This is a genomic window from Rubrivivax rivuli (genome assembly GCF_004016505.1).
GTDB classification, from domain to species: Bacteria; Pseudomonadota; Gammaproteobacteria; order Burkholderiales; family Burkholderiaceae_C; genus Rubrivivax; species Rubrivivax rivuli.
In genome coordinates this window covers 733,847-787,001 of record NZ_SACR01000001.1, presented here as the reverse complement: position 1 = coordinate 787,001, position 53,155 = coordinate 733,847, and the positions used below count along the sequence as shown (strand labels likewise).

The following is a 53,155-nucleotide window of genomic DNA, read 5'->3' as shown; positions in this document are numbered from 1 at the left end:
TGGCTGCCGCCAAAACGCTGCGCGCCGCTGCGCACGGGGTAGATCAGGTCGACAGCTTCATCGGCATCGCCACGCGAGAAAGCCAGCAGGCCGCGCATCAGCGGCAGGCCCACTTCACGCGCCATCAGGTGGTTGGTGCGGCGCGCATCCTCGGCGCCCAGCGCCCGTTCGGCGCAGCGTGCCACCCAGCCCTCGGCCTGGCCGTGGGCGCCGGCGGCCACCATCGTGGCCACGGCGTGCACGTCGTTGAAGGCGTAGTCGCCGGCGCAGCCTTCGCCCAAGGCCCAGTCCGCCAGCACACCGGCGGCGTGCGCGCTGACGTCTTCCCCGAGCAGGTGCAGGCGCCACAGCAGCGCCGCGGCGTCCACGCGCTGCAGCGTGATCTGCAATGCGTCGCCGCTGAGGTGCGCGTCCACCAGGCGCAGCACGCCCTTGATGTCCAGCGCCTCCAGGCGGAAAAGGCTCTTGTGCCACCACAGGTGGCCGGCAAAGCCATTGCCCTCGGCCCACTGCGCCTGGTGCTGGCGCAGCCAGGCCGAGCCTTCCTCGAAGCGGCCCTGCATCTCCATCACGTGCGCCACCGCGTGCACGGCCCACGGCACCCGCGGGTTGCTCGCCAGCGCGCGGCGGCCGGCTTCTTCGGCCTGCGGGTAGAGGTTGTTCTCTTCCAGACCGAAGGCGTGCAGCGCCAGCACGTGGGCGTAGAGCGGGTCGGCTTCGTCCCAGGCCGGCAGCACCCGCGCCGGGCGCGCGCGCAGGCCGTGGGCATCACCGCGGTAGAAATCCCAGAGCTGCACCCACTGCAGCGCCAGCGCGTCGCGCGGGTGTTCGATCAGCAGTTCGTCCCACACGCGGCAGGCGGCGTGCCAGCGGCCTTCCAGCACCAGCTGCACGGCCTGCAGGTGGGCGCGCTCGCGCGGCGTGGCGTGGCGGGCCAGTGCGCGGGCGTGCGAAAGGTGGGCGTCGGCCTCGCGCGCGAGCGTGGGCTCGGTCAGGCTCAGCAGGAAGCCGGCCTTCATCACGTGCGGCAGGGCCCAGGCGGGGTCGGCCGCCATGGCCGCGTCCAGGTCGGCCAGCGGCGTGTCGTAGAAGGACATCAAACGCCACAGCGCCTGCTCGGCCGCCTCACGGGCGGGCAGGCTCGAGCTGCTGCAGGGGTTGCCGCGCGCGTCGGGGTGGGCCATGGCGCGAATGTAGCGCGCTGGTGTGACGGGGCCGGCGGCGGGCGGGCCGCCGCTCAGCGCGGCCCGGCCATGAAGCGCGCCAGGTTCTGCGCCGCGGTGGCGCGCACCTTCTTGCGCAGCATGGGCGTCCAGCCCAGCAGCAGCCCCGGCGTGCCCAGGGCCTGGCGCGACCAGGCCCAGAAGTCGAAACGGTCGCGGTGGCGCGTGATGCGGCCCTGCGCGTCGAACTCGAAAACCGCATCGATGCGGTTGATGACCGACCGGCCCGTGGCCGAGAAGAGGTAGTGCGCTTCCCAGTGCGCGCTGCGGTCGGTGACCTGGCTCACCGCCAGCTTCCAGTGCGCGCGACTCTCGGGTTTGGACTTCGTGGCGGCGCACAGCATGCGCCACATGCCGCCGATCTGATCGGCGCCCTGCAGCGAAAAGGCCTCGTCGTCGAAACGCGCGTCGGGCGCGTAGCAGGCCTGCATGGCCTCGCCGTCGAGTTGCGCAAAGGCGGCGTAGAAGCGTTCGATGGTGGCGCGGCTCATGCAAGCTCCGGGCAGGGCAAGGCCGACATTGTCAGCGCTCGCGGCGAGGGCTCAGCCGCCGCCGCCGGCCGCCGCGATCAAGCGCCGCGTGTAGGCCTGCTGCGGTGCGTTGAAGACCTCCGCAGTCGGCCCCTGCTCCACCACGCGGCCTTCGTGCAGCACCAGCACCTCGTGGCACACATGGTCCACCACCGCCAGGTCGTGGCTGATGAAGAGGTAGCTGAGGCCGTGGCGCTGCTGCAGGTCTTGCAGCAGGTTCAGCACTTGGGCCTGCACGCTGACATCGAGCGCGCTGACGGGCTCGTCGGCCACGATGAGCCGCGGCCGCGTGATCAAGGCGCGGGCGATGGCGATGCGCTGGCGCTGGCCGCCGCTGAACTCGTGCGGGTAGCGCTGCAGATCGGCCGGGCCCAGGCCCACTTCGGCCAGCGCTTCGGCGGCGCGCTCGCGCTGCTCGGCCGCGCTGGCGCGGTGCAGCACCGCCAGGGGTTCGGCCACGGTCTGCAGCACCGTGCGGCGCGGGTCCAGCGAGCCGTGCGGGTCTTGAAAGACCATCTGGAACTTCGCTCGCGTGGCGCGCAAGGCGGCGGGCGAGAGTTGCTGCAGGTCCTGGCCCTCCAGCCACACGCGGCCGGCGCTGGGGCGCTCCAGCGCCATCACCAGACGCGCCAGCGTGCTCTTGCCCGAGCCCGATTCGCCCACCACGCCCAGGCTGCGGCCCGGGGCCAGCGTGAAGCTCACGTCGTGCAGCGCCTGCACCACCGGCGCGGCGGCCCAGGGCCGCGCCCGCGGCAGCGTGTAGCGGCGCGAGAGGCCCTCGGCGCGCAGCAGGGCACCGCCGCTCATGCGACGCCCACCCGCACACACGCGGCCTGCCAGCCTGCCGCGTCCGCGCTCACGCCGCGCAGCATGGGCGGGGCGCTGCGGCAGACCGGCTCCGCGTGCGCACAACGCGGCGCGAAGGCGCAACCCGCCGGCATCTCGTGCAACGCCGGCACGCGGCCCGGGATGGTGGCCAGCGGTGCCACAACGCCCGCGCTGCCGCGACGTGAATGCCCCGCGCCCAGGCGCGGCCGCGCCGCCAGCAGGCCTTGGGTGTAGGGGTGCGCCGGGTTCGCGAGCACCTGCGCCGTGTCGCCCTGCTCGACAAAACGCCCGGCGTACATCACCGCCAGGCGCTGCACGCTGCGCGCCATCAGCGCCAGGTCGTGGCTGATGAGCAGCAGCGCCATGCCGTCTTCCTGCACCAGGCGCATCAGCAGTTGCAGCACCTCGTGCTGCAGCGTGGCGTCGAGCGCGGTGGTGGGCTCATCGGCCACCAGCAAGGCCGGGCCGCAGGCCAGCGCGATGGCGATCACCACGCGCTGGCGCTGGCCGCCGCTGAGCTGGTGCGGGTAGGCGTCGAGCCGCTGCGCGGCCTGCGGCAGCTGCACGCGTTCCAAGAGCGCCAGCGCACGCGCACGCGCCTCGGCGGCCGACAAGCCCAGGTGCAGGCGCAGCGGCTCGGCCACCTGGTGGCCGATGGTGTGCAGCGGGTTCAGCGCCGTCATCGGCTCTTGGAAGACCATTGCGATGCGCCGGCCGCGCAGGCGGCACCACGCGGGCTCATCGATCTGTGCGAGGTCTTGCCCATCGAAGTGCAACGCGCCTTGCAAATGCGCGCCTTCGGGCAGCAGGCCCATCAGCGCCAGCGCCGTGAGGCTCTTGCCGCAGCCCGATTCGCCGATCAGCCCCAGCGTCTGCCCGCGTTCCAGCGTGAAGCTCAAACCGCGCAGCGCCGCCACCGGGCCCTGGGCCGAGGGCAGCGTGAGCCGCAGGTCTTGGACGTCGAGCAGGGGCACGGGCTTCCGACGCTGTTGATCAGGCCGCAGCAGCCAGCAGGTCGAGGTAGGCGCCAGCGAGGCGTTCGGCCTGCGCCAGGCCCAGCTGCTGCATCAGCGCCTCGGCAATCGCCTGGCCCTCGGCATCGCTCTGGCTGTCTTGCAGCACCACTTCGAGCTCCATGAAGTCGCCCAGGCTTTCGACGCGGTCGATGTGGATGCGCGTGGCGCCCACCAGGCACAGCCAGCGCTGCTTGCGCACGCGGCCCTGCAGGCCGCAGGCGCGCGCCAGCGCCTCGCGCAAGCCCGCGGGGTCGGGCACGGGCACGCGCACGTAGTCGCTGGCCTTGGCCTCCACGCTGTCGGCGCGGTGGTAGTGGATGAGCTCGGCGCTGCCGTCCTCGAACTGGCGCAGCTTCAGCCGGCCCTGGGGCACGGTGAAAAAGCTGTCGTCCTGCACGATCAGCACCGCCGGTGTGCCGGCCAGCGCCTCGGCGCGCAGGCGCAGGGCCTCCACGCTGTCGATGCGGGCCTTGATCTCGATGTTGCGGGGCATGGGTCGCCGGGCCTCAGGCCTGGCCCGCGGCGATCTGCCGCAAGGCCTGCTCGAAGACTTCCGGCGGCTGCCCGCCCGAGATCAGGTGCTGGCGGTTGATGACGATGGCCGGCACCGATCGGATGCCGGCCTGCTGCCAGGCGTGCTCGGCCGCGCGCACCTCTTCCGCAAAGCGGCCGCTTTGCAGCACCTCGGCCGCGGCGGTGGTGTCCAGGCCCGCCTTGGCGGCCATCTCCAGCAGCACGGCGGCATCGCCCGGGTTGCGGTTCTCGCCGTGGTAGACCTGCAGCAGTGCGTGTTTCAGCGCGCGCTGCGCACCTGCGGGCTGGCCGGGCTCGGCCGCCCAGTGCAGCAGGCGGTGGGCGTCGAAGGTGTTCCAGACGCGCGCCCGGTCGCCGAAGCTGAAGCCCACCGCGGCGCCGCGCGCGCGGATGTTGGCGCGGTTCTGCGCGAGTTGCTCGTCGCTGAGGCCGTACTTGGCCTTCAGGTGCTCGGCAGCGTCTTCGCCTTCGGGGCCGAGCTGCGGGTTCAGCTCGAAGGGCTGGAAGTGCAGCGTGGCCTGCACCTCGGGCGCCAGGCGCTGCAGCGCCACTTCCAGCGCGTTCAGGCCCACGGCGCACCAGGGGCAGGCGATGTCGGAAACGAAGTCGATCTGGACAGGGGTGCTCATGGGGGCTTTCGCACAGATGGGGCTCAGCGCTGGCGGCTGAGCCGGGGGTCGAGCAGGTCGCGCAGGCCGTCACCCATCAGGTTCAGACCCAGCACGCTCAGCATGATGGCCGCCCCTGGCCACACGGCCAGCAGCGGGGCTTCGAACATCAAGGTCTGCGCATCGTTGAGCATGCGCCCCCAGCTGGGCTGCGGCGGTTGCGTGCCCAGGCCCAGGTAGCTGAGCGCGGCCTCGGCCAGGATGGCGGTGGCAAACGAGATGGTGGCCTGCACGATCAGCGGGCTGGCGATGTTGGGCAGCACGTGCGCGCGTGTGATGCCCCAGGGCCCGAGCCCGGCCACGCGCGCCGCGGTGACGTACTCGCGCGCCCACACGGCCACCGCCGCACCGCGCGCGATGCGCGCGAACACCGGGATGTTGAAGATGCCGATGGCCACGACGCTGGTCACCAGCCCCGGGCCGTGGATGGCCGAGAGCAGGATGGCCGACAGCAGCGCCGGGAAGGCGAAGGTGAAGTCGGCCGCGCGCATCAGCACACCGTCGATCCAGCCGCGGCCCTGCGCACGCTGCGCCGCGGCCAGGCAGCCCAGCGCCACGCCCAGGCCCATGCCGATGCCCACGGCGATCAAGCCCACCGCGATGCTGCTCTGCGCGCCCACCAGCAACTGGCTCAGCACGTCGCGGCCGAGCGCGTCGGTGCCCAGCCAGTATGTGGCGCTGGGGCCCTGCAGCTTGTGCGGGATGTTCAAGGCGGTGGGCGGCCAGGGCGTCCACACCAGCGAGAGCGCGGCTGCGCCCACCATCAAAGCGGTGAGCAGGGCGCCGAGCAGGAAGCTGGGGTGGCGCCAGGCGCGCGCCAGCGGGCCGGCGCCGGCACTTTGCTGTGAAGCCTTCATGCCGCGTTCTGCCGCAGCCGCGGGTCGACCCAGGCGTAGAGCAGGTCCACCAGCAGGTTCACCACCACCACCACGGCCACCAGCAGCATCACCACGTCGCGCACGACGATGAGGTCGCGGTTGCTCACGGCCTGGAAGACCAGGCGGCCGATGCCCGGCAGCACGAAGACGTTCTCCACCACGATGGTGCCGGTGATGAGGTTGGCGAACTGCAGGCCGGCCACCGTCAGCACCGGAATCATCGCGTTGCGCAGGCCGTGGCGCAGAAGGGCCTGGCGGCGGCTCAGGCCCTTGGCGCGCGCGGTGCGCATGTGGTCGTCGCGCAGCACGTCGAGCAGGGCCGAGCGGGTCACGCGGGCCAGGATGGCCGCCTGCACCAGGGCCAGGCTCAGCGCCGGCAGCAGCAGGGCCCGCAGCGCAGGACCCGGGCCGCCGCCCTCGTCGGCGGACCAGCCCGGAAAGCCGCCTGCGCCCACCCACTGCAGGTGCACGGCAAAGAGCAGGATCAGCAGGATGGCGAACCAGAAATTCGGGATGGCGATGCCCAGCTGGCTGAGCGCCATCACACCCACGTCGCCCAGCTTGTGATGGCGCGCGGCGGCGTACAGGCCCAGGCCGAGCGCCAGCACGGTGGTCAGCAGCATCGCCATCACGGCCAGCGGCAGCGTGACGCGCAGGCGCTCGGCCAGCAAGTCGGCGGTGGGGGTGCCGTAGCCGATGCTCAGCGCGGTGTCGCCCTGCAGCAGGCCGCCCACCCAGGCGGCGTAGCGTTGCAGCGCGGGCTGGTCCAGGCCCAGCTGGGCCTGCAGCGCGGCCACGGCTTCGGGCGTGGAGGTGTCGCCCAGGATCACTTCGGCGGCGTTGCCCGGCAAGAGCTCGAGCACGGCGAAGACCAGCACCGAGGCCACGGCCAGCGTCACGCAGAACGCGCCGAGGCGCTGGATCAGGTACCAGAACATGGGGCGCGATGATGCCCGAGGGACGGCGTCAGGCCGTGCTTGTGGAGGCCATCGGCAGCGGCGCGCCGAAGGGGCACGAAAAGACGCGGGGCTGGGCCGCATCAGCGGCCGGCAGACACCCGCGTGGCCACCACCCCGGGGCCAAAAAAAGGGAGGGCGCCACCGTCGCGAGACCGCGGCGCCCTGGTCTTCAGCAGCCCGCCCCGGGCGGGGCAGGCAGACTCAGACGGTCAGAACGAGTGGCGGATGCCGAACTCGTAACCCGACGAACCGTCACCCGAGCGCAGGGTCGAGCCCGTGGCCACGGTCAGCGCGGTGTTGCTGTTGTCGATCTTCGAGTACGTGGTGTACAGCGCGGTGCGGCGCGACAGGTCGTACTGGGCGCCCAGCGAGAACTGCTTGGCTTCGCGGTTGCTGATGCTGCCGCCACCGTCGGCCTTGTGGAACGAAGCACGCAGCGTGGTCGCGCCCAGCGGCACCGAGGCGCCGATCAGCAGGTTCTTCTGGTCGGCAGCGCCCACGTCGGTGGTGCTGTACATGCCGAAGAGCTTGACGGCCTTGAGGTCGTAGGTGGCGCCGAAGGTGATCAGCTTGGCGTCGATGCTGGGCGTAACTTGCGTCTCGCCATAAGAGAACACGGCCAACAGATCGCCCGCACGGTAGCCGACACGGCCACCGATGTACTTGTTGCCCACGGCACCTTCGCCGGCGGCCACGAACGCGGTACCGAAGAAGCCGGTGCCGGTGGGGCTGTCGTAGGAGATGCTGTTGCTGGAGCGAGAGAACGAGCTGTAGGCGCCGCCTGTGGGCACCGAGAAGAGCTGGTGCAGGCGGCCCGAAGCGGCCATGCCGGTGTCACCGAAGACGTCGAGCTGTTCCCAGGTCAGGCCGGTGGGGTTCTTCTGGCGGCCGAAACGCACTTCACCGAAACCGCCTTGCAGGCCGATGGTGGAGCGGCGCTGCCAGGTCTGGCCGGTGGCGTTGCCGTCGTCGGCGTTGATGGCGCCTTCGATCCAGAAGTTGGCCTTCAGGCCGCCACCGAGGTCTTCGGTGCCGCGGAAGCCGAGGCGGCTGCTGTTCAGGCCGCTGCCGGCCAGTTGGTACTGGCTGGCACCGTTGTCCACCGAGCGCGCGGCCAGGTCGATGACACCGAACACGGTGACGGACGATTGCGCCATGGCCGAGCCGGCCAGGCTCAGCAGGGCCGCTGCGGCCAGGGTGGTCGTGGTCTTGTTCATGGGGTTCCTATCGGAATGTCGCCGGGCAAACGGCCCGGCAGGTTGGCAAAGAAGTCCGGAGCGGCGCCCCGGCACAGAGCCTGAGACTAGGGAACTCGTGTGGCGTTCCCATGACAGCGTTGTTTTTGCATCAACGCTCTCTTCGCGTTCTGCGAAGAATCAGCCCTCCCGCCGGGCCATGGGTCTGGCGGGGGGCGGATGATGCCAGGGAAAACCCGGCCTCTCGTGGCGTCAGGACAACTTGTAGGTCTGCAGGTGGATGCTGGTCTCGGTGCCGGCGATGCCCTTGATCAGCCGCACACGCTCCAGCACGGCAGCCAGTTCCACGAGGTTGGGTGCACGCAGACCGGCCAGCAAGTCCCAGCGGCCGTTGGTGTCGTGCAAGCTGGCCACACCAGGTTCACCCAACAAGTGAGCGATGACTTCACGGGTCTGGTTGCCCTCGACGGTGATGCTCATCCAGGCCGTGATGAGGTTGGGTTCGGTGTCTGGCCGCAAGCGCACGGTGTAGCCGGTGATGACGCCGGCGTCTTCCAGGCGCTGCATGCGGTTGGTGACCGTGCCGCGCGACACGCCCAAACGGGCAGCCAGGGTGGCCACGCTGGCGCGGGCGTCTTGCCGCAGCAGGGCGATGAGTTGCTGGTCGGTGGAATCCATCCAGCCATTTGACAGCGAACACTGTCAGAACGCCAGAAGTCTGTCGGATTCGAGACAATCTTGTCGCTTCTGTTTGTCATGCAGGCCCCGAACAATGCTGCATCTGCCTCAAACAGCCCCGGAGCCCTGCCATGACCACCCTGCTCAGCACCGCCGACATCGCCCACATCGTGGCCGCCCACGGCCTGCCCGAGGTGCTGCGTCGGATGGTCGAAGGCCTGGAAGCCGGTTTCCGCCGCTGGCAGGACTTCGACAAGGTGGCCCGCGTGGCCAGCCATTCGGCCGAAGGCGTGATCGAACTGATGCCGGTCGCCGATGCCGAGCACTACAGTTTCAAGTACGTGAATGGTCATCCGAACAACGGCCGCTTGGGCCTGCCCACCGTGATGGCATTCGGCGTGCTGGCCGAGGTGGCCACGGGCCGGCCGCTGCTGCTGAGCGAGCTCACGCTTACCACCGCGATGCGCACCGCCGCCACCTCCGTGATGGCCGCCCAGCTGCTGGCCCGCCCTGGCGCCCGCACCATGGCGCTGGTGGGCAACGGCGCGCAAAGCGAGTTCCAGGCGCTGGCCTTCCACCACTTGATGGGCATCTCCACGCTGCGCCTCTTCGACACCGACCCGGCGGCCACGGCACGCCTGCAGCGCCATTTGCGCGCGGTGCCGGGCCTGAAGACGGTGGCCTGCGCCAGCACGGCCGAGGCCCTGCAAGGGGCCGACATCGTCACCACCGTCACGGCCGACAAGCGCCGTGCCACCATCGTCACGCCCGACATGCTGGCGCCGGGCATGCACCTGAACGCGGTGGGCGGCGATTGCCCGGGCAAGACCGAACTGCATCCGGGCGTGCTGGAGGCAGCGCGCGTGTTCGTGGAATTCGAGCCGCAGAGCCGCATCGAGGGCGATGTGCAGCAGATGCCGGCGGACTTTCCGGTCACCGAACTCTGGCAGGTGCTGCTGGGCCAGGCGCCCGGCCGCCAGGCCGAGGGCGACATCACCGTCTTCGATTCGGTGGGCTTCGCGCTGGAAGACTTCGAAGCGCTGCGCCTGATGCGCACGCTGGCGGCCGAACTCGGCCTGGGCCGGCCCATCGACCTGGTGCCCGCCCTGGACGACCCGAAGGATCTCTACGGCGAACTGCTGCGGCTGCAGCCCGCCGGGCTGCGCGCGGCCTGAGGCACGGGGCCCCGGCCGCGCGGGGCGTCTTTACTCGGCGCGCTCGTGGCGGTCGGCGGCGGCCAGCAGGTCGCTGGTGAAACGCGGGTCGTGGCGCGCGAAGCGGGCGGCGTACAGGCGCAGTTCGGCGGCTTCGGCCAGGCGCGTGGCCTGCAGACGGCGCTCGGCGCGGGCTCGGCTCTGCGCTTCCAGCCAACGCACGAAACCGACGGCCAGGGCGGCGGCGAGCTTGGCGCCGCGCGGTGCGGCCACCTTGATGGGCGACTGGACGGTGATGGTGCTGCTCATGGCTTGCTTCCGTGAAGGCCCCGGGGTGTGGGGCGATGGTCGAGAGATTAGGGTTACCACCAATGCCTTGCAAGTGAATAATCCTCATGGCCGATATTCATTCGGCTCATGAGGCAAGCATGGCGCTGAACTTCCGCACCCTCGACCTGAACCTGCTGCGGGTGCTGGACGCCGTGATGAGCGAAGGCAGCCTCACACGCGCCGCGCAGACGCTGGCGATGACGCAGCCGGCCGTGAGCCACGCGCTCAAGCGCCTGCACGATGCGGTGGGCGAAGAGCTCTTCGTGCGCAGCGCCCACGGCATGAAACCCACGCCGCTGGCGCTGAGCCTGTGGCCACAGGTGCGCGACGCGCTGGGCACGCTGCGCCAGGCCCTGGCGCCCGACAGCTTCGACCCGCGCAGCGACGCCGTGCAGCTGCGCATCGCGATGGCCGACGCCACGGCGGCCTTGCTGGCGCCCGGGCTGGTGGCGCGCATCGAGCAAAGCCAGGCGCTGGTGAACCTGCGCGTGCTGCCGCTGACCACGCGCGACCCGCGCAAGCTGCTGGAAGGTGGCGAGGCCGATCTGGCCGTGGGCTTCTTCCCGGAGGCCGTGGCCGAGATCGTGGCCCAGGGCCACGACACCGCGCTGCGCCGCGCGCGCCTCTACGACACGCGCTACGTCTGCGTGATGCGCCGCGGCCACCCGCTGGCTGACGCGCCGCTCACGGTGGACAGCTTCTGCGCCGCGCACCACCTGCTGGTGAGCTTTTCGGGCCGCGCCTTCGGCTATGTCGATCTGGCACTGCAGGGCCTGGGGCGCACGCGGCGCGTGGTGCTCACCGTCAACCAGTTCTTCACCGCAGGCCGCGTGGTGGCGCAGAGCGACCTGCTGACGGTGCTGCCCGAAGGTTTTGTCGAAGCCACCGGCGGCGGGCCGGAACTGGTGACGCGCGAGCTGCCGCTGACACTCAGCCCGGTGACGGTGGAGATGCTCTGGCACCTGCGCCACGACACCACGCCCGCGCACCGCTGGCTGCGCGAGCAGGTGCGCGGCGCTGCGGCCGACCGCCGCCCGGCCCCCGCAGCCTGAAGGCCGCCGGCCTCAGCCGATGACGGCCGCCACCGCGCTGGCCGTGCGCTCCACGTTGCCGGTGTTGAGCCCTGCCACGCACATGCGGCCGCTGCGCACCAGGTAGACGCCGAACTCCTCACGCAGGCGGTCCACCTGCGCCGCGCTCAGGCCGGTGTAGCTGAACATGCCGCGCTGGGTGAGGACGTAGCCGAAGTCGCGCCCCGGCTTCTTGGCCGACAGCACGCCGTGCAGGCTGCGCCGCATGGTGGCGATGCGCTCGCGCATGGCGGCCACCTCGGCTTCCCAGCTGGCGCGCAGCGCCGGTTCGCCCAGCACCCGGCTGACGATGCCGGCCGCGTGCAGCGCCGGGCTGCTGTAGTTGCGCCGCACGGTGGCCTTGAGCTGGCCGAGCACGAGTTCGGCCTCGGCCGCACTGGGGCACACCACGCTCAGGGCGCCGGCACGCTCGCCGTACACGCTCATGCTCTTGCTGAAGCTGTTGGCGACGAAGAAGCTCAGGCCCTCGCTGGCCAGCAGGCGCACGGCGTAGGCGTCTTCCTCGATGCCGTCGCCGTAGCCCTGGTAGGCCAGGTCGAGGTAGGCGATGAGTTCACGCTCACGCAGCACAGGCACCAGCGCCTGCCACTGCGCGGGCGTGAGGTCCACACCGGTGGGGTTGTGGCAGCAGGCGTGCAGCAGCACCAGGCTGCGCGCGGGCAGCGTGCGCAAGGTGGCCAGCATGGCCTCGAAGGCCAGGCCCCCGGTGGCCGGTTCGTAGTAGGGGTAGGTGTTCACCGTGATGCCGGCGCCCTCGAACATCGCGCGGTGGTTGTCCCAGGTGGGGTCGCTCACCCACAGCGCGCTGCCGGGCAGCCAGCGCTTGATGAAATCGGCGCCCACACGCAGGCCGCCGCTGCTGCCCACGGTCTGCAGCGTGGCCACGCGGCCGCTGCGCAGCACTTCGTGGTCAGCGCCGAAGAGCAACTGCTGCACCGCGCTGCGCGCCGCGGCCGAACCCTCGATGGGCAGGTAGGGCTTGGGGCCGCTCTCGGCCAGCATCTGCGCCTCGGCCTGCTTCACGCTCTGCAGCACGGGGATGCGGCCGGCGTCGTCGAAGTAGATGCCGATGGAGAGGTTGACCTTGTCGCTGCGCGGGTCCTTCTGGAAGGCCTCGTTGAGGCTCAGGATGGGGTCGCCGGCGTAGGGCTCGAGGTGGCTGAAGAAGCTCATGGGTCGGGTTGCTCGGGGCTCAGGCCGCCAGGGCCTTCTCGATGTCGGCGCGCAGCGCCTCGGGGGTGTCGGTGGGGGCGTAGCGCTGGATGACCTGGCCGTCGCAGCCCACCAGGAACTTGGTGAAGTTCCACTTGATGGCCTGCGATCCCAGCAGCCCGGGCTTCTCCCCCTTGAGCCACTGCCACAGCGGGTGCGCGCTGCTGCCGTTGACCTGGGTCTTGGCCATCATCGGGAAGCTCACGCCGTAGTTCATCTCGCAGAAAGACGCGATCTGCGCGTCGCTGCCCGGGTCCTGGCCGCCGAACTCGTTGCTCGGGAAACCCACCACCACGAGGCCGCGCGGGCCGTAGTCCTTCCAGAGTTTCTCCAGCCCGGCGAACTGCGGCGTGAAGCCGCAGGCGCTGGCGGTGTTGACGATCAGCACCACCTGGCCTTTGTGGCGCGAGAACTGCGCCGGCTGGCCCTGGATGGTGACGGCATCGAAGTCGTAGAGGCTGGTGGCCATGGTGCGGACGCGGCAGGCGCGGCAGGGCTGGAGCGGGGCGTGATGTTATCGCCCGGCTTGCCCCGGCCCGGGGGTTTGACAGCGTGCACACGGGCCTCCACCATCCGCCGCCTGCCCCGGACCGCGGGGCCCCATGCTGTTCCACCGACATGCCGCACCGCGTCGCATTCCTGGGCTTTGGCGATTTCGAGCGCAAGGCGCTGGCTTCGTATTTCCGCCTGGCCCACAACCGCACACCCGCCTACGAGCAGGTGGGCACGCTCACCGACGCCGATTTCCTGGTGGCCGATGCCGACCACGCGCCTTCGGTGGCGCTGGTGGAGGCCATCGAACGCCTGGGCGAAACCGTGTTCATCGGCACGCAAGCACCAGAGAACGCACGCTCGTGGCTGGCCCGCCCCATCGACGCGCTGCATGTCATGCGTGCGCTCGACGCCCTGGTGGCCCAGGCCCTGGCGCAGCGCGCAGCGCGCGACGACTTCGCAGGGCCTTCCACCACCATCATCCAGCTCGCGCGCCACCGCCGCAGCCACCCCGAGGCCCGCGATGCCAGCCCGCTGCTGGGCGACCTGCCCTTCAGCGCGCCCATGCCGCCGCCCCTGGAAGACCTGCTGCTGCACGCCGAGCCGCTGCCCGTGGATGCCGCCCCTGGCCACAGCCTGCTGCTGCCGGCCGACCCCTCACTGCAACCCGAGCCCGACCTGCCCGCGCACGAACCGCCGCTGCCGATGACGGCCCCGCCCAACCCCGGGGCCGAGGCCGAATGGCTGCCGCCTCCGCCGCCGCAGCCCTCGCCGGCACCACCGGCCGCCGTGGTGCTGCAGCCCGCGCCACCCCGACCGCCCAAACCGCCGAAAGCGCCCAAGGTGGCACGCGGGCCGCAGATGCCGCCCACGCCGCGCGTGCTGCTGGTGGACGACAGCGCCATCGCGCTGCGCTTCATGGAAACCCGCCTCGCGCGCTGGCAGCTGCAGATCGACCACGCCAGCACCAGCCAGGCGGCCGCTGCGCTGCTGGCCCAGCACAGCTACGAGGTGGTGTTTCTCGATGTGGAGCTGGGCGAGGCCAGCGAACTGGACGGCCACACCCTGTGCCAGCGCATCAAGCACACGCCGGCGCTGATGAGCACCATGGTCATCATCGTCTCGGCCCACCACAGCGAGCTCGACCGCGTGCGCGCTGCACTGGCGGGCTGCGACGCCTTCCTGGCCAAGCCGCTGGACCTGCCCGAACTGCAACGCCTGCTCGACCGCCAGGGCCTGCCGCTGGCCCAGCCCAGCGCGGCCGACGCCGGTGCGGCACAGACCTGAACCCGGTTCATTCTTTTCCGGCGAGCAAGGCCGCGGCCACGATCAGGCCGCCCCCCAGCGCGAGGGCCGGCGTCACCGTGCCGGCACCCAGCAGCACCGCCGAGCCGCTGGCGAACAGCACCTCGGTGATCATCACCACCGCCGTCACGTTGGCGGGCAAGCGCGAAGCGCCGTACTGCAGCGCCAGGTTGCTGGCAAGAAAGGCCAGGGCCAGGGCCAGCGCGCCCAGCGCCCAGCCCGGCGCCACGGGCGGCAACGCGGGCACGCTGCCCTGCACCATCAAGGCCGTGGCCAGCACCGCCGAGACCACCGATCCCCCGAGGAACATCGCCAGGGCCCGCGCCGCCTCGGGCTGGTGGGCCTCGCGCCGCAGCATCACATTGTTCAGCGCGAAGGTGAAGCCGCCCAGAACGCCCAGCCACTCGGGCAGCGTGCGGGGCAGGGGCAGGCCCCCGCCCTCAGGCCAGAGGACGATCACCGCGCCCAGCAGCGCCAGGGCCACGCGGGCCAAGGCCTGGGCTGTCAAGGCCTCCTGCAGCAGCAGGCGCGCCAGCAGCACGGCCCACAGCGGCATCAGGTAGAAAAGAAGGACGACGCGCACCACGTCTCCCACCGTCACGCCCCAGTTGAAAGCCGCATTGGTGGTGCCCGAGGCCAGCACCAGCACCCACAGCGTGCGCGCGCGCCAGAGCTGGCCCCAGGCCTGCGGCCGCCACAGGCTGATGAAGACCACCGCCACGGCGTAGACCAGCACCGTGGCCCACAGCGGGTGCAGGCCGCGGGCCTGCAGTTCGCGGAACGGCCACCACGAGACACCCCAGACGAAGGCGTTGAAGGTGAGGGCCAGCGCCGGCAGGGCGCGCGTGAGCGCGCTGGAGGTGGCGGGTGGCATGCCCGCGCTCAGTGCGAGTCGGTGCGGGCGATGACCAGCAGGCGCTCGACCTCTTCGCGGTGAACCACCGTGTTGCGGCGGTGCCAGCGGCGGATGATCTCCATCACCAGCGCCACGAGGATGCCAAACACGGTGATGGCGCCGAAGGCCGACATGCCGAAGCGTGTCATCAGCACGTACAGCGCGCCCAGCCCCAGGATGCAGGCCTGCTCGTTGAAGTTCTGCACGGCGATCGACCGGCCGGCGCCCATCAGGTTGTGGCCGCGGTGCTGCAGCAGCGCGTTCATCGGCACGATGAGGTAGCCACAGATCGCGCCCATGCCGATCAGGAAGGGCACCGCCGTGGCCAGGCTGTTGATGAACACCAGCCCGATCATGAAGAAGCCGACGGCCACGGCCATGGGGATGACGTTGGTGGCCTTGTCGAGCTTGGTGAGGAACGATGCCGCCACCGCACCGAGGATGGAGCCGATGACGACCACGCCGGCCAGGTTGGACGCCTGCGCCGTGCCGTAACCCAGCGCTGCGGCCGCCCAGGCGAAGACGATGAGCCGCAGGTTGCCGAAGATGCCCCACAGCAGCGTGGTGGTGGCCAGCGTGATCTGCCCCAGCTTGTCGCCCCACAGGCGGCTGTTGCAGCGCGAGAAGTCCATCACCAGCGCGGCGGCGCCCTGCATGGGGATGAGCGGCGCGGTGGTGCGCGGGATGAAGAGGTTGAAGGCCGCGGCGATGAGGTACAGCCAGACGATGGACGAGATGGCGGCCTCAGGCGCGGTGTCGATGCCGGTGCTGATGTAGGGCAGGTCGAAGCCCAGGAGCGCGGTGGAGATGCGCGGGCCGATGAGCTGCCCGCCCAGCAGGATGCCCAGCACGATGGAGGCGATGGTCAGGCCTTCGATCCAGCCGTTGCCCTTGACCAGCTGCGAGGGCGGCAGCAGCTCGGTGAGGATGCCGTACTTCGCCGGCCCGTAGGCCGCGGCGCCCAGGCCCACCACGGCGTAGGCCAGCAGCGGGTGGCTGCCGAACAGCATCATCAGGCAGCCCACGATCTTGATCGAGTTGCTGATGAACATCACCCGGCCCTTGGGGATGCTGTCGGCGAAGGCGCCCACGAAGGGCGCCAGGATCACGTAGAACAGCGCGAACATCGGCGCCAGCGCCGGCACCTGCCAGGCGGGTGCCTGGCTCAGGCGCAGCAGCTCGACGGCGGCGACGAGCAACGCGTTGTCCGCCAGCGAGCTGAAGAACTGCGCCGACATGATGGTCGAGAAACCTTTTTTCATCGTGTCGCGCGCAGGGCACGCCCGGCCTGGTGCCGGTGCGTCTTGTCTCCATCTTCGGGGCCGGCGGGTTATAGCACGCGACCCCTGGCGCACCGGGCCGGGCTGGCAGAATGAAACCGCACCCTCGGCCCGCCACCGCAACCCGTCACGACATGCCCCGCCCCATCGAAGCCCTGGTGCACACCGCGGCCCTGGCCCACAACCTGGCCCGCGCCCGCGCCGCCGCGCCCGACGCGCGGGTGTGGGCCGTGGTGAAGGCCAACGCCTACGGCCACGGCATCGAACGCGCCTTCGAAGGCCTGCGCGCTGCCGATGGTTTTGCGCTGCTCGACTTCGCCGAGGCCGAGCGCCTGCGCGCACTCGACTGGCGCGGCCCCATCCTGCTGCTGGAAGGCTGCTTCGAGCCGCGCGACCTGGAGCTGTGCTCGCGGCTGCAGCTGTGGCACGTGGTGCACTGTGAGCAGCAGATCGACTGGCTGGCCGCGCACAAGACGCAGCAGCCGCACCGCGTTTTCCTGAAGATGAACAGCGGCATGAACCGCCTGGGCTTCACGCCGGCGGCCTTCCGCAGCGCCTGGGTGCGCTTGAACGCACTGCCGCAGGTGGACGAGATCTCGCTGATGACGCACTTCAGCGACGCCGACGGCCCGCGCGGCGTGGACCACCAGCTCAGCGCCTTCGCCGCGGCCACGCACGACCTGCCCGGTGAACGCAGCGTGAGCAACAGCGCGGCCACGCTGCGGCACGGGCTCAACAACGACTGGGTGCGGGCCGGCATCATGGCCTACGGCAGCGCGCCCGATTTCCCGGCCCACGACATCCAGCACTGGGGCCTGCAGCCCGCGATGACGCTGCGCTCGCGCCTGATCGCCACGCAGCAGCTGCAGCCTGGCGACACCGTGGGCTACGGCAGCAGCTACACGGCGCGCGAGCCGCAGCGCATCGGCATCGTGGCCTGCGGCTATGCCGACGGCTACCCGCGCCACGCCGGCACCGACACGCCGGTGCTGGTGGACGGCGTGCGCACTGGCACCGTGGGCCGCGTTTCGATGGACATGCTGGCGGTCGACCTCACGCCCGTGCCGCAGGCCGGCGTGGGCAGCGAGGTCACGCTCTGGGGCCGCGGCCCGGGCGGCGCGCTGCTGGCCATCGACGACGTGGCGCACGCGGCCGGCACCATCGGCTACGAGCTGATGTGCGCGGTGGCGCCGCGTGTGCCCATGCGCAGCAGCGACTGATGACTTCCCTTTCCTTCACAGCCCGGAAAGCCCGCCCCGCATGGAAATCCTGAGCCACATCGTTCTCGGCCTCATCGTCGGCTTCCTGGCGCGCGGCATCATGCCCGGCGAGCAGAAGATGGGCTGGGTGCTCACCTGCCTGCTGGGCATCGGCGGCTCGGTGGTGGCGGGCGTGGCCGGGCGCGTGTTCGGCTGGTATGCCGCGGGCGAGCCGGCGGGCTGGTTCGCCTCGGTGGCCGGTGCGCTGGCGCTGCTGTTCGTGGTGGGCCTGCTGCGCGGCAAGAAGGCCTGAACGGCCGTGGCCCGGCGCGTGCTGGTCAACCGCGCCGAGGTCGACTTCAGCGCCATCCGCTCACAGGGTGCGGGCGGGCAGAACGTCAACAAGGTCAGCAGCGCGGCGCACCTGCGCTTCGACGTCGCGGCCTCTTCGTTGCCTGATGACGTGAAGCAGCGCCTCTTGGCGCAGCCCGACCAGCGCATCAGCGGCGACGGCACCGTCGTCATCAAGGCGCAAGACCACCGCAGCCTGCCGCGCAACCAGGCCGATGCGCTGCTGCGCCTGCAGGAGATGGTGGACGCCGCCACGGTGCAGCCCAAGGCCCGGCGTGCCACCAAGCCCACCTACGGCTCGCAGCAGCGGCGCCTGGCGGGCAAGGCGGTGCGGGCCGAGGTGAAGGCCGGGCGCGGGCGTGTGAAGGGCGAATGAAGGGCGAGCGGGGCGCTGCTGACGTGCCCTTCTCGGCCGGCCCCGACCGGGCCCTTCAGCGGGCAACCAGGATCACGAGCGAACGCGGGTTCACGCCGTAGCTGGCGTTCTCGCCACCCACGCAGGTGCTGGCCGCCAGGTCCACCTGGCCCGGACCTTCGGCCCAGCTGGCCGTGTCGGTGACGCGGCACCAGGTGTTCTTGCCCGGGCCCGTCCACGGCAGCGTGAAGTTGCGCGTGTTGGGCTCGGCGTTGTAGAGCACGAGCACCGTGTCGCCACCGCCGAGTTCGGAACCGTCGTAGCGCCAGGCCAGGGTGCGGTTCTGGCCGCTGCCGTCAGGGCTGCTGGCGGTGGCGTTCCACCAGCTGCCGTCACTGGAATTGGTGCGGTAGCTCTTGTCGGCGCCGAACCAGTCCAGCGGCGCCATGAAGTTGCCGTTGCCGTCGGTGCTGGCATAGAAGTTCTCGGGCCGCAGGGCGGGCTGGTTCTTGCGGAACTGCAGCAAGCGCGCCGCGAAGGTCTGGAAGTGCTGCTGCTCGGCGCTGAGGTTCCAGTTCAGCCAGTTGCCGGCGCTGTCCACGTTGTAGGGGTTGTTGTTGCAGTTCAGGCTGCGCAGGAACTCGTCGCCGGCGTTGAAGATGGGGATGCCGGCACTCAGCATCAGCAGCGCGAAGCCCGTGCGCGCCTGCTGGCGCTGCTGCACGGCATTGCCGAAGTTGTCCCACTGGTCTTCGTCGGCGGTGCCGCCATCGCTGGGGCCCAGGGGCCAGGGCTGGTTGATGTTCTGCCCGTTGCACGAGTACACGTCCTTCAAGGTGTAGCCGTCGTGCACGTTGAGGAAGTTCACCGAGTACCAGGGCTTGCCTCGGCCATCGCCGGCATCGCCGTAGAGGTCGGCCGACCCCGCAAGGCGCGTGGCGATGCGGCCGCGCGTGGCGTCCCCGTCCTTCACGCCGTACTTGTTCTGGGCACGGCGGATCACGTCGCGCCAGCCGCCGTTCCACTCGCTGAAGCCGGCCGGCATCTGGCCCAGCTGGTAGCCCTGGCCACCGGGCGCCAGGCCCCAGGGCTCGCCGGACAGGAAGACCCCCGGGAAGGCCGCGGCCACCTGCGCCAGCGCGGTGTCGGCGCTGCTGCGGCTGAAGTAGAAGCGCTGCGGGTCGTTCGGGTTGGTGTCGTTGTCGTAGGTGTTGGCCAGCGCGATGCCGAGGTCGAAGCGGAAACCGTCGATGCCGAAGGCCTGCCGGTAGTAGCGCAGCGAATCGACGATCAGCTTCTGCACGCGGGGGTGGCGCGTGTTCAGCGTGTTGCCGGTGCCGGTGATGTCGTAGTAGTAGGCGCGGTCGTTGGCGGTGCCGGGCGCGCGCGTCAGCAGGTAGTAGCTGGCGTTGTCGATGCCGCGCAGGCTGAAGAGGCTGGCCTTGGCGGGGTCGCTGCCGCTCCAGGTGCCACCTTCTGCCGTGTGGTTGTAGACGACGTCGGCCACCACCTTGATGCCCGCGTCATGGAAGGCCTTGACCATGCCCGCGAACTCGCGCGTGGGGCCGCCGATGCGCTTGTCGCAGGCATAGCGGCGGTCGGGCGCGAAGTAGCTGATCGTCATGTAGCCCCAGTAGTTGTCGCCGCGCGTGCTGGTGGCCGAGCGCTGCGTGGGGGCGTGCTCGAGGTCGTTGGCCTCGTTGTCGGTCTCGTGCACGGGCATGAACTCGATGGTGTTGATGCCCATGGCCTGCAGGTGCGGGATCTTGGCCACCGCGCCGGCATAGGTGCCCCGGCAGGCGCCCACGCTGGCGTCGCCGGCCGTGAAGCCGCGCACGTGGGCCTCGACGATCACATCGTCCTTGGCCGGCCGCACGGGCGCGGTGCCCGTGGACAGCTGCGTGTAGCCCTGGCCGAAGGGCATGGCCACCACGCCCTTGGGCGCCACCAGGGCACTGTCGCGGATGCGGTCGCCAGCGCCGCTGGCGTAGACCGTGGCATCGGTGTTCGCCGGGCTGACGGCCGCACTCAGGTAGTCGTGCGTGGTCTCCAGCGCATAGGGGTCGAGCAACAGCTTGTTGGGGTTGAAGCGGTGGCCCTGGGTGTCGACGTCGGTGATGAAGCCGGCCTGCGAGCCCGGCGTCCACGCCGCGTTGTAGGGCCAGTTCGGACCCCAGGCCCGGTAGCCGTAGAAGATGTTGGTGAAGAGCTTGTCCGGGTTGGCGGGGTCGATGTCGAAGCCCAGGTTGCGCAGCGCCGCCACGGGCACGCTGACCTGCCAGACCTCGCTGCCGGTGGGCCGGGCCATCACGTAGCGCGCCACGTGCGCCGCGCCGTGCTGCTGCCGGTAGAGGTAGACCTCCACCCGCGTGGCGTGGCGTGAAGCCAGCCGGAAGCTCACCGCCGTGCCGGCCGCGTTCAGCTGGCCGCCCAATTGCTCGGCACCGCCCGGCTGCACGGCAACGGCCGCCGCCGGCGCAGCGGCCAGGCCCAGGCTGAGCGCTGCCAGACAGGCAGCCAAAGTAGGAACGAAAGCGGGGATGCGACGCAGGCGCATGGCGGGGTCTCCTGGGTTGGCGGGCGGCAAGGGCTGCCCGGAGGCGGGGCCTCGGTGTTGTGGATGTAGCTTAACTACAGTCACTTGCGGGGTCTTGGGTGTTTCCCCGGATGCGCCTGCATCACCCCTGTTTCGAGAATCCCAGCAGAAATATTGAGGGTTGGCGCATCTCTCGCCTCGAGAGAAGTCGAGGATGCGCGGTTCGCCCGATCCGCAAAAGTATCAAAACTACATTCTTTGGAGACTTCGATGAAGTTCATGCGCACGCTGCCGCTGGCCTGGGGTCTGGCCTTGGGCGGTCTGGCGGCCCAGGCCGCGCCCGTCATCGGGGCGGCCACCGATCCGGTTTCGGGGCAGTCCGCACTCACGGCGACCGGCCACGACCGCTTCGACACCGAGTTCTTCGCCGACCAAGCGGCTCTCGCTGACCTGCTGAGCGGGACCGGCTTCGCCGCCGGCCCGCTGCGCGCCGTGGGCAGCGAAGTGGAGGTTCGCTACGTCGGCACCATGGCCGCGCACGCCGGCGAGCTCTTCCTGCAGGGCAGCGGCGCACTGTTCAGCACGCGCGACGGGCTGTCCGCGGCCGATGCGGCGGGCGACTTCAGCCTCACCATCGATTCGATCAGCCGCTCGCGGACCATCAGCGGTCTGTCCGCCTTCGAGGCGCTGGTCTTCGGGATGCAGGCGGAGGCCTTTGCCGGCGATGCGGGCCTGGGCCTGGCCGGCAACGCAGCGGCGCAGGTGCTGGCCAGCGGCCAGGGCGCCGTGCGGGCGCGCAGCGTCGGCACCAACACCTGGCTGCTGGGTTTCGAGACCTTTGGCGCGCTGGACTACGCCGACGCGGTGATGTGGGTGCGCGGCGTCAGCTTCGACAGCCCGCCGGAGCCGCCGCCCGTGCAGGGTGTGCCGCTGCCGGGCAGCCTTTCATTGGTGCTGGCCGGGCTCGGGGCCCTGGCCCTGCGCCCTGGTCGCCGCCGCGCGAACCGCTAGAGCGCCGCGGGGAGCCCTGCCTGGCCCCCGCATCCTGCTGGCGCCGTCGCGGCCCGCCTGCACTTCGCGGCGGGCTGCGCTCATTTGGCGACGCGCACTGCCGCGCCGTCGCAGCGGCATGGAGCCCGCGGGCCAAGACCGACACAGTGTGGCCATCCCACCCCACCGGAGCCACACCATGCCACTGCACACCCCGAACGCCCCTGCCGTCCGCATCGGCGGCCTGCTGCTCTGCGGCACCCTCATCCTCGCCAGCGGCCCCATCGCCGCGCAGGCGCTGGTTGCCCCTGCGGCCGCACCCGCAGCCTCGGCCAGCAACACCCCGGACGGGTACTGCGCCAAGGTGGAGATCGACAACGTACGCCCCGGCCAGGGCCAGGTGATGATCGCTGCGTATGGCAGCGCCGAAACCTTCGGCAAGCGCCCGCTGAAGTCGATCCGCGTGCCGGCCGGCGAGGCACGCATGAGCGTGCAGCTCTGCGGCTTGAGCGGCAGCGAGGTCGCACTGATGCTGTTCCAGGACCTCGACAGCGACGGCAAGATGGGCCGCAACCTCATGGGCATGCCCACCGAACCCTGGGGCTCATCGGGCAACCCGGGCATGTTCGGGCCGCAGTGGGACACCGGCAAGGTGGCGCTGGATGGCCGCCCCATCGCCGTGAAGATGTCGATGTGAGCAGGGGCACGACCATGCTGCAACGCCGCCAACTGCTGCTGAGCCTGGGCCCTGCGGGCCTGGCCGCCCTCACGGGCCTGGGCGCGGGTGCCGCGCACGCCGCCGCCCGCCCGCAAGACTTCGACAACGCCAGGCCTCGCCAGCCGCTGCTGGCCCCGCTGAAGGGCGTGGACGACATCACCGGCGACCGCGATGCCGTGGCCTCGCTGCGCGGCCGCTGGCCGGCCGAGCTGCAAGGCCGCTTCTACCGCAACGGCCCGGCGCTCTTCGAACGCGGCGGCCAGCGCTACCACCACTGGTTCGACGGCGACGGCATGGTGCAGCAGTTCAGCATCGGCGACGGCGCCGTGCGGCACCGCGGCCGCCTCGTGCGCACCAGCAAGCTGAAGGCCGAGCAGAGTGCCGGTCGATTCCTGCTGCCCACGCTGGGCACGCACATCGCCGGCGGGCCGCCCATCAGTGGGCCCGATGCGGTGAACGTGGCCAACACCAACGCGCTGGAACACGCCGGGCAGGTGCTGGCGATGTGGGAAGGCGGCTCGGCCTACGCGCTGAACCCGGCCGACCTGGCCACCACGGGCCCGGTGACCTGGCGCCAGGACCTGGCACAAGTGCCGTTCTCGGCCCACCCCAAGGTGGACGCTGCCGGCCAGCTGTGGAACATCGGCACCGCCGGCCACCGCCTGGTGGTGTGGCACATCGACGGCCAGGGCCGCCTGGTGCGCGCCCAGGTGGGCGAGCTGCCACTGCCCGCCGGCCTGCGCGGCACCATGGTGCACGACCTCGCCGTCACCGAGCGCTACCTCGTGGTGCCGCTGCCGCCGGTGGGCATCGACTTCATGCAGCGCCCGGCCGACGGCCGCCACCGCTTCAAGCTGGCTCTCGGCGAGCCGCTGCGCGTGCTGGTGATGGAGAAGGCCGACATCACGAGGCGCCGCGTCTTCGAGCTGCCGGCCGAGATGGTGTTCCATGTCGGCAACGCATTCGAGGCGGCCGACGGCGAGATCGCGCTCAGCTACATCGGCGCGCCAGATGCGAGCTTCCTCGACGAAGGCGCCGTGGCGATGATGGCCGGCCGCGCCGCGCCCCAGGTCAGCGACAGCGGCCTGCGCCTGGCCCGGCTGCACATGGGCACGGGCCGCGTGCAAGTGCAGAAGCTGGCTGGCGATGTGGAGTTCCCGCGCGTGCACCCGCAGCGCATCGGCCTGCCGGCACGCTGGCTGCTCACGGCCGCGGCCTGGCCGCTGTACCCGGCGCGCCAGGACTACGGCCTGCTGCATGGCGTGCAACTGCTCGACACGCACACCGGCCGCACGCAGCGCCACGACTACGGCGAGCACGTGGTGGCCGAAGAGCACGTGCTGGTGCCCAAGCCCGGCAAGACGGGCGAGCTCGACGCCTGGCTGCTTGGCACCACCTACGACGCCCGGCGCCAGGCCACGGTGCTGAACCTGCTGGATGCGGCGCGCATCGGCGACGGCCCCATCGCGCAGGCGGTGCTGCCCTACGGCCTGCCGCTCGGCTTCCACGGCAACTTCACCGCCGCCTGATCGCCCGGCCGTGCGGCCCACAATGCCGCATGGCCAAGACGATCTACACCTGCCGCGAGTGCGGCGGCACGAATGCCAAATGGCTGGGCCAGTGCCCGCACTGCAAGGCCTGGAACACGCTGGACGAGACGGCGGCCGAAGCCGCCGGCCCGGCCACGCGCAACACGCGCTTCCAGGCCCTGGCCAAGAGCCAGCCCGTCACCACGCTGAGCCAGATCGAGGCCGCCGACGTGGCGCGCACGCCCACGGGCCAGGAAGAGCTCGACCGCGTGCTCGGCGGCGGCATCGTCGAAGGCGCGGTGGTGCTGATCGGTGGCGACCCCGGCATCGGCAAGAGCACGCTGCTGCTGCAGGCGGTGGACGCGCTCAGCACGCAGATGCCGGTGCTCTATGTCACGGGCGAAGAGAGCGGCGCGCAGATCGCGCTGCGCGCGCGCCGGCTGGGCCTGCCGGGCACGCACGTGCGCGTGCTGGCGGAGATCCAGCTGGAGAAGATCGTCGCGGCCATCGAGGCCGAGAACCCGGCCTTCTGCGTCATCGATTCCATCCAGACCGTCTACAGCGAGCAGCTCAACTCCGCCCCCGGCAGCGTGGCGCAGGTGCGTGAGTGCGCAGCCCAGCTCACGCGCGTGGCCAAGACGCGCGGCTGCACGGTGGTGCTGGTGGGCCACGTCACGAAGGAAGGTGCGCTGGCCGGGCCGCGCGTGCTGGAGCACATCGTCGACACGGTGCTGTACTTCGAGGGCGACACGCACAGCAGCTTCCGCATGGTGCGCGCCATCAAGAACCGCTTCGGCGCCGTGAACGAGATCGGCGTCTTCGCGATGACCGAAAAAGGCCTGCGCGGCGTGAGCAACCCGAGCGCCATCTTCCTCAGCACGCACAGCGAGCCCGTGCCCGGCAGCTGCGTGCTGGTGACGCTGGAAGGCACGCGGCCGCTGCTGGTGGAGATCCAGGCGCTGGTGGACAGCGGCGGGCCCAGCCCGCGGCGCCTCAGCGTGGGCCTGGACCGCGACCGCCTGGCCATGCTGCTGGCGGTGCTGCACCGCCACGCGGGCGTGGCCTGCCTGGACCAGGACGTGTTCGTCAACGCCGTGGGCGGCGTGCGCATCGCCGAGCCGGCGGCCGACTTGGCGGTGCTGCTGGCCATCCAGGGCAGCCTGCGTGGCAAGGCGCTGCCGCGCGGCTTCATCGCCTTCGGCGAAGTCGGCCTGGCCGGCGAGGTGCGGCCTGCACCGCGCGGGCAAGAGCGGTTGAGAGAAGCCGCCAAGCTCGGCTTCAGCGTGGCCGTGGTGCCCAAGGCCAACGCGCCGAAGAAGCCGATCGAAGGGCTGACGGTGCACGCAGTGGAACGCATCGAGCAGGCCATCGAGGCCGTGCGCGGGCTGGGGTGAATCAGGCCCGGTCTTGTGAGCTGGGCCCCTCGCCCCTAAGTTCTGCGCTGTTGGGGCTGGAAAGGACGACCATGTGGAAGAAGCTGGCGGTGCTGTGGACCCTGTTGCGCAGCGACGCGCTGCAGCTCTGGCGTGCGCTGCGCCACCCTTTGCAGCCGCGCTGGCTGAAGCCGGCCGCGGCGCTGCTGGTGCTGTACCTGCTGTCGCCGATCGACCTCTTGCCCGACTTCATCCCGCTGCTGGGCGTGGTGGACGACCTCGTGCTCATCCCGCTGGCCGTGCGCTACATGCTGCGCCGGCTGCCGGCCGCGGTGCGGGCCGACATCGCACGCGGACAGCGCTACTGAGCGCAGGCGCACAGCCATGCGCTGGGCGGTGGTCTCCGACATCCACGGCAACCTGCCAGCGCTGCAGGCGGTATGGGCCGAGATCGAGGCGGCCGGCGTCGAGGGCGTGATCAACCTCGGCGACATCCTCAGCGGCCCCTTGTGGCCCAGCGAGACAGCCGCCTTCCTGATGGCCCGCCCCGGGCCCACCATCGCCGGCAACCATGAGCGTCAGCTGCTCGACACGCGCACGCCACAAGGCGCCAGTGACGCGAGGGCCGCAGCAGCGCTGAACGCCGCACAGCGGGCCTGGGTGGCCGCGCTGCCCGGCCATGCGATGCTGGCCGGCGGCGCCGTGGCGCTCTTCCACGGCACACCGTCGAGCGACCTGGAGCCCTGGCTGCACACGGTGACACCCGACTTCGCGCCGCCCGCGTCACCCGGTCTGCGCCCGGCCACCGAGGCCGAAATGCGCGCCCGCGCGGGCAGCGGCTGGCCCGCTGGCGCGCAGGTGCTGCTGTGCGGCCACACGCACCTGCCCCGCATGGCCCTGGTGGACGGGCGCCTGTTGCTGAACCCCGGCAGCGTGGGCCTGCCGGCCTACGACCACGACCAGCCCCACCGCCACCACGTCGAGAACAGCAGCCCGCACGCGCGCTGGGCCTTGCTCAGCCTCGGGGCCCAGGGCTGGCAGGCCGAGCTGCGGCAGACGGCCTACGACTGGGAGCAGGCCGCCGCCCGCGCCGAAGATGCGGGCCGCGTCGATTGGGCCGATGCGCTGCGAACCGGCCGCGTCGGTCGAACCCTGCCCGACTGAACGGCGCAGCGCTCAGCCCGCGCTGCTTTGCGTGGTGTGGCGTTCGAGGCGGGTTTCGCGCAGCCCGTAGGCCAGGCGCTTCAGTTCGTTGCCAATGCGGTAGGCGTAGGTGGGCAATCGCCGGGTCCAGTGGAACTTGCGGCTGCCGCCCGCGGGTGCGGTGATGGTGCTGGCGATGTGCTCGTCGTGCCCGCAGGGCGTGGGCGTGACGAGGCGGAACTTCAGGCCGAAGCGCCAGCCCTGGTCGAAGACATGGTCGTAGGGCAGTTGCATCGGCAGCAGGCCGTCGCGTTCTCGCAGGTAGGCCTGCGCGGCGCGACGGTTCATCAGGTAGGCACTGCTGCCGGTGCAGCGGCTCAGCATCACCGCCAACTGGTGGCCGGGTGCCACCTGCAGGTAGGGCTGCGGCGTGCCGCGGTGCACGGCGGAGAGCTTCACCACGTCCCAGCGCGTGGGGTGCTGCATCAGGCCCTGCAGCACCGCAGGCAGGCTGTTCTGCAGCAGCACGTCGTCTTCCAGCACCAGCGCAAACTGCGCCTCGCTGGCCAGAAAGGCGCGCATCACCTCGATGTGCGACAGGTAACATCCCAGCTCGCCCGGCACCGGCGTCATGCCGTGTTTGCGGTGGAAGGCCGGCTCGTCGAGAGCGGCCCTCTGGGCTGGTGTCAGGGCCCGCGCATCCACCGCCGCGAGACGCGTGTAGGGCAGTTGCAGGGCCTGCAGCTGCGCGCTGATGCGAGCCAGCCGCTCGGGCGCCCTGTCGAGATTGATCACCCATGTCTGCAAAGCCGTCATCCCCACGATTCTCCGCGAAGGCGCAGGCCGCTCTGGGCTGGGCGCTGGCACTGGCGGCGGTGGTCGGCGGCTGGCTGAGCTACGGCGGGCCGGGCGTGCTGCTGGCCCTCACCGTCATCGTGTTCTGGCTGCTGCTGCAGTTCAGCCAGGCGCTGCGCACACTGCGCATTGCCAGCCAGCGGCCGGTGGGCGTGGTACCCAGCGCCGTGATGCTGAACGCCAAGCTGCACGCCGGCATGCGCTTGCCGCAGGTGCTGCGCCTGACACTCAGCCTGGGCCGCCCCGTGCAGGCCGAAAGCGGCGGCACCGAGGTCTGGGCCTGGGCCGACGAGACGGGCGACGAGGTGCAGGTCACGCTGCACGGCGGCCGCGTCACGCAATGGCAGCTGCAGCGCGTCGCAGCCCGGAGCGACACCTAAAATCCGGCGCTTCACCGCAGCACGCACACCCCGAAGGAGTTTCCATGTCGATGTCAGACCGCGACGGCAAGATCTGGATGGACGGCCAGCTCGTCGAATGGCGCGACGCCAAGATCCACGTGCTGAGCCACACGCTGCACTATGGCTGCGGCGCCTTCGAAGGCGTGCGCGCCTACAAGACGGCGCAGGGCACGGCCATCTTCCGCCTGCAAGAGCACACCGAGCGCCTCTTCAACAGCGCCAAGATCCTGCGCATGAAGATCCCCTTCACGCCCGAGCAGGTGATGGAGGCGCAGCGCGAGGTGGTGCGCGTGAACCAGCTGGAAAGCTGCTACCTGCGCCCGCTGACCTGGATCGGCGACAAGAAGCTCGGTGTCAGCCCCAAGGGCAACACCATCCACCTGATGGTGGCGGCCTGGCCCTGGGGCGCCTACCTGGGTGAAGAAGGCCTGCAGCGTGGCATCCGCGTGAAGACCAGCAGCTACACGAGGCACCACGTCAACATCACGATGACGCAGGCCAAGGCGGTGAGCAACTACACCAACAGCATCCTGGCCAACATGGAAGCCACCGACGAGGGCTACGACGAGGCCATGCTGCTCGACCCCGCCGGTTTCGTGGCCGAAGGCGCGGGCGAGAACCTCTTCGTCATCAAGAAGGGCGTGGTCTACACGCCGGACCTCAGTGCCGGCGCGCTGAACGGCATCACGCGCGACACCATCTTCCACATCTGCCAGGACCTGGGCCTGACGCTGAAGGAAAAGCGCATCACGCGCGACGAGGTCTACATCTGCGACGAGGCCTTCTTCACCGGCACCGCCGCTGAAGTGACGCCTATCCGCGAGCTCGACCGCATCGAACTCGGCGCGGGCCGCCGCGGCCCCATCACCGAGAAGATCCAGACGGCCTTCTTCGACATCGTGAACGGCCGCAACCCCAAGTACGCGCACTGGCTCACGCCGGTGGCCTGAGGAAGAACATGGCTGAACCGAAAGCAGTGGTCGAAGTGAGCGCCGCCGAGCTGCAGGGCCCGGGCGTGACCTTCTGCCCCAACCCCAAGATGGCCTTGTGGAGCAACCACCCCAAGGTCTTCATCGACGTGGCCACCACCGGTGAAGGGCGTTGCCCGTACTGCGGCACCGTCTACAAGCTCAAGGCCGGCGAGCACGTGCACCACCACTGAAGGCCCTGCTGAGGGCTGAGGCCTTCAGATAGCCTTGAAGCCCGCCTTGAAGCGCTCTTTCAGCGGCGGGTAGGGCAGCGGCGGGAACTCCAGCGCTGGCTCGGGCACGGCGTGGTCGGGCAGGCGAGCCAGCAGGTCGCGTATCAGCGCCAGCCGGCCGCGGCGCTGGTCGTTGAAGTCGACCAAGGTCCACGGCGTTCGCTTGCTGTGTGTGGCGGCGAGCATCGTGTTGCGGGCCTCCGTGTAGTCGGCGTAACGCGCCCGCGCTTCGAGGTCGATGGGGCTGAGCTTCCAGCGCTTGAGCGGGTCGGCCAGGCGTTCGGCGAAGCGCTCTTCCTGCTGCACCTGGTCCACCGTCAGCCAGTACTTGAAGAGCAGGATGCCGTCGTCGACCAGCATCTTCTCGAACACCGGCGCCTGCTTGAGGAAGGTCTCGACCTGCGCCTCGCTGCAGTAGCCCATGACCCTCTCGACGCCGGCGCGGTTGTACCAGCTGCGGTCGAAGAGCACGATCTCACCGGCTGCCGGCAGGTGCGGCACGTAACGCTGGAAGTACCACTGCGTGCGCTCGCGGTCGTTGGGCTTGGGCAGCGCGACCACGCGGCACTGGCGCGGGTTCAGCGTGTCGCTGATGGCCGAGATGACGCCACCCTTGCCGGCGGTGTCGCGCCCCTCGATCAGCACCAGCACGCGCTGCCCGCTGTGCTGCAGCCAGCGCGCCATGTCGTTGAGCTCCAGCTCCAGCGGCGCGAGTTGTTCGATGTAGGCCGCCTTGCCCAGGCGTTGGGGCTTGTCGGTCTCGCTCTTGGCCTTCTTGGTCATGCCGTGCTCCTGCAGGCCGGGCGCCGGCAGCGCCAAGGGGCCGTGCCTGCACTGTAGCGGCACCGCGCAGGCATGAAAAAACCCGCCGGGCGGTAGCCGGGCGGGTCTTCTTGCCGTGGGCTGCGCGGCTTACTTCTTGCGCAGCTTCTGGATGGCCGCCAGCTGCGCGGCCATGGCCGCGAACTCGCCTTGGGCGGCGGCCAGGTCGATGTCGCTCTTGGCGTTTTTCATCGCCTCTTCGGCCAGCTTCTTGGCTTCCAGGGCCTTGGCTTCGTCGAGGTCGTGGCCGCGGATGGCGGTGTCGGCGAGCACCGTCACCGTGCCCGGCTGCACTTCCAGGATGCCACCGGCCACGAACACGAACTCTTCGCCCGAGCCGTCGGCCTTCTCGATGCGCACGGCACCCGGGCGGATGCGCGTGATCAGCGGCGTGTGGCGCGGCAGGATGCCGAGTTCGCCGTTCTCGCCCGGCAGGGCGACGAACTTGGCTTCGCCGCTGAAGATGCTCTCTTCAGCCGAAACCACATCAACGTGGAGAGTTGCCATCGGGGTGTCCTTGGTGTCTGGGGCTGCTGATCAAGCAGAAGCCGCGGATCCGGCTTCGCCGGTCCGCTGGCGAACGGCCCACTCGGGGGGTGGCGAGCGCCAGCGAGCCCGGGGGCCCATCAGTTGATCTTCTTGGCCTTTTCGAACGCTTCGTCGATGGTGCCGACCATGTAGAAGGCCTGCTCGGGCAGCGCGTCGCACTCGCCAGCCACGATCATCTTGAAGCCGCGGATGGTTTCCTTCAGCGGCACGTACTTGCCCGGCGTGCCCGTGAACACTTCGGCCACGTGGAAGGGCTGGCTCAGGAAGCGCTGGATCTTGCGCGCGCGGGCCACGGCCAGCTTGTCTTCGGGGCTCAGTTCGTCCATGCCCAGGATCGCGATGATGTCGCGCAGTTCCTTGTAGCGCTGCAGCGTGGCCTGCACGGCACGCGTGGTCTCGTAGTGCTCCTGGCCGACCACGTTCGGGTCGATCTGGCGCGAGGTGCTGTCCAGCGGGTCCACGGCGGGGTAGATGCCCAGCGCGGCGATGTCGCGGCTCAACACCACGGTGGCGTCCAGGTGGGCGAAGGTCGTGGCGGGCGAGGGGTCGGTCAGGTCGTCCGCAGGCACGTACACGGCCTGGATGGAGGTGATCGAGCCCACCTTGGTGGAGGTGATGCGCTCCTGCAGGCGGCCCATTTCCTCGGCCAGCGTCGGCTGGTAGCCCACGGCGGAAGGCATGCGGCCCAGCAGGGCCGACACTTCCGTACCGGCCAGCGTGTAGCGGTAGATGTTGTCCACGAAGAACAGCACGTCACGGCCTTCGTCGCGGAAGCTTTCGGCGATGGTCAGACCGGTCAGGGCCACGCGCAGGCGGTTGCCCGGCGGCTCGTTCATCTGGCCGTAGACCATGGCCACTTTCGACTCGGCCAGGTTGTCCTGGTTCACGACGCCCGAATCGGACATCTCGTGGTAGAAGTCGTTGCCCTCACGGGTGCGCTCACCCACGCCCGCGAACACCGACAAGCCGCTGTGCGCCTTGGCGATGTTGTTGATGAGCTCCATCATGTTCACGGTCTTGCCGACGCCGGCGCCGCCGAACAGACCCACCTTGCCGCCCTTGGCGAAGGGGCAGATTAGGTCGATCACCTTGATGCCGGTTTCCAGCAGCTCTTGCGAGGGGCTGAGTTCGTCGTAGGCCGGGGCCTTGCGGTGGATGGGGGCCGACAGCTCCATGCTCACGGGGCCGCGCTCGTCGATGGGGTTGCCCAGCACGTCCATGATGCGGCCCAGCGTCGCCTTGCCCACGGGCACGGTGATGTTGGCGCCGGTGTTGCTGACCATCAGGCCGCGGCGCAGGCCGTCCGACGAGCCCAGTGCGATGGTGCGCACGATGCCGTCGCCGAGCTGCTGCTGCACTTCCAGCGTCAGGGCGGTGCCCTCGAGCTTCAGTGCGTCGTAGACGCGGGGCATGGCGTCGCGGGGGAACTCGACGTCCACCACCGCGCCGATGCACTGGACGATCTTGCCTTGGGCTTGCGTGTTCGACATTTCAGTGATCCTTCAAACGTAATCTGTTGCGGCCGTGGGCTCAGCCCGAGATCGCGGCGGCGCCGCTGACGATCTCGGAGAGTTCCTTCGTGATCGCGGCCTGGCGGGTCTTGTTGTAGATGAGCTTGAGCTCACCGATCAGCGTGCCGGCGTTGTCGGTGGCGGCCTTCATGGCCACCATGCGCGCGCTCTGCTCGCTGGCCATGTTCTCGGCCACGGCCTGGAAGACCAGCGCCTCGATGTAGCGCGTGAGCAGCTCGTCGATGACGGTGGCGGCGTCGGGCTCGTAGATGTAGTCCCAGCCGTACTGCTTCTTCTCGGCTTCGGTCTGCGCCAGGCGGGCGCCGGACAGCGGCAGCAGCTGCTCGACCATCGGCTCCTGCTTCATCGTGTTGATGAAGTTGGTGTAGCAGACGTACACGGCGTCCAGCTTGCCGGCCACGAAAGCGTCCAGCATCACCTTCACCGGGCCGATCAGCTTTTCCAGCTGCGGGGCGTCGCCCAGCTGCGTGGCGTGGCTGACGACGTTGGCACCGATGCGATTGAGGAAGCTGAAGCCCTTGTTGCCGATGGCCACCGCCTGGATGGCGTTGCCCGCGGCCTGGACTTCCTTCATCTTGTTCGTGACGGCGCGCAGCACGTTGGTGTTCAGGCCGCCGCACAGACCCTTGTCGGTGGTGACGACGATGAAGCCCACGGCCTTGGCCGTGCCGCCGGTCCGCATGTACGGGCTCTTGTACTCAGGGTTGGCCTGGGACAGGTGCGCCGTGATGTTGCGGATCTTGTCGGCGTAGGGCCGCGCCGAGCGCATGCGCTCCTGCGCCTTGCGCATCTTCGAAGCGGCGACCATTTCCATGGCCTTGGTGATCTTCTTGGTGTTCTCCACCGATTTGATCTTGCCGCGTATCTCTTTGCCGACCGCCATGGTCTTGCTCCTTGGTCAGGCTGCTTAGGCGAAGGACTTCTTGAACGCGGTGATCGCGCCAGCCAGTTCTTCTTCCGCGCCCTTGTCCATGGCCTTGTCGTTTTCCAGCTTGGCCAGCAGGGCAGCGTGGCTGCTCTTCAGGTGCTGGTGCAGGCCGTGTTCGAAAGCCAGGACCTTCTTGACGTCGATGTCGTCCAGGAAGCCCTTGTTCACCGCGTACAGCGTGGCACCCATCAGGCTGATGGGCAGCGGGCTGTACTGGGCCTGCTTCAGCAGTTCGGTCACGCGGGCACCGCGGTCGAGCTGCTTGCGGGTGGCGGCGTCCAGATCGGAAGCGAACTGCGCGAATGCGGCCAGTTCACGGTACTGGGCCAGGTCGGTACGGATACCGCCGGACAGGCTCTTGATCAGCTTGGTCTGGGCAGCACCACCGACGCGCGACACCGAGATACCGGCGTTGATGGCGGGGCGGATGCCGGCGTTGAACAGGCTGGTTTCCAGGAAGATCTGGCCGTCGGTGATCGAGATCACGTTGGTGGGCACGAAGGCCGACACGTCACCGGCTTGCGTTTCGATGATGGGCAGTGCCGTCAGCGAACCCGTCTTGCCCTTGACTTCACCCTTGGTGAAGGCTTCGACGTAGTCGGCGTTCACGCGGGCGGCGCGCTCCAGCAGGCGGCTGTGGAGATAGAACACGTCGCCGGGGTAGGCTTCGCGGCCCGGCGGGCGGCGCAGCAGCAGCGAGACCTGGCGGTAGGCCACGGCCTGCTTGGACAGGTCGTCGTACACGATCAGGGCGTCTTGGCCGCGGTCGCGGAAGTACTCGCCCATCGTGCAGCCCGAGTAGGCGCTGACGTACTGCATGGCGGCCGACTCGGAAGCCGACGCAGCCACGACGATGGTGTACTCCATCGCACCGGCTTGCTCCAGCGCGCGCACCACGTTCTTGATGGAGCTGGCTTTCTGACCGATGGCCACGTACACGCAGGTGACGTTCTGGCCCTTCTGGTTGATGATGGTGTCAATGGCCACGGCGGTCTTGCCGGTCTGGCGATCGCCGATGATCAGCTCGCGCTGGCCACGACCGACGGGCACCATCGCGTCGATGGACTTCAGGCCGGTCTGCAGCGGCTGGTCCACCGATTTACGGGCGATCACGCCCGGCGCCACCTTCTCGATGACGTCGGTCATCTTGGCGTTGATCGGGCCCTTGCCGTCGATGGGCTGGCCCAGGGCGTTGACCACGCGGCCGATCAGCTCGGGGCCGACGGGCACGGACAGGATGTTGCCCGTGCACTTGACGGTGTCGCCTTCGGAGATGTGCTCGTACTCACCCAGAATCACCGCGCCCACCGAGTCACGCTCGAGGTTCAGCGCGAGGCCGTAGGTGGCCTGGCCGCTGGCCGTGGCGGGGAATTCCAGCATTTCGCCGGCCATCACGTCGGACAGGCCGTGCACACGCACGATGCCGTCGGTGACGGACACGACGGTGCCCTGGTTCTTGATGTCGGCCGAGACGGCAAGGCCTTCGATGCGGCTCTTGATCAGCTCGGAAATTTCTGCGGGATTCAGGTTCATGCTTTTCTCCGAAGGGCATCAGGCGGCGACCGCCCCAATGACCGAATGGGGTCGTTACGCGGTCAGCGCAACCTTCATCTGTTCAAGACGGGCCTTGACGCTGGTGTCGAGCACCTCGTCACCGACCACGACGCGCACACCACCGATGAGCTCGGGCGCGAGTTCCACCTTCGCATTCAGCTTCGCGGCAAAACGCTTCTCCAGCGTCGCCACCAGCTCGGCCAGCGCAGCGCCTTCGATGGGGAAGGCGCTCTGGATCAGGGCGTCCGACACACCGGTGCTGCCGTTGACCAGCGCCTGGAACTGCGTGGCCACCTCGGGCAGGGCCGAGAGGCGGCCGTTTTCCAGCACCGCCTGCAGCAGGTTGGCCAGCTTGACGTCGAGCGCCAGGCCCTTGCTCACGGCGATGCCGGCGATCAGGTCGAAGACCTGCTGCGACGTCACCTTCGGGTTGTCGGCGAACTGGCGCAGGCCCTCGTCGGCGGCCAGGGCCGCCAGCGAGTTCAACTGCGCCTTCAGCGCCTGGGCGTCACTGCCGCCGACAGCCTTGAACAGGGCGTCGGCGTAGGGGCGCGCGATCGTCGCCAGCTCGGCCATGTCAGAGCTCCGCCTTCAGGCGACCCAGCAGGTCGGCGTGCACCGAAGCGTTGACTTCCTTGCGCAGGATGGCTTCTGCACCCTTGACGGCCAGACCGGCCACCTGCTCGCGCAGGGCTTCGCGGGCCTTCACCGACTCTTGCTCGGCTTCGGCGCGCGCCGCAGCGATGATCTTGGCCGCCTCTTCGGACGCGCGGCCCTTGGCTTCCTCGATCATCTGCTGCGCCAGGCGCTCGGCATCGGCCAGGCGCTTGTTGGCGTCGTCGCGGGCGGCCGAGAGCTGGGCTTCCACGCGCTTGTTGGCGGCGGCAAGCTCTGTCTTGGCCTTGTCAGCGGCGCTCAGGCCATCGGCGATCTTCTTCGCGCGCTCGTCGAGCGCGGTGGTGATCGGCGGCCAGACGAACTTCATCGTGAACCAGACCAGGATCGCGAAGACGATCATCTGGATGATGAGGGTGGCGTTGATGCTCAATTCATGCCTCGCACAGGTCAGACTCCTTCCAAGCAAACGCCACGGAACCGGCTTTGCCGGGCCGTTGGCGTTGCCCCTTTGAGGGGAGCGGCGTCAGCCGCTTCGGGGTGGTCTTGTTTACTTCGGCAGGTTGGCGATCTGGGCCAGGAACGGGTTGGCGGTGGCGAACCACAGCGCGATACCGGTGCCGATGATGAAGGCCGCGTCGATCAGGCCGGCCAGCAGGAACATCTTGGTCTGCAGTTCGCCCATCAGCTCGGGCTGGCGGGCAGCCGATTCGAGGTACTTGCTGCCCATGATGCCGATGCCGATACAGGCACCGACGGCACCCAGACCAATGATCAGGCCGGCGGCGAGGGCGACAAAGCTGATGACTTCCATTTTTTGCTCCAGAAAGGACAGTGAGGGGAAAGAGAGAGAAAGGGAAAAACGAACGAGAGAAACGAACCAGAAAACGAGGGATCAGGCCGCCGACTCAGTGCGCGTCATGGGCTTGGCCCACGTACACCAGCGTCAGCATCATGAACACGAAGGCCTGCAGGGTGATGATCAGGATGTGGAAGATGGCCCACACGCTGCCGGCGATGATGTGGCCGATGGCCAGGCCGATGCCGGTGGCCGACAGGCTCCAGGCACCGCCCATCAGCGCGATCAGCATGAAGATCAGTTCGCCGGCGTACATGTTGCCGAACAGCCGCATGCCGTGCGAAACGGTCTTGGCGACGAACTCGATGAGCTGCATCGCGAAGTTCACCGGGTACAGGAACCACTTGTCGCCGAAGGGCGCCGAGAAGAGCTCGTGCACCCAGCCGCCGAAGCCCTTGATCTTGACGTTGTAGAACAGGCAGATCAGCAGCACGCTCACCGACAGACCCATCGTCACCGACAGGTCGGCGGTGGGCACCACGCGCTGGTAGTCGGGCATGCCCATGGCGGGGCCGGCCACGTGCCAGATGGCGGGCAGCAGGTCGACCGGCAGCAGGTCCATCGCGTTCATCAGGAAGATCCAGACGAACACGGTCAGCGCCAGCGGGGCCACCAGCTTGCGGCTGTTGGCGTTGTGCACGATGCCCTTGGCCTGGCTGTCGACCATCTCGACCAGCAGCTCCACCGCAGCCTGGAAGCGGCCCGGCACACCCGAAGTGGCCTTGGAGGCGGCGCGCCACAGGAAGAAGCAGCCCACGATGCCCAGCAGCGTGGCCCAGAAGATGGAGTCGAGGTTGAAGACCGAGAAATCCACCACCGCCGTCTGCTTCTGGTTCTGCAGATGCTGCAAGTGGTGGACGATGTACTCGCCTGCGGTCGGCGCTTTGCCTTCGGCTGCCATGTTTTTGATCGTCCCGTGTGCTTAGCGACTGACTTTGCGGCCGCGCCATGACAGCGCCAGCCAGTAAACCTTCATGCACAGCACCAGGCCCACCAGCAAAGCTGGCCAGCTCAGGGGCTGCACGAGTTTCGGCGCCAGCGCGAGCATGGCCAACGAAACCGCAATCTTCACTGCTTCCCACAACATGAAGCTGACGGCGCTGGCCGCTGGCGACATGCTGGAAAGCCGGCTGGTCATGCCGCGCGCCATCAAGGCGCCCGGTATCACCACCGTGGCGGCGCCGTAAAGCGCCGACCACCCTGCATCGGAGCGGCCCGTGATCAGCAGCGCCAACAGCGCCACCACCCCACCGACCGCCGCCTGCACACCGATGACCCGCCACGGCGAGAGTGGTGGGTCGATGGCGCGCAGCGCTTGGGCTTCCTCCCTGCTCAGCGGCTGGAACTTCTTCTGCCCGGCCGCCGTGCCTGCTGCCTCGTTTTCTTCATCGTCCCAGCGGTCGTTCCGGGTGTGCCGTTCGATCGCCATAGTCGAGTGAGGTCAGCAAAGCCTCGGAATTATACGAAGAAACCCGCACGCCCCCAAAAGGGGCTCTTGCAGAAGCCCGCCAGCGCCGGGGGCGGGGCCCCGCGCCGACAATGCGTGCTCCTGCGGAACCCGTGGCGCCCGAGGGCGTCGAACCCGGCCCATGAAGACCCCCAGCGCCATGCGCCCTTCTTTGCTTTCCCGGCTGTCGCCCCTGTGGGCCGCAGCGCTCTGGCTGTGCAGCCTGCAGGTCGCGCAAGCGCAGACACCCAGCGCCACTGTCACCACGCCCCAGGTCAAGGCCGAGCTCGTGGCGCATGCGCCCGAAGGCGTGACACCGGGCAAGCCCATGTGGCTGGGCCTGAAGATCCAGCACGCCCCGCACTGGCACACCTACTGGAAGAACCCAGGCGATTCCGGCCTGCCCACCACGATGGAGTGGCAGCTGCCGGCGGGCGTGCAGGCCGGCGACATCGAGTGGCCCACGCCGGCCAAGCTGCCGCTGGGCCCGCTGCTGAACTTCGGCTACGAGGGCACGCTGCTGCTGCCGGTGCCCGTGACGGTGCCCGCCGGCTTCAAGGGCGACACCCTCGAAGTCAAGCTGCGCGCCGACTGGCTGGTGTGCAAGGACGTGTGCATCCCCGAGGGCGGCGACTTCGTCCTGCGCGTGCCGGCGCAGGCCGCCACGGCCGGGCATGCCGCGTTGTTCGAAGCCGCGCGCACGGCGCTGCCGCAGCCGGTGAACGGCAGCCAGGCCAGCGCCCGCATCGAGCAAGGCGCGCTGGTGCTGCAGGTCAGTGGCTTGCCCGCTGCCTGGCAAGGCAAGGCCATTGCCTACTTCCCCGAGACCACGGGCGTGATCCAGAACGCTGCCAAGCCCGAAGAAAAGTGGGACGGCGGCACCTGGACGGCCCGCGTGCCGCTGGACCCGCAGCGCACCGAATCGCCGGCCACGATGCCCAGCGTGCTGGTGGCCGAAGGCGTGCCCACGGGCGTGCAGGTGCAGGTGGCGGTGCAGGGCCCTTGGCCGGCAGCCACCGCGGCCCCCGCCACGCTGCCGCCACTGGTGGACGCCGCACCCGCGGCCGCAGCCGCCGGGGGCGCGCCTGCAGTCGCCGCCACCAGCCTGGGTTGGGCCCTGCTGCTGGCGCTGCTGGGCGGTGCACTGCTGAACCTGATGCCCTGCGTCTTCCCGGTGCTGTCGCTCAAGGTGATGGGCTTTGCCAGCCACGCGCAAGACCGCCGCGCGCTGCTGGCCGGCGGGCTGGCCTACACGGCCGGCGTGGTGTTGTCCTTCGTGGCGCTGGCCGGCCTGTTGCTGGCACTGCGCGCCGGCGGTGAACAGCTGGGCTGGGGCTTCCAGCTGCAGTCGCCCGCGGTGGTGGCGGCGCTGGCCGCGCTGTTCACGCTGATTGGCCTGAACCTGGCCGGCGTCTTCGAGTTTGGCTCGGTGCTGCCGAGTTCGCTGGCCGCGGCCCGCGCCCGCCACCCGGTGGTGGATTCGGCGCTCACCGGCGTGCTGGCCGTGGCCGTGGCTTCGCCCTGCACCGCGCCTTTCATGGGCGCCTCGCTGGGCCTGGCCGTCACGCTGCCCACGGTGCAGGCGCTGAGTGTCTTCGCGGCCCTGGGCCTGGGCATGGCGCTGCCCTACCTCGCCGCTAGCGCCTGGCCGCGTGTGGCGCAGCTGCTGCCGCGGCCGGGGGTGTGGATGTCGCACTTCAAGACGCTGATGGCCTTCCCGATGTTCGCCACCGTGGTGTGGCTGGTGTGGGTGCTGGGCCAGCAGGCCGGCATCGACGGCGTGGCCGCCCTGCTGCTGCTGCTGGTGGCGCTGGCCTTCGCGGCATGGGCCCTGGGCTCGCCGGGGCTGGGCACGGCGGCGCGGCGCGGCTTCGGCACGGCGGCGGTGCTGCTGGTCGCGGCCACGCTCTTCTGGGCCGGCCCCAGCCTGCGCCAGGAGGCCGTGGCCTCGCCCGGCGCGGTGGGCAGCAGCGACGGCTGGCAGCCCTGGTCGCCCGAGCGCATGGCGCAAGCCCGCGCCGAAGGCAAGCCGGTGTTCGTCGACTTCACCGCGGCATGGTGCGTGACCTGCCAGTTCAACAAACGCGGCGCGCTGGCCAACAGCCAGGTGGTGCAGGCCTTCGACGAGCGCCAGGTGCTGCGCCTGCGCGCCGACTGGACACGCCGCGACCCCGCCATCACCGCCGAGCTCACGCGCCTGGGGCGCAGCGGCGTACCGGTCTACGCGCTCTATGCCCCTGGTGCCGCAGGGCCGCGGCTTCTGAGCGAAATTCTGTCCGTCGACGAAGTGCGCACCGCGCTTCAAACCCTGCCGAAACCCTGAACCCAGGAGCCCCGACATGCTGAACCTCAAGCTCGCCGCCACCACGCTGGCCGCCTTCGCGGTCCTCGGCTTCGCCGCCGGCAATGCCGCGGCCACCGCCACCGTGGGCCAGCCCGCACCGGCCTTCACCGCCACCGACGCCAGCGGCAAGACCGTCTCGCTGGCCGATTTCAAGGGCAAGCACGTGGTGCTGGAGTGGGTGAACCCCGGCTGCCCCTTCGTGGTGAAGCACTACAAGAGCCAGAACATGCAGGGCACACAGAAGGAGGCCACCGCCAAGGGCGTGGTGTGGCTGGCCGTGAGCTCCACAGCGCCTGATTCGAAGGACTACAAGAAGCCCGCGGAGCTGGCGCAGTGGATGCAGGGCGAAAAGGCCGCCGCCACCGCCACGCTGATGGACGACGACGGCAAGATCGGCCGCGCCTACGGTGCGCGCACCACGCCGCACATGTACATCGTCGACCCGGCAGGCACGCTGGTCTATGCGGGTGGCATCGACGACAAGCCGAGCTCGAACCCGGCCGACATCCCGGGCGCGAAGAACTTCGTCAAGGCCGCGCTGGCCGAGACACTGGCGGGCAAGCCGGTCACGCAAGCCAACACGCGGCCTTACGGGTGTTCGGTGAAGTACAGCAGCATGTGACACGCACGGCCTGCGGGCCGAGCCAACGCGAGACGGGGCCGGCAGGCCCCGCTTCACTTTCTCAAGGCATCTGCTGGTACTGCGCGGCCAAGGCCAGGAAGCTGGTGGTGTCCGCCGCTGGCCCCGCGCCGAGTTCCTCGGCCACGATCTCGGCCACGGGCGCGGCCAGACGCGCCGCCTCGGCCGCGTCCAGAAAGAGCAGCCGGCATCGCCGGGCCAGCACGTCCTCCACGCTGCGCGCCAGTTCGTGGCGCACGGCGAAACGCACCATCGCCTCGCTGAGCGCACCCCGGCCGGTTTCGGCGTCGCGCCACAGCCAGCGGTCGGCGCCGGGCAGGCTGCGCAGGCGCGGCGCTTCGCTGCCATAGAGGTGCTCACCTGGCGGCTCGCTCAGCGGCCGGCCGGGTGCGGCGCCCAGCAGCCGCAGCGTCGCTGTGGCACCGGCCGGGCGCTGCGGCAGCAGGCCGCGGGCCATCGCCTGCTGCAGCACGTCTTCGGCCATCGCGCGGTAGGTGGTCCACTTGCCGCCCGTCACCGTGACGAGGCCGGAGGCGTCGACCAGCACCGTGTGTTCGCGCGAGAGCGCCTGCGTGCGGCCTGTCTCGCCCGGCCGGGCGGCTTGCGGCTTCACCAGCGGGCGCAGGCCCACCCACACCGAACGCACGTCGCTGCGCTGCGGCGCGCGTGCCAGGTAGCGCCCGGCTTCGTCGAGGATGAAGGCCACTTCTTCGGCAAAGGGCTGCGGCTCGCGCGCGAGGTCGCTGCGCGGCGTGTCGGTGGTGCCCAGCACCGTCTTGCCCAGCCAGGGCACGGCAAAGAGCACGCGGCCGTCGGCCGTCTTGGGCACGAGCAGCGCGTGGTCGCCGGGCAGGAAAGCGCGGTCCACCACCAGATGCACACCCTGGCTGGGTGCCACCAGCGCGGGCGGCGCCGCGTCTGCCGGGGCAGAGGTGGTGGCGGCGGCGTGGTCCATGGCGCGGATGCCGTCGACCCACACGCCGGTGGCATTGACGACGCAGCGCGCGCGCAGGGCGATGGACGAGCCCGTCTCGCGGTCCTGCACCTGCAGGCCGCGCACCTGCCCGTTCTCGTGATGCAGCGCCGTGACGCCGCAATGGTTGAGCACCAGCGCGCCGCGGGCCAGCGCGGTGCGCGCCAACAGCAGCGCCAGGCGTGCGTCGTCGAACTGGCCGTCCCAGTAACGCACACCGCCTTGCAGCGCCATGCCTTCCAGGCCGGGGCTCACGCCGGGCAGCAGGCCGCGCGTGCGCGCTGCGCCCAGCCACTCGGTGGCACCCAGGCCCTGGCGGCCGGCGAGCGCGTCGTACATCTTCAGGCCGGCACCGTAGAAGGCGCGCTCCCACCACCGGTACGCCGGCATCACGAAGGGCAGGCGCGCCGCCACGTGGGGCGCGTTGTGCAACAGCGCCGTGCGTTCGTGCAGCGCCTCGCGCACGAGGCCGATGTCGCCCTGGGCCAGGTAGCGCACGCCGCCGTGCGCCAGCTTGGTGGCGCGCGAGGAAGTGCCTTGCGAGAAGTCGTGCGATTCGAGCAGCACCACGCGCAGGCCGCGCACGGTGGCGTCCAGCGCCACGCCCAGGCCGACGCAGCCGCCGCCGATGACGGCGAGGTCCCAGTCGTCGCCAGCCCGCAGGCGGGCGAGCAGTTCGGAGCGCTCAGCCATGCCCACGACCCAGCTTCCCGCCGCGGAACCGGCTCCGCCGGGCCGCTGGCGGGCGGCCCCCCTGGGGGGTAGCGAGCGCCAGCGAGCTTGGGGGCCCGTTCACTTGGCGAAGTTCACTGGCAAGCCGGGCACATCCACACGCAGGCTCAACACGCAGCCCGCCAGGGGCTGCGCGGCCAGTTCTTCGGCCGGGCGCCCCGCGCGTGCGGTGGTCAGGTAGAGCGTTCGCAGGTCAGGCCCGCCGAAGCAGGGCATCGTGGCGCAGCGCACCGGCAGCGGCAGTTCAGCCAGCAGTTCGCCGGTGGGGGCGAAACGCAGCACGCGCTGGCCCTCGAACATCGACGTCCAGTAAGCGCCCTCGGCATCCACCGCGGCGCCGTCTGGGCGGCCGCCGTAGAGCGCCAGGTCCTGCCCGGGCACCTTGGGCGCGAATTCGGCGAAGACCCGCTCGCGGGAGCGGCTGCCATCGCTGCCGTCGAAATCGCAGACGTGGATGCGGTGGCTGCCGGTGTCGCTGCGGTACATCGTGCGCCCATCAGGGCTGAAGGCCAGACCGTTGCTGACCGCGATGCCGCCGACCAGGCTTTCCAGTTGGCCATCGGCCCACCGGTACAGCGCTGCCACCGGCTGGCGCGCGTCGTCCAGCGCGCCCACCCAGAAGCGGCCCTGCGGGTCGGCCTTGCCGTCGTTGAAGCGCTGCCTGGCGGGGTCATACGGCGGTGCGGCGAGCGCGCGCCGTGCACCGGTTTCGGTGTCGAAGTGCCACAGCCCGTCGCGGCAGGCCAGCAGCAGGCCGCCGCCGGGGCGCGGCGCGCAGCAGCCCGGCTCGCTGGGCAGCGGCCAGTGCGTGTGCGCCTCGCGCGCCGGCACCCAGCGGTGCAGCGCATGGCCGGGAATGTCCACCCAGTAAAGGGCCGCCTCGTCGGGGTGCCAGAAAGGCGATTCGCCCAGCAGCGAGGGCGGCACCGGCAGGGCCGTCCAATCCTGGGCTTCGTGGCGGCGCGTCATGGGGTGGCCTGGGCGATGTCGAGCTGCATCCAGCCTTCGCAACTGCCCCCCGGGGGCACGGCCTGCAGCCCGTGGGCCAGCGGGTCGGCCATCTGGATGGCGTTGCTGACGTGGCTGACCGGCTCCACGCAGTGGTAGGGCTTGGTGGCCGGCGTGAAGATCACGAGGTAGGGCAGCGACGAGGTCAGCGTCAGCGACAGCGCTTCGTCGCGCAGCAGCGCCGGGCCCTGCCAGCCGCTGAAGCAGTGGTCGAAGTTCATGCCCGAGGTCGGGCCGTCCAGCGGCGCCTGCACCACGTGCTGCGTGGGCAGGCCCACCGCGTCGCTGTCCCAGCGGCCCTGCACGTGGATCTGCAGGTGGCTGTGGTCGCGCTTCGGAAAATACGGGTGCCAGCCCAGGCCCACGGGCTGCGCCTGCGGCGCATCGTTGGTGAAGTGCAGCGCCACGCGCAGCCCCGCAGGCGCGAGCGCGAAGCGCTGGCGCAGCGTGAAGGCGAAGGGCCAGTGCGCATCGGGCGTGTGCACGTACTGCAGCTCGGCCTCGGTGGCGCTGTGCGACAGCACCGTCCAGGCGCGCAGCCAGGCCACGCCGTGCACCGAGTGCGGGTTGTCGTCGAAGTTGGCGGCGGTGGTGTGGGCCTGGCCCTGCCACTCGAAGCGGCGGTAGCCCACGCGGTTGCTGTAGGGCACCAGCGGGTAGCAGCCCGACAGGCGCGCGCTGGCCAGCTCGGCCGGCTCGGTGCTGCGCAGCACCGGCACGCCCGCGTGCCACAGGCCGGCGATGGCGCCGCCGAGGTCGGGGCGCAGGGCCAGGCGCAGGGCACCGGCCTGGAGTTCGAGCGAAACGGTGATGGTGGTCTCCCAGCTGAAGAAGAACGGGGGTGGCCGCAGCAGCCCTACCAGCGTGTGCCGGGCGCGTCGAGCTCGGCCTTGAGGTAGTGCGCGCCAGCGATGGGGTTGTAGTAGTAGGGCGGGATCTCTTCGAAGCCCAGGCTGGCGTAGAGGCCGCGCGCGGCTTCCATGTCGTCCAGCGTGTCGAGCAGCAGCGTGCTGTAGCCGGCCTGCGTGGCCACGTCCATCAGCTGCTGCGCGAGCAGGCGGCCCAGGCCGAAGCGGCGGAAGGCACGGCGCACGTACAGGCGCTTCATCTCGCAGGCGTTGGGGTAGTCGACATCGGCCAACGGGCGCAGCGCCACACAGCCGGCGGGGGCACCGTCCACCAGCGCCAGCAGCAGGGCGCCGCCGGGCGCGGCGTAGTCGCCGGGCAGCGTGGCGAGTTCGGTCTCGAAGTTCTGGAAGCACAGGTCCACGCCCAGGTGCGCAGCGTATTCGCGGAACAGCTCGCGCACGGTGTCCAGCTGTGCCTGGCTCTGCGCCGGCAGCAGTTCGACCTGCGGCGCCGGGTCTTCGGGTGCAGCCATGCTCATGAACCCTGTTTCGACACCCACCAGGCCAGCGCCCCACAGGCCGCCAGCAGCACCGCAGCCAGCGCGCGCGGTGTGCGGCCGTCGGCGCTGGCCGGGGTGTCGGGGGGCAGCGACTTGTCGCCGTTCAGCATCGGACGCACGAGGTTGATGCGCTTCTTCACGAGGTAGAACACGATGGCCAGCACGTGCAGCGCCACCAGGCCCAGCACCATCCACTGGCCCCAGGTCTTGTGCCAGCTGGTGGCGGCCAGCGAGTTGTCGGTGCTCACCAGCATGAACAGCGGGCCCTGGTGGGCGATCTCGTCATCGGCCACCAGGCCCGTGCCCAGCTGCACCGCCAGCACCGCCAGCAGCGCAAAGACGGAAAGCGCGCCCGTGGGGCTGTGGCCGACGTCCAGCCGCTCCTGCGGAGCGGCGCGGCCCTGCAGGTAGCGCCACAGGGTGGTGGGCGCGTAGACAAAGCTTGCGAAGCGCGACCAACGCCCGCCCACCAGCCCCCACAGCACCCGGAAGGCCAGCAGTGCCAGCACCACGTAGCCGAAGCGGAAGTGCCAGACCATCGCGCCGCCGCCGATCTTGGCGCTGATGACGGAGCCGGCCACCGCCAGCGCCAGCCCCCAGTGGAACAGGCGCGTGGGCAAGTCCCACACGCGGACGGGCTGAAGGACGGCTGGGGTGTTCATGAGAAGGGCTCGCACCGGGCGGCACGGCGGGCTGCGGACAGATGCAACCATAACAAGAGTGCGCGGCGATGTCGGCACGGGCGGGTCTCCGTACACTCAAGCTTGGCGTCAGCTGCCCGTCTTGCGGGCCGCGGCTGCCAGCCGACCCACGATCCACCCGCACGGAGTGCTCACGCATGCAACGTCTTCTTCTCACCGCCGCCGCGGCCGTTCTCGGCCTCGCCACCGCCCTGCCGGCAGCCGCGCAGTTCCAGAAGCCCGAAGACGCGGTGAAGTACCGCAAGGCCGGCTTCACCGTGATGGCCGCGCACTTCAGCCGCCTGGGCGCGATGGCACAGGGCCGCGTGCCCTTCGACGCCGCCACCGCGCAAGCCAACGCCGAGATCGTGGCGCAGATGTCCAAGCTGCCCTTCGCCGGCTTCGTGGACGGCACCTCGGGCACCGAGAAGGGCGCGCCCAAGGCCAACGTGTGGAGCGACCGCGCCAAGTTCGATGCCGGCGCGAAGAAGCTGCAGGACGAAGCCGCCAAGCTCGTGGCCAGCGCCAAGACGCTGGACGGCCTGAAGGCGCAGTTCGGCCCGACGGCCGGCACTTGCAAGGCCTGCCACGACGACTTCCGCAACCCCTGAGCTCGCCGGCCGCAGGCCGGTGGGCTCAGGCTGCGCTGTGCAGCGTGACTTCGCCCGTCGGCGTGCGGATAACGGCGCTGAGAGCAGGTCCTTCCTCGCGGTGCGCAACACCGCGCAGCCGCAGCACTTCGCGGGCGCGCGGGGGCAGGCCATGCAGCGACAGCGCCTGCAGCGCCAGGCCGCTGTCGGGCATGGCCTGCGTGGGGTGCGGGCCGCTCCACTGGATCAGCGTCGGCAGCGCGCCGCCGCACAGCAGCGTGCCGTCGGGCCGCAGCAGGATCTGCCATTCCAGCCGGCCCGCGGGCGTGTCGCGGCCGGCCTTCACCGGGTCGCCCGGCTGGTGGCCCACGGTGATGAGGCCCCAGCGGTGCATGTCGAGCATGGCGCTGCGCGCCACCACGTGCACCAGCGCCGGCGTCTGCGCGATGCGCGCCTGCAGCGCGGGTTCATCGAGCCCGAACCAGCGCGGGCGCTCGGGCGGTGGCGCCTCGGGGTCGATGGCGATGATCTCCAGGTAGCTGTGCGGGAAGGCCGCGCTGCCCAGGTTCAAGAGCCGGTTGTGCGTGCCCATCAGCGCATGGCGGCCGCCGGGGCCGGGCGTCACACCCAGCGTGGCTTCGCACCAGGCCACGCCTTGTTCCAGCGTGGCAGCGGCCACCACCAGGTGGTCGACCGCGGTGGCCGCGCCGGTGATGACCGGTGCAAGCTCGCTCACAGCACGACCTCGCCTTCGATCACCGCAGCCACATCCCCGCCGATCCACAGGTCGCCGGCTTCGTCGCGCTGCACGTGCACGCGGCCGTCGCGGCCCAAGGCCGTGCCCTGCGCGGCCACGTAGGCCGGCGGCGCCAGGCCGGCACCCACCAGCCACTGCGCCAGGCCGGCATTCAGGCTGCCAGTGACGGGGTCTTCCGGCACGCCCAGGCCGGGCACGAAGGCGCGCACCTCGAAACGCGCGTCGTGGCCCGCAGGCTGCGCACCCACCAGGCCCAGCTTCACGTTGCCCAGCACGGCCCAGTCGGGCTTGACAGCCAGCACCTCGGCGGCCGAACGCAGCATCAGCGCGCACCAGCCGGGGCCGTTGTCCACCCACTGGTGGCCCAGCACGTCGGCCGCGCGCAGGCCCAGGGCGGTGGTGATGCGCTGCAGCAGCTCGGGCTCCAGCGGCCCGGTGCGGCGCAGCGGCGGCGCCGCGAAAGCCAGGCGCGTGCCGTCGCGCTTCACGCGCACCAGGCCCACGCCGCATTCCTGCACCACCACGTCGCTGCGCTGCGGCTGGCCGCCGGCGGCCAGCCAGGCCCAGCAGCTGCCCAGCGTGGGGTGGCCCGCGAAAGGCAGCTCACCGCCGGGCGTGAAGATGCGCACGCGGTAGTCGGCCTGCGGGTGCTCGGGCGGCAGCAGGAAGGTGGTCTCGGACAAGTTCGTCCAGCGCGCAAACGCGGCCATCGCGGCATCGCCCAGGCCCTGCGCGGCATGCACCACGGCCAGCGGGTTGCCCTTCAGCGGCACCGCGGTGAAAACATCGACCTGATGAAAACGGCGGCGCATGGGCGGGTGTCTCTCAGGCCGCCGCCAGCACGCGGCCGAGCGCGGCCACGGCGGTTTCGATCTGCTCGGGGCTGGCCGTCACGAAGCTCAGGCGCAGCGTGTTCGCGTGCCCGCCGTGCGGGAAGAAGGTGCTGCCCGGCACGAAAGCCATGCCGGCTTCCACCGCGCGCGGCAGCAGCGCCGTGGCGTCGATGTGCACGGGCAGTTGCAGCCAGAAGAACATGCCGCCCACCGGCACCTGCCAGGTGGTGCCGGCCGGCATGTGGCGGTCGAGCGCGGCGCTCATGGCGTCGCGCTGGCGCTTGTAGCGCGCGCGGATGGTGGGCACGTGCTCGCGCAGGAAGCCGTCTTTGATCACCTCGAACACCACGCGCTGGTTGAAGCCCGGCGTGTGCAGGTCGGCGGCCTGCTTGGCCTGCAGCAGCTTGGGGTAGATCGCTTTTGGCGCCACCACGTAGCCCAGGCGCAGGCCCGGGGCCAGCACCTTGGAGAACGAACCGAGGTAGATGGCGCCGCCGCCCTCGCCGACGCCAGCGCGCGCGCTCAGCGGTGCCGGCGGCGGGGCGTCGAACCACAGATCGCCATACGGGTTGTCTTCGACGATGGGCAGGCCGGCCGCGGCGGCGGCGTCCACCAGCGCGTGGCGGCGCTCGGCGCTGACGCAGCGGCCGCTCGGGTTCTGGAAGTTGGGCAGCAGGTAGACGAAACGCGCGCCGCGGGCCGCCAGCACGGCCTCGGGGCGCGGACCTTCGCCATCACCTTCCAGCGCATGGAACTCGGGCTCGTACGGCGCAAAGGCCTGCAGCGCGCCCAGGTAGGTGGGCGACTCCACGGCCACGGTGCTGCCCGGGTCGATGAGCACCTTGCCCACCAGGTCCAGGCCCTGCTGCGAGCCGGTGGTGATGAGCACCTGGCCCGCCTCGCACTGCAAGCCCTGGCTGCCGAGTTCGGCGGCCACCCACTCGCGCAGGGGCCCCAGGCCTTCGCTGGCGGCGTACTGCAGTGCCTCGCGCGGCTGCTCGCGCAGCACACGCTCGGTGGCCACGCGCATCGCTTCCACCGGGAAGGTGTCGGCCGAGGGCAACCCACCCGCCAGCGAAACGATGCCCGGGCGCTCGGTGATCTTCAGGATCTCGCGGATCGTGCTCGGGTTCAGCCGCTCGGCGCGGCGGGCCAGTTGCCAGCTCATGGGGTCTTCTCTCCGTAGGAAGGCGCGACGATAGCGCCCTGCAGCATCCAGGCCACGGCCGCCTGGGCGTGCAGCGCGGTGGTGTCGAACACCGGCAGCGGGCTGCAGGCGGCGTCGATCAGCAGCGTGATCTCGGTGCAGCCCAGGATGACGGCCTGCGCACCCTGCTGCTGCAACTGCTCGATCAGCGCCACCACCTGCGTGCGCGAGGCCGCGTGCACCTGGCCGCGGCAGAGTTCGTCATAGATCACGCGGTGCATCAGCGCGCGGCCGGCGTCGTCGGGCACCAGGCACTGCACGCCGAAACGCTGCGCCAGGCGCTGCCGCACGATGGCCGGGTCTTCCATCGTGTAGCGCGTGCCCAGCAGCGCCGCGCGCTGCACGCCGGCCTGCTGCAGCGCGGCGCCGGTGGCGTCGGCGATGTGCAGCAGCGGCAAGCCGCTGCCGGCTTCCAGCGTTTCGGCCAGCTTGTGCATGGTGTTGGTGGCCAGCACCAAGGCTTGCGCACCGGCCTGCCGCAGGCCGACGGCCGCGGCCGTGAGGTGGCGCGTGGCCTCGGCCCAATCCTGCGCGGCCTGGCAGGCGGCGATGGGCGCGAAATTCACGCTGTGCAGGCGCAGATCGGCGCTGTGCAGGCCGCCCAGGCGCTGCGCCACGCCCTGGTTCAGCAGCCGGTAGTACAGCGCCGTGCTTTCCCAGCTCATGCCGCCGATCACACCCAGCACCTTCATGCGGCCACCGCCTTCCCCCGCACCGGCCCCGAGACCGGCATGCGCCGGCCCAGGAACACCACCGCCATCACCGCCAGCGCGAACAGCACCGTGGCCGGCTGCAGGCGTTCACCCAGCACCGGCACGGCAAACAGCAGCGCCAGGAAGGGCTGCAGCAGCTGCACCTGGCTCACACGCACCACGCCCCCCAGGGCCAGGCCGCGGTACCAGGCGAAGAAGCCCAGCCACATCGAGAACACGCTGACGTAGAGAAAGCCGCCCCAGGCCGCCGGCGTGGCCGGCTGCACGGGCCACAGCCACAGCGCGGCCGGCAGCGTCAGCGGCAGGCTGGCCACCAGCACCCAGCCGATGACGTGTTCGGCCGGCATCGCCGCTGAAGCGCGCGCACCGGCCACGTAAGCGATGGCGCCGCACAGCACCGCCCCCAGCAAGAGGCCATCACCCGCCACCAGCCGCCCGCCGCCTTGCCAGGCCGCGAAGGCCAGCACCAGGCCGCAGCCGGCCACGGCGCAGGCCCAGAAAGCCGCTGACGGCCGCTGGCGCAGCACCAGCGCCGCCACCACCGCGGTGGCCAGCGGCAGCACGCCCGTCACCACCGCGGCGTGCATGGCGTCCACCTGGCGCAGCGCCAGGGCCAGGAAGAGCGGAAAACCCAGCACCGTGCCCGCCGCGCTGAGCGCCAGCGTGGCCCACAGCGCCCGCGGCGGCCGGGGCGCGCGCACCGCGGCGAGGTAGAGCACGCTCAGCAGCCCGGCCAGCGCGGCCCGCCCGGCAGTGACGAAGGCCGGCGGCAGCTGCGGCGCGCTGACATCGCCCACGGCCAGGCGCGTCATGGGCAGCGTCATCGCGAAGATCACCACGCCCAGAGCGCCCAGCCAGAAGCCGCGGCGCAGGGCGACGGGGGAAGGGGCGGGAGCAGCTGCAGGCGTCGGCATGCCCACAGTCTAGGGCGCGCACCGGTACAGCAGCAGTACAGTTGCCAGCACAGCCACCGCCTGTGTACTGCCCATGACGACCGCACAGCCCACACCCACTGGCGCCGCCGCCACGCTGAGCGAGCAGCTCGCCGCGCAGCTGGCGCAGCGCATCACGCAGCGCCAGCTGCCGCCGGGCGCGCGCCTGGCCTCGGTGCGCGAATGCCCACGCCAGCAACGCGTGAGCCCCAGCACCGTGGTGGCCGCCTACGACCTGCTGCAGGCGCGCGGCCTGGTGCAGGCGCGGCCGCAGCGCGGCTACTTCGTGCGCGAAGCCGCCGGGGCGCCCGCCCCGCGGACGGCGGCCCCCGCAGCCCCGCCGCGCCCGGCGCCGGTGGACGCCACGGCGCTCATCCGCAGCATGTTCCAGGCCCAGGGCGGCCTGCGGGCGCCGGGCATGGGCACGCTGCCCGAGGCCTGGCTGGATGCACCGATGCTGCAGCGCGCGCTGCGCCGCGTGTGCGGCGAACCCGAAGCCTGGCTGCGCTACGGCGAGCCGGCGGGTGACATCACGCTGCGCGAGGCCTTGTCGCAGCGCCTGCAGGCACTGGGCATCACGGCCGGCACCGGGCAGATCGTCACCACCAGCGGCGCCACGCACGCGCTGGACCTCGTCAGCCGCACGCTGCTGCAGCCGGGCGATGCGGTGCTGGTGGACGAACCCGGCTGGGCGGTGGAGTACGCGCGGCTCACGCACCTGGGCATGCGCCTGCTGCCGGTGCCGCGCGGCCACAGCCCCGATGGCGGGCCCGACCTGGCGGTGATGGAGGCGCTGATCCGCGAACACCGGCCGCGCCTCTACGTGACGGTGTCGGTGCTGCACAACCCCACGGGCGCGAGCCTCACGCCGGCGGCGGCGCACCAGCTGCTGCGCCTGGCCGAGGCGCACGGCCTCACGCTGGTGGAAGACGACACCTACGCCTGGCTGGCCCCCGCACACGCCACGCGGCTGGCACAGCTGGACGGGCTGCAGCGCACGGTCTACATCTCGGGCTTCAGCAAGATCCTGGTGCCGCAGTGGCGCGTGGGTTTCGTGGCCGCGGCGCCGGCCCTGGCCGAAAGACTCATCGACACCAAGCTGCTGGCCAGCCTGGGCACGCCGGGCCCGCTGGAGCGCGCGGTGGGCCTGTGCCTGGCGCAAGGCAGCCTGCGCCGCCATGCCGAGCGTGTGGGCGCGCTGCTCGATGCCGCGCGCACGCGCACCGTGAAGCTGGCGCGTGAACACGGCTTCAGCTTCGCGGCGCCGCCGGCCGGGCTGTTCGGCTGGGTGGACGTGGGCCACGACACCGAAGCGCTGGCGCAGACGCTGCTGGACGCCGGCTGGCTGACGGCCCCCGGCGCCCTCTTCCACACCACGCGGCGGCGCAGCACGCTGATGCGCGTGAACTTCGCCACCGCGCAGGATGCGCGCTTCTGGCGCCAGCTGCGCGCCGCGGTGCGGGCCGCGGCGCGCTGAGCTTCAGCGGATCAGCGAGGGCTCGTCTTCGTCGCTGGTGGGCGGCAGGGCCATGCCCAGCGCCACGGGCTCGCGGGTGTCGTCCACCACCAGCTGGCCGACATAGCCGTTGAACGCGGCCACGCTGGCCGTGGCGCCGGCCGGCAGCACGGTGTCGTCGACCACGGGGGCCGAGATCTCGTCAGAGCCGCCGCAGGCGGTAAGCAGCAAGGCCGCGGCACCGCAGGCCAGGGCGGTGCGCCAGGCGCGGCGCGACGCGCTGGCAGGAGAAGAACCTGGGGTCTTCATGGTGTGCATCTCCTTGCGCTTCAGCGGGTGCCCGGCAGCGGCGTGTTCAGATATGGAAAGGCCGGCAGCAGGGGCACCACGGCCTGGTCCACCGCGTCGTGCAGCCTGAAGGCGGTGGCGCCCAGCGGCACGGCAGAAGGCTTGCAGGCGGCGCCGAAGCCCAGGGCGTTGGTGTCGCCGTTGGCCATGCACAGGCCGCCCATCACCGCCACCAGCGCGATGTCGACGACGTCGTCCTTCGGCCGGCGGCCGTTGGGGAAGCCGGCGTTGTCGGTGCCACCGGCCAGGATGTTGCCGACGATGCCCAGGCGGTTCTGCTGCGCGAAGGGCACCGGCGCGATGCCCGTGTTCAGGCGCAGCATCTCGCTGGCCACCACGTTGCGCGGCTGGTTCACGCCGGCAATGCCGGTGAGGAAGGTGGTGACGAGGTCGTTGCGCGGGAAGTTGGTCGGCGCGATGTTCGGCAGCGCCAGCGCAATCTCCAGCAGGGCCGGCAGCGTCGGGTTCGTCACGTAGTCGGCGAACTGCCCGTCACCGCTGGGCTTGCTGGCGTTGAACTTGTCCTTGTCCTTCAGGCCGATGACCACCTCGTTGACCAGGGGCATGCCCAGGCGCGACACCTGCACCCAGGCGCCACCCACCTTCTCGCTGGCCTGGTGGCCCGAGGGCGGCGCGCCGTCCAGCAGGCGCGCCTGGCGCAGGCTGGCGGTGGTCCAGCCGCCGATGACGTCGTCGCCATTGGTCAGGCAGCTGCGGTGCACTTCCAGCGCCAGCGTGGTGACGTTCTTGTCGGCGATGGTGTTGGGCGCGGCGTTGATCAGCGCCGGGTCGGTGATCACGGCCACCGGGGCGTTGACGAGGTCGAAGGTCGTGCCCAGGTTCACCGCGAAGGGGTCTTGCCGCTGGCCCACGAAGAGCTTGGCCGGCTGGCTGCAGCCCGGGATGTTGACGGTGTAGATGTGCTGCGCGGCGTAGCCGGCGTAATCGGGCAGGGTCTTCACGCCGATGTTGTCGACGGGCTTGATGAAGGTGCTGCCGCCGCCGTTGGCGTTGGTGATGGCAGCGCCCGTGCCCTTGCGGCGGTCACCGCGCTTGACGGTGACGTTGAAGGTCTCGGCCAGGTTCAGCGAGGCCGAGCCCGGCGTGGTGACGGCACCAGCCTGCACCAGCGGAATGGCCACCTGCTTGCCGCCGATGTTCAGCGCCACGCCGCTGCCGCCGGCGAGTTTGTTGCTGAAGCGGAACTGGAAGCTGATGTCTTCCTTGGCGTCGCCGTTGTTGTCGATGTGGATCTCGTACAGCGCGTTGGCGTCCATCGCGAAGTAGTTCGGGCCGCCATAGGCGTCC

59 protein-coding genes (2 of these 59 cut by a window edge) are annotated in these 53,155 nt (G+C 70.5%); 19 read left to right on the top strand and 40 right to left on the bottom strand.

Annotated features, from left to right (window positions below):
• The 10 genes from EOE66_RS03415 to EOE66_RS03370 form a co-directional block, all read right to left on the bottom strand.
• On the bottom strand, positions 1-1,184 hold the 5' portion of the coding sequence (locus tag EOE66_RS03415; protein ID WP_128227255.1) for a tetratricopeptide repeat protein. Its footprint begins 169 nt before the window's first position; the window shows 1,184 of its 1,353 coding nt (coding positions 1-1,184); it begins with the start codon at positions 1,182-1,184; its stop codon lies beyond the left edge, outside the window.
• A 53-nt stretch (positions 1,185-1,237) separates the two neighbouring features.
• A complete protein-coding gene (locus EOE66_RS03410; RefSeq protein WP_128227254.1) occupies positions 1,238-1,714 on the bottom strand; it encodes a nuclear transport factor 2 family protein in 477 nt (158 codons plus the stop codon).
• Positions 1,715-1,765: 51 nt separating this feature from the next.
• The gene (locus EOE66_RS03405) at positions 1,766-2,560 is read right to left on the bottom strand and encodes an ATP-binding cassette domain-containing protein (RefSeq protein ID WP_128227253.1); all 795 of its coding nucleotides are present in this window, start codon (positions 2,558-2,560) and stop codon (positions 1,766-1,768) included.
• A complete protein-coding gene (locus EOE66_RS03400; protein ID WP_128227252.1) occupies positions 2,557-3,555 on the bottom strand; it encodes an ABC transporter ATP-binding protein in 999 nt (332 codons plus the stop codon). Before EOE66_RS03400 ends, EOE66_RS03405 begins: the two co-directional genes overlap by 4 nt.
• 19 nt (positions 3,556-3,574) lie before the next feature.
• A complete protein-coding gene (locus tag EOE66_RS03395; protein ID WP_128227251.1) occupies positions 3,575-4,090 on the bottom strand; it encodes a class IV adenylate cyclase in 516 nt (171 codons plus the stop codon).
• Positions 4,091-4,103: 13 nt separating this feature from the next.
• Positions 4,104-4,760 carry a DsbA family oxidoreductase gene (locus EOE66_RS03390; RefSeq protein ID WP_128227250.1) on the bottom strand — a complete coding sequence of 219 codons (657 nt, stop codon included), beginning with the start codon at positions 4,758-4,760 and terminating at the stop codon, positions 4,104-4,106.
• A gap of 23 nt (positions 4,761-4,783) precedes the next feature.
• Complete coding sequence (locus tag EOE66_RS03385; RefSeq protein WP_128227249.1) at positions 4,784-5,656, bottom strand: ABC transporter permease; 873 nt, start codon at positions 5,654-5,656, stop codon at positions 4,784-4,786.
• Entirely contained in the window at positions 5,653-6,615 is a 963-nt protein-coding gene (locus EOE66_RS03380; protein ID WP_128227248.1) for an ABC transporter permease, read from the bottom strand. The genes EOE66_RS03385 and EOE66_RS03380 overlap by 4 nt, the downstream gene beginning before the upstream one ends.
• A 230-nt stretch (positions 6,616-6,845) precedes the next feature.
• Positions 6,846-7,853, bottom strand: a complete 1,008-nt coding sequence (locus tag EOE66_RS03375; RefSeq protein ID WP_128227247.1) for a porin — start codon at positions 7,851-7,853, stop codon at positions 6,846-6,848.
• 231 nt (positions 7,854-8,084) lie between these two features.
• A complete protein-coding gene (locus tag EOE66_RS03370) occupies positions 8,085-8,510 on the bottom strand; it encodes an Lrp/AsnC family transcriptional regulator (RefSeq protein WP_128227246.1) in 426 nt (141 codons plus the stop codon).
• A gap of 131 nt (positions 8,511-8,641) precedes the next feature.
• Here EOE66_RS03370 and ocd point away from each other — a divergent pair, with 131 nt between their 5' ends.
• Positions 8,642-9,685: an ornithine cyclodeaminase gene (gene ocd, locus EOE66_RS03365; RefSeq protein WP_128227245.1), complete on the top strand. Its 1,044-nt coding sequence runs from the start codon at positions 8,642-8,644 to the stop codon at positions 9,683-9,685.
• A 30-nt stretch (positions 9,686-9,715) separates the two neighbouring features.
• Here the strand turns inward: ocd and EOE66_RS03360 are convergent, their stop codons facing one another.
• On the bottom strand, positions 9,716-9,973 hold the full coding sequence (locus tag EOE66_RS03360) for a hypothetical protein (RefSeq protein WP_128227244.1): 258 nt from the start codon (positions 9,971-9,973) through the stop codon (positions 9,716-9,718).
• Positions 9,974-10,098: 125 nt separating this feature from the next.
• Between EOE66_RS03360 and EOE66_RS03355 the strand changes: the two genes are divergently transcribed.
• Positions 10,099-11,046 carry a LysR family transcriptional regulator gene (locus tag EOE66_RS03355; RefSeq protein ID WP_205702628.1) on the top strand — a complete coding sequence of 316 codons (948 nt, stop codon included), beginning with the start codon at positions 10,099-10,101 and terminating at the stop codon, positions 11,044-11,046.
• A 12-nt stretch (positions 11,047-11,058) separates the two neighbouring features.
• On the opposite strand, the gene EOE66_RS03350 is transcribed toward EOE66_RS03355, so the two are convergent.
• Both EOE66_RS03350 and EOE66_RS03345 read right to left on the bottom strand, forming a co-directional pair.
• The gene (locus EOE66_RS03350; RefSeq protein ID WP_128227242.1) at positions 11,059-12,258 is read right to left on the bottom strand and encodes an amino acid aminotransferase; all 1,200 of its coding nucleotides are present in this window, start codon (positions 12,256-12,258) and stop codon (positions 11,059-11,061) included.
• Between the two features lie 19 nt (positions 12,259-12,277).
• Positions 12,278-12,766 (bottom strand): glutathione peroxidase, encoded by a 489-nt coding sequence (locus EOE66_RS03345; protein ID WP_128227241.1) that lies wholly within the window; start codon positions 12,764-12,766, stop codon positions 12,278-12,280.
• A 149-nt stretch (positions 12,767-12,915) separates the two neighbouring features.
• Here EOE66_RS03345 and EOE66_RS03340 point away from each other — a divergent pair, with 149 nt between their 5' ends.
• Positions 12,916-14,076, top strand: coding sequence for a response regulator (locus EOE66_RS03340; RefSeq protein WP_128227240.1), 1,161 nt, complete (start codon positions 12,916-12,918; stop codon positions 14,074-14,076).
• A 7-nt stretch (positions 14,077-14,083) separates the two neighbouring features.
• Here the strand turns inward: EOE66_RS03340 and EOE66_RS03335 are convergent, their stop codons facing one another.
• Both EOE66_RS03335 and lplT read right to left on the bottom strand, forming a co-directional pair.
• On the bottom strand, positions 14,084-14,968 hold the full coding sequence (locus EOE66_RS03335) for an EamA family transporter (RefSeq protein WP_128227239.1): 885 nt from the start codon (positions 14,966-14,968) through the stop codon (positions 14,084-14,086).
• An 8-nt stretch (positions 14,969-14,976) separates the two neighbouring features.
• Positions 14,977-16,251, bottom strand: a complete 1,275-nt coding sequence (gene lplT, locus EOE66_RS03330) for a lysophospholipid transporter LplT (protein WP_128227238.1) — start codon at positions 16,249-16,251, stop codon at positions 14,977-14,979.
• 152 nt (positions 16,252-16,403) lie between these two features.
• Here lplT and alr point away from each other — a divergent pair, with 152 nt between their 5' ends.
• The 3 genes from alr to arfB are packed head-to-tail and all read left to right on the top strand — an operon-like array spanning position 16,404 to position 18,195.
• On the top strand, positions 16,404-17,489 hold the full coding sequence (alr, locus tag EOE66_RS03325; protein ID WP_128227237.1) for an alanine racemase: 1,086 nt from the start codon (positions 16,404-16,406) through the stop codon (positions 17,487-17,489).
• A 40-nt stretch (positions 17,490-17,529) separates the two neighbouring features.
• On the top strand, positions 17,530-17,781 hold the full coding sequence (locus EOE66_RS03320; protein ID WP_128227236.1) for a GlsB/YeaQ/YmgE family stress response membrane protein: 252 nt from the start codon (positions 17,530-17,532) through the stop codon (positions 17,779-17,781).
• A gap of 6 nt (positions 17,782-17,787) precedes the next feature.
• Entirely contained in the window at positions 17,788-18,195 is a 408-nt protein-coding gene (gene arfB, locus EOE66_RS03315; RefSeq protein ID WP_128227235.1) for an alternative ribosome rescue aminoacyl-tRNA hydrolase ArfB, read from the top strand.
• A 55-nt stretch (positions 18,196-18,250) separates the two neighbouring features.
• On the opposite strand, the gene EOE66_RS03310 is transcribed toward arfB, so the two are convergent.
• Together EOE66_RS03310 and EOE66_RS03305 are read right to left on the bottom strand one after the other, a co-directional pair.
• Positions 18,251-20,731 (bottom strand): alpha-amylase family glycosyl hydrolase, encoded by a 2,481-nt coding sequence (locus tag EOE66_RS03310; protein WP_128227234.1) that lies wholly within the window; start codon positions 20,729-20,731, stop codon positions 18,251-18,253.
• An 80-nt stretch (positions 20,732-20,811) separates the two neighbouring features.
• On the bottom strand, positions 20,812-20,991 hold the full coding sequence (locus EOE66_RS03305; protein WP_128227233.1) for a hypothetical protein: 180 nt from the start codon (positions 20,989-20,991) through the stop codon (positions 20,812-20,814).
• Here EOE66_RS03305 and EOE66_RS03300 point away from each other — a divergent pair.
• The 6 genes from EOE66_RS03300 (at position 20,981) to EOE66_RS03275 (ending at position 26,484) form a co-directional block, all read left to right on the top strand.
• Complete coding sequence (locus tag EOE66_RS03300) at positions 20,981-21,721, top strand: hypothetical protein (RefSeq protein ID WP_128227232.1); 741 nt, start codon at positions 20,981-20,983, stop codon at positions 21,719-21,721. The two genes, EOE66_RS03305 and EOE66_RS03300, sit on opposite strands and share 11 nt — an antisense overlap.
• A 178-nt stretch (positions 21,722-21,899) precedes the next feature.
• On the top strand, positions 21,900-22,397 hold the full coding sequence (locus EOE66_RS03295) for a DUF2141 domain-containing protein (protein WP_164884979.1): 498 nt from the start codon (positions 21,900-21,902) through the stop codon (positions 22,395-22,397).
• A 14-nt stretch (positions 22,398-22,411) separates the two neighbouring features.
• Complete coding sequence (locus EOE66_RS03290; RefSeq protein ID WP_128227230.1) at positions 22,412-23,947, top strand: carotenoid oxygenase family protein; 1,536 nt, start codon at positions 22,412-22,414, stop codon at positions 23,945-23,947.
• A 29-nt stretch (positions 23,948-23,976) separates the two neighbouring features.
• Positions 23,977-25,341 carry a DNA repair protein RadA gene (radA, locus tag EOE66_RS03285; protein WP_128227229.1) on the top strand — a complete coding sequence of 455 codons (1,365 nt, stop codon included), beginning with the start codon at positions 23,977-23,979 and terminating at the stop codon, positions 25,339-25,341.
• Positions 25,342-25,412: 71 nt separating this feature from the next.
• Positions 25,413-25,688, top strand: coding sequence for a YkvA family protein (locus tag EOE66_RS03280; RefSeq protein WP_128227228.1), 276 nt, complete (start codon positions 25,413-25,415; stop codon positions 25,686-25,688).
• A gap of 16 nt (positions 25,689-25,704) precedes the next feature.
• On the top strand, positions 25,705-26,484 hold the full coding sequence (locus tag EOE66_RS03275; protein WP_128227227.1) for a metallophosphoesterase family protein: 780 nt from the start codon (positions 25,705-25,707) through the stop codon (positions 26,482-26,484).
• Positions 26,485-26,496: 12 nt separating this feature from the next.
• Here the strand turns inward: EOE66_RS03275 and EOE66_RS03270 are convergent, their stop codons facing one another.
• Positions 26,497-27,279: a glycosyltransferase family 25 protein gene (locus EOE66_RS03270; RefSeq protein ID WP_128227226.1), complete on the bottom strand. Its 783-nt coding sequence runs from the start codon at positions 27,277-27,279 to the stop codon at positions 26,497-26,499.
• On the opposite strand from EOE66_RS03270, the gene EOE66_RS03265 reads away from it, so the two are divergent.
• From EOE66_RS03265 to EOE66_RS03255, 3 genes are read left to right on the top strand one after another with little or no spacing between them, the layout of a single operon-like run.
• The gene (locus EOE66_RS03265; RefSeq protein WP_128227225.1) at positions 27,261-27,698 is read left to right on the top strand and encodes a hypothetical protein; all 438 of its coding nucleotides are present in this window, start codon (positions 27,261-27,263) and stop codon (positions 27,696-27,698) included. The two genes, EOE66_RS03270 and EOE66_RS03265, sit on opposite strands and share 19 nt — an antisense overlap.
• 44 nt (positions 27,699-27,742) lie before the next feature.
• Positions 27,743-28,669, top strand: a complete 927-nt coding sequence (locus EOE66_RS03260) for a branched-chain amino acid transaminase (RefSeq protein WP_128227224.1) — start codon at positions 27,743-27,745, stop codon at positions 28,667-28,669.
• A gap of 8 nt (positions 28,670-28,677) precedes the next feature.
• A complete protein-coding gene (locus EOE66_RS03255; RefSeq protein WP_054137888.1) occupies positions 28,678-28,881 on the top strand; it encodes a zinc-finger domain-containing protein in 204 nt (67 codons plus the stop codon).
• Positions 28,882-28,905: 24 nt separating this feature from the next.
• On the opposite strand, the gene ppk2 is transcribed toward EOE66_RS03255, so the two are convergent.
• The 10 genes from ppk2 to EOE66_RS03205 all read right to left on the bottom strand — a co-directional run bounded on the left by ppk2 (position 28,906) and on the right by EOE66_RS03205 (position 37,208).
• Positions 28,906-29,703 carry a polyphosphate kinase 2 gene (gene ppk2 / locus EOE66_RS03250; RefSeq protein ID WP_128227223.1) on the bottom strand — a complete coding sequence of 266 codons (798 nt, stop codon included), beginning with the start codon at positions 29,701-29,703 and terminating at the stop codon, positions 28,906-28,908.
• 129 nt (positions 29,704-29,832) lie between these two features.
• Positions 29,833-30,249, bottom strand: a complete 417-nt coding sequence (locus EOE66_RS03245) for a F0F1 ATP synthase subunit epsilon (RefSeq protein WP_128227222.1) — start codon at positions 30,247-30,249, stop codon at positions 29,833-29,835.
• A gap of 119 nt (positions 30,250-30,368) precedes the next feature.
• Complete coding sequence (atpD, locus tag EOE66_RS03240) at positions 30,369-31,781, bottom strand: F0F1 ATP synthase subunit beta (protein WP_128227221.1); 1,413 nt, start codon at positions 31,779-31,781, stop codon at positions 30,369-30,371.
• Positions 31,782-31,821: 40 nt separating this feature from the next.
• On the bottom strand, positions 31,822-32,706 hold the full coding sequence (gene atpG, locus EOE66_RS03235) for a F0F1 ATP synthase subunit gamma (RefSeq protein ID WP_128227220.1): 885 nt from the start codon (positions 32,704-32,706) through the stop codon (positions 31,822-31,824).
• A gap of 24 nt (positions 32,707-32,730) precedes the next feature.
• Positions 32,731-34,284 carry a F0F1 ATP synthase subunit alpha gene (gene atpA, locus EOE66_RS03230; protein WP_128227219.1) on the bottom strand — a complete coding sequence of 518 codons (1,554 nt, stop codon included), beginning with the start codon at positions 34,282-34,284 and terminating at the stop codon, positions 32,731-32,733.
• A 54-nt stretch (positions 34,285-34,338) separates the two neighbouring features.
• Entirely contained in the window at positions 34,339-34,881 is a 543-nt protein-coding gene (locus tag EOE66_RS03225; protein WP_128227218.1) for a F0F1 ATP synthase subunit delta, read from the bottom strand.
• A 1-nt stretch (position 34,882) separates the two neighbouring features.
• Positions 34,883-35,353, bottom strand: a complete 471-nt coding sequence (locus EOE66_RS03220) for a F0F1 ATP synthase subunit B (protein WP_128227217.1) — start codon at positions 35,351-35,353, stop codon at positions 34,883-34,885.
• Positions 35,354-35,470: 117 nt separating this feature from the next.
• A complete protein-coding gene (gene atpE, locus EOE66_RS03215) occupies positions 35,471-35,734 on the bottom strand; it encodes a F0F1 ATP synthase subunit C (RefSeq protein ID WP_007830191.1) in 264 nt (87 codons plus the stop codon).
• Positions 35,735-35,828: 94 nt separating this feature from the next.
• On the bottom strand, positions 35,829-36,680 hold the full coding sequence (atpB, locus tag EOE66_RS03210; RefSeq protein WP_128227216.1) for a F0F1 ATP synthase subunit A: 852 nt from the start codon (positions 36,678-36,680) through the stop codon (positions 35,829-35,831).
• Between the two features lie 21 nt (positions 36,681-36,701).
• Positions 36,702-37,208, bottom strand: a complete 507-nt coding sequence (locus tag EOE66_RS03205) for an ATP synthase subunit I (RefSeq protein WP_128227215.1) — start codon at positions 37,206-37,208, stop codon at positions 36,702-36,704.
• Positions 37,209-37,368: 160 nt separating this feature from the next.
• Here EOE66_RS03205 and EOE66_RS03200 point away from each other — a divergent pair, with 160 nt between their 5' ends.
• Together EOE66_RS03200 and EOE66_RS03195 are read left to right on the top strand one after the other, a co-directional pair.
• Positions 37,369-39,549 carry a protein-disulfide reductase DsbD family protein gene (locus tag EOE66_RS03200; protein ID WP_128227214.1) on the top strand — a complete coding sequence of 727 codons (2,181 nt, stop codon included), beginning with the start codon at positions 37,369-37,371 and terminating at the stop codon, positions 39,547-39,549.
• Between the two features lie 16 nt (positions 39,550-39,565).
• The gene (locus EOE66_RS03195) at positions 39,566-40,192 is read left to right on the top strand and encodes a thioredoxin family protein (RefSeq protein WP_128227213.1); all 627 of its coding nucleotides are present in this window, start codon (positions 39,566-39,568) and stop codon (positions 40,190-40,192) included.
• Between the two features lie 61 nt (positions 40,193-40,253).
• Here EOE66_RS03195 and EOE66_RS03190 read toward each other — a convergent pair whose 3' ends face one another.
• From EOE66_RS03190 to EOE66_RS03170, 5 genes are all read right to left on the bottom strand, one after another.
• A complete protein-coding gene (locus tag EOE66_RS03190) occupies positions 40,254-41,876 on the bottom strand; it encodes a glycerol-3-phosphate dehydrogenase/oxidase (RefSeq protein ID WP_128227212.1) in 1,623 nt (540 codons plus the stop codon).
• 99 nt (positions 41,877-41,975) lie between these two features.
• Complete coding sequence (locus EOE66_RS03185) at positions 41,976-42,884, bottom strand: SMP-30/gluconolactonase/LRE family protein (protein WP_128227211.1); 909 nt, start codon at positions 42,882-42,884, stop codon at positions 41,976-41,978.
• Positions 42,881-43,735 carry an aldose 1-epimerase gene (locus tag EOE66_RS03180; protein ID WP_128227507.1) on the bottom strand — a complete coding sequence of 285 codons (855 nt, stop codon included), beginning with the start codon at positions 43,733-43,735 and terminating at the stop codon, positions 42,881-42,883. Before EOE66_RS03180 ends, EOE66_RS03185 begins: the two co-directional genes overlap by 4 nt.
• Positions 43,736-43,779: 44 nt before the next feature.
• Positions 43,780-44,304 carry a GNAT family N-acetyltransferase gene (locus tag EOE66_RS03175; RefSeq protein ID WP_128227506.1) on the bottom strand — a complete coding sequence of 175 codons (525 nt, stop codon included), beginning with the start codon at positions 44,302-44,304 and terminating at the stop codon, positions 43,780-43,782.
• Between the two features lie 2 nt (positions 44,305-44,306).
• The gene (locus EOE66_RS03170; RefSeq protein WP_128227210.1) at positions 44,307-44,993 is read right to left on the bottom strand and encodes a cytochrome b/b6 domain-containing protein; all 687 of its coding nucleotides are present in this window, start codon (positions 44,991-44,993) and stop codon (positions 44,307-44,309) included.
• A gap of 176 nt (positions 44,994-45,169) precedes the next feature.
• Here EOE66_RS03170 and EOE66_RS03165 point away from each other — a divergent pair, with 176 nt between their 5' ends.
• On the top strand, positions 45,170-45,622 hold the full coding sequence (locus EOE66_RS03165; protein ID WP_128227209.1) for a c-type cytochrome: 453 nt from the start codon (positions 45,170-45,172) through the stop codon (positions 45,620-45,622).
• A 25-nt stretch (positions 45,623-45,647) separates the two neighbouring features.
• Here the strand turns inward: EOE66_RS03165 and EOE66_RS03160 are convergent, their stop codons facing one another.
• From EOE66_RS03160 to EOE66_RS03140, 5 genes are read right to left on the bottom strand one after another with little or no spacing between them, the layout of a single operon-like run.
• The gene (locus EOE66_RS03160) at positions 45,648-46,337 is read right to left on the bottom strand and encodes a VOC family protein (protein ID WP_245478876.1); all 690 of its coding nucleotides are present in this window, start codon (positions 46,335-46,337) and stop codon (positions 45,648-45,650) included.
• The gene (locus EOE66_RS03155) at positions 46,334-47,170 is read right to left on the bottom strand and encodes a PhzF family phenazine biosynthesis protein (protein ID WP_128227208.1); all 837 of its coding nucleotides are present in this window, start codon (positions 47,168-47,170) and stop codon (positions 46,334-46,336) included. Before EOE66_RS03155 ends, EOE66_RS03160 begins: the two co-directional genes overlap by 4 nt.
• A 13-nt stretch (positions 47,171-47,183) precedes the next feature.
• Positions 47,184-48,359 (bottom strand): aminotransferase-like domain-containing protein, encoded by a 1,176-nt coding sequence (locus EOE66_RS03150; protein WP_128227207.1) that lies wholly within the window; start codon positions 48,357-48,359, stop codon positions 47,184-47,186.
• Complete coding sequence (locus tag EOE66_RS03145; RefSeq protein ID WP_128227206.1) at positions 48,356-49,090, bottom strand: aspartate/glutamate racemase family protein; 735 nt, start codon at positions 49,088-49,090, stop codon at positions 48,356-48,358. Before EOE66_RS03145 ends, EOE66_RS03150 begins: the two co-directional genes overlap by 4 nt.
• Positions 49,087-50,025, bottom strand: coding sequence for a DMT family transporter (locus tag EOE66_RS03140; RefSeq protein ID WP_128227205.1), 939 nt, complete (start codon positions 50,023-50,025; stop codon positions 49,087-49,089). The genes EOE66_RS03145 and EOE66_RS03140 overlap by 4 nt, the downstream gene beginning before the upstream one ends.
• 73 nt (positions 50,026-50,098) lie before the next feature.
• On the opposite strand from EOE66_RS03140, the gene EOE66_RS03135 reads away from it, so the two are divergent.
• Positions 50,099-51,520, top strand: coding sequence for an aminotransferase-like domain-containing protein (locus EOE66_RS03135; protein ID WP_128227204.1), 1,422 nt, complete (start codon positions 50,099-50,101; stop codon positions 51,518-51,520).
• A gap of 3 nt (positions 51,521-51,523) precedes the next feature.
• On the opposite strand, the gene EOE66_RS03130 is transcribed toward EOE66_RS03135, so the two are convergent.
• Both EOE66_RS03130 and EOE66_RS03125 read right to left on the bottom strand, forming a co-directional pair.
• Positions 51,524-51,808: a hypothetical protein gene (locus EOE66_RS03130; RefSeq protein WP_128227203.1), complete on the bottom strand. Its 285-nt coding sequence runs from the start codon at positions 51,806-51,808 to the stop codon at positions 51,524-51,526.
• A 20-nt stretch (positions 51,809-51,828) separates the two neighbouring features.
• Positions 51,829-53,155 carry the 3' portion of a DUF4331 domain-containing protein gene (locus tag EOE66_RS03125; protein WP_128227202.1) on the bottom strand. The gene runs 215 nt beyond the window's last position, so 1,327 of the gene's 1,542 nt are visible here — the last part of the coding sequence; the start codon falls outside the window, past its right edge; the stop codon is at positions 51,829-51,831.

Bases quoted from the DNA above. Each gene is read 5' to 3' on its own strand.
- EOE66_RS03410 (WP_128227254.1), bottom strand. From the start codon at position 1,714: ATGAGCCGCGCCACCATCGAACGCTTCTACGCCGCCTTTGCGCAACTC.
- EOE66_RS03405 (WP_128227253.1), bottom strand. From the start codon at position 2,560: ATGAGCGGCGGTGCCCTGCTGCGCGCCGAGGGCCTCTCGCGCCGCTAC.
- EOE66_RS03395 (WP_128227251.1), bottom strand. From the start codon at position 4,090: ATGCCCCGCAACATCGAGATCAAGGCCCGCATCGACAGCGTGGAGGCC.
- EOE66_RS03390 (WP_128227250.1), bottom strand. From the start codon at position 4,760: ATGAGCACCCCTGTCCAGATCGACTTCGTTTCCGACATCGCCTGCCCC.
- EOE66_RS03385 (WP_128227249.1), bottom strand. From the start codon at position 5,656: ATGAAGGCTTCACAGCAAAGTGCCGGCGCCGGCCCGCTGGCGCGCGCC.
- EOE66_RS03380 (WP_128227248.1), bottom strand. From the start codon at position 6,615: ATGTTCTGGTACCTGATCCAGCGCCTCGGCGCGTTCTGCGTGACGCTG.
- EOE66_RS03375 (WP_128227247.1), bottom strand. From the start codon at position 7,853: ATGAACAAGACCACGACCACCCTGGCCGCAGCGGCCCTGCTGAGCCTG.
- EOE66_RS03370 (WP_128227246.1), bottom strand. From the start codon at position 8,510: ATGGATTCCACCGACCAGCAACTCATCGCCCTGCTGCGGCAAGACGCC.
- ocd (WP_128227245.1), top strand. From the start codon at position 8,642: ATGACCACCCTGCTCAGCACCGCCGACATCGCCCACATCGTGGCCGCC.
- EOE66_RS03360 (WP_128227244.1), bottom strand. From the start codon at position 9,973: ATGAGCAGCACCATCACCGTCCAGTCGCCCATCAAGGTGGCCGCACCG.
- EOE66_RS03350 (WP_128227242.1), bottom strand. From the start codon at position 12,258: ATGAGCTTCTTCAGCCACCTCGAGCCCTACGCCGGCGACCCCATCCTG.
- EOE66_RS03345 (WP_128227241.1), bottom strand. From the start codon at position 12,766: ATGGCCACCAGCCTCTACGACTTCGATGCCGTCACCATCCAGGGCCAG.
- EOE66_RS03340 (WP_128227240.1), top strand. From the start codon at position 12,916: ATGCCGCACCGCGTCGCATTCCTGGGCTTTGGCGATTTCGAGCGCAAG.
- EOE66_RS03335 (WP_128227239.1), bottom strand. From the start codon at position 14,968: ATGCCACCCGCCACCTCCAGCGCGCTCACGCGCGCCCTGCCGGCGCTG.
- lplT (WP_128227238.1), bottom strand. From the start codon at position 16,251: ATGAAAAAAGGTTTCTCGACCATCATGTCGGCGCAGTTCTTCAGCTCG.
- alr (WP_128227237.1), top strand. From the start codon at position 16,404: ATGCCCCGCCCCATCGAAGCCCTGGTGCACACCGCGGCCCTGGCCCAC.
- EOE66_RS03320 (WP_128227236.1), top strand. From the start codon at position 17,530: ATGGAAATCCTGAGCCACATCGTTCTCGGCCTCATCGTCGGCTTCCTG.
- EOE66_RS03310 (WP_128227234.1), bottom strand. From the start codon at position 20,731: ATGCGCCTGCGTCGCATCCCCGCTTTCGTTCCTACTTTGGCTGCCTGT.
- EOE66_RS03300 (WP_128227232.1), top strand. From the start codon at position 20,981: ATGAAGTTCATGCGCACGCTGCCGCTGGCCTGGGGTCTGGCCTTGGGC.
- EOE66_RS03305 (WP_128227233.1), bottom strand. From the start codon at position 20,991: ATGAACTTCATCGAAGTCTCCAAAGAATGTAGTTTTGATACTTTTGCG.
- EOE66_RS03295 (WP_164884979.1), top strand. From the start codon at position 21,900: ATGCCACTGCACACCCCGAACGCCCCTGCCGTCCGCATCGGCGGCCTG.
- EOE66_RS03290 (WP_128227230.1), top strand. From the start codon at position 22,412: ATGCTGCAACGCCGCCAACTGCTGCTGAGCCTGGGCCCTGCGGGCCTG.
- radA (WP_128227229.1), top strand. From the start codon at position 23,977: ATGGCCAAGACGATCTACACCTGCCGCGAGTGCGGCGGCACGAATGCC.
- EOE66_RS03280 (WP_128227228.1), top strand. From the start codon at position 25,413: ATGTGGAAGAAGCTGGCGGTGCTGTGGACCCTGTTGCGCAGCGACGCG.
- EOE66_RS03275 (WP_128227227.1), top strand. From the start codon at position 25,705: ATGCGCTGGGCGGTGGTCTCCGACATCCACGGCAACCTGCCAGCGCTG.
- EOE66_RS03265 (WP_128227225.1), top strand. From the start codon at position 27,261: ATGTCTGCAAAGCCGTCATCCCCACGATTCTCCGCGAAGGCGCAGGCC.
- EOE66_RS03270 (WP_128227226.1), bottom strand. From the start codon at position 27,279: ATGACGGCTTTGCAGACATGGGTGATCAATCTCGACAGGGCGCCCGAG.
- EOE66_RS03260 (WP_128227224.1), top strand. From the start codon at position 27,743: ATGTCGATGTCAGACCGCGACGGCAAGATCTGGATGGACGGCCAGCTC.
- EOE66_RS03255 (WP_054137888.1), top strand. From the start codon at position 28,678: ATGGCTGAACCGAAAGCAGTGGTCGAAGTGAGCGCCGCCGAGCTGCAG.
- ppk2 (WP_128227223.1), bottom strand. From the start codon at position 29,703: ATGACCAAGAAGGCCAAGAGCGAGACCGACAAGCCCCAACGCCTGGGC.
- EOE66_RS03245 (WP_128227222.1), bottom strand. From the start codon at position 30,249: ATGGCAACTCTCCACGTTGATGTGGTTTCGGCTGAAGAGAGCATCTTC.
- atpD (WP_128227221.1), bottom strand. From the start codon at position 31,781: ATGTCGAACACGCAAGCCCAAGGCAAGATCGTCCAGTGCATCGGCGCG.
- atpG (WP_128227220.1), bottom strand. From the start codon at position 32,706: ATGGCGGTCGGCAAAGAGATACGCGGCAAGATCAAATCGGTGGAGAAC.
- atpA (WP_128227219.1), bottom strand. From the start codon at position 34,284: ATGAACCTGAATCCCGCAGAAATTTCCGAGCTGATCAAGAGCCGCATC.
- EOE66_RS03225 (WP_128227218.1), bottom strand. From the start codon at position 34,881: ATGGCCGAGCTGGCGACGATCGCGCGCCCCTACGCCGACGCCCTGTTC.
- atpE (WP_007830191.1), bottom strand. From the start codon at position 35,734: ATGGAAGTCATCAGCTTTGTCGCCCTCGCCGCCGGCCTGATCATTGGT.
- atpB (WP_128227216.1), bottom strand. From the start codon at position 36,680: ATGGCAGCCGAAGGCAAAGCGCCGACCGCAGGCGAGTACATCGTCCAC.
- EOE66_RS03205 (WP_128227215.1), bottom strand. From the start codon at position 37,208: ATGGCGATCGAACGGCACACCCGGAACGACCGCTGGGACGATGAAGAA.
- EOE66_RS03200 (WP_128227214.1), top strand. From the start codon at position 37,369: ATGAAGACCCCCAGCGCCATGCGCCCTTCTTTGCTTTCCCGGCTGTCG.
- EOE66_RS03195 (WP_128227213.1), top strand. From the start codon at position 39,566: ATGCTGAACCTCAAGCTCGCCGCCACCACGCTGGCCGCCTTCGCGGTC.
- EOE66_RS03190 (WP_128227212.1), bottom strand. From the start codon at position 41,876: ATGGCTGAGCGCTCCGAACTGCTCGCCCGCCTGCGGGCTGGCGACGAC.
- EOE66_RS03185 (WP_128227211.1), bottom strand. From the start codon at position 42,884: ATGACGCGCCGCCACGAAGCCCAGGATTGGACGGCCCTGCCGGTGCCG.
- EOE66_RS03175 (WP_128227506.1), bottom strand. From the start codon at position 44,304: ATGGCTGCACCCGAAGACCCGGCGCCGCAGGTCGAACTGCTGCCGGCG.
- EOE66_RS03170 (WP_128227210.1), bottom strand. From the start codon at position 44,993: ATGAACACCCCAGCCGTCCTTCAGCCCGTCCGCGTGTGGGACTTGCCC.
- EOE66_RS03165 (WP_128227209.1), top strand. From the start codon at position 45,170: ATGCAACGTCTTCTTCTCACCGCCGCCGCGGCCGTTCTCGGCCTCGCC.
- EOE66_RS03155 (WP_128227208.1), bottom strand. From the start codon at position 47,170: ATGCGCCGCCGTTTTCATCAGGTCGATGTTTTCACCGCGGTGCCGCTG.
- EOE66_RS03150 (WP_128227207.1), bottom strand. From the start codon at position 48,359: ATGAGCTGGCAACTGGCCCGCCGCGCCGAGCGGCTGAACCCGAGCACG.
- EOE66_RS03145 (WP_128227206.1), bottom strand. From the start codon at position 49,090: ATGAAGGTGCTGGGTGTGATCGGCGGCATGAGCTGGGAAAGCACGGCG.
- EOE66_RS03140 (WP_128227205.1), bottom strand. From the start codon at position 50,025: ATGCCGACGCCTGCAGCTGCTCCCGCCCCTTCCCCCGTCGCCCTGCGC.
- EOE66_RS03135 (WP_128227204.1), top strand. From the start codon at position 50,099: ATGACGACCGCACAGCCCACACCCACTGGCGCCGCCGCCACGCTGAGC.
- EOE66_RS03130 (WP_128227203.1), bottom strand. From the start codon at position 51,808: ATGAAGACCCCAGGTTCTTCTCCTGCCAGCGCGTCGCGCCGCGCCTGG.